The organism is Sagittula sp. P11 (assembly GCF_002814095.1).
Lineage (GTDB): Bacteria > Pseudomonadota > Alphaproteobacteria > Rhodobacterales > Rhodobacteraceae > Sagittula.
Genome location: NZ_CP021913.1, coordinates 4,509,896 through 4,566,062 on the forward strand (window position 1 = coordinate 4,509,896; position 56,167 = coordinate 4,566,062).

The window sequence follows — 56,167 nt, forward strand, 5'->3', positions numbered from 1 at the left end:
CCGCTTTTGCGCCCTTGATGCCCACATTTGTATCGCCTACACGACGATCCATTGTCGATCTGGTGGAAGGGACGGTCATGTCAAACGGGTTGATGGCGGGCAAACGCGGCCTCATCATGGGGCTGGCGAACGACAAGTCTATCGCCTGGGGCATTGCCAAGGCGCTGAGCGAAGCGGGCGCGGAGCTGGCATTCTCCTACCAGGGCGAGGCGCTGAAGAAGCGTGTCGATCCTCTTGCCTCCCAACTGGGCAGCCAGATCGTCCTGCCCTGCGACGTGGGCGACGAAGGCTCTATCGACTTGTTGTTCAATGCCTTGGAAGAAGAATGGGGCGGACTCGACTTCGTCGTCCATGCCATCGGCTTCTCGGACAAGAACGAACTGCGCGGGCGCTACGTCGACACCACGCGCGGCAATTTCACCATGACGATGGACATTTCCGTCTACAGTTTCACCGCCGTGATGCAGCGCGCCGAGAAGCTGATGAAGAGCGGCGGGGCCGCCTTGACGCTCACCTACTACGGCGCCGAACGCATCATGCCACACTATAATGTGATGGGCGTGGCCAAGGCGGCGCTGGAAGCTTCGGTCCGTTACCTTGCCGAGGATCTGGGCAAGGACGGCATCCGGGTCAACGCGATCTCGGCCGGTCCGATCAAGACGCTGGCCGCTTCGGGCATCGGCGATTTCCGCTACATCATGAAGTGGAACGAGTACAATTCGCCCCTCCGCCGGAACGTGACCATCGACGATGTGGGCGGGTCCGCGCTTTACCTGCTGTCCGACCTGTCGAACGGCGTCACCGGCGAGACGCACCATGTCGACAGCGGCTATCACGTCGTCGGCATGAAGGCGGTGGACGCGCCGGACATCCAGAAGGGCTGAGGCCCGCAGGGTTCCGAATGCTGACCGGGCGTCCGAACGGGCGCCCGTTCGCGTTTTCGGGGCCGGTCGGTTCCGGGCCCGTGACAGCAGGCTTGCCCTCCGGCCCTGCCCTGCCCTATGACGCGCCCCAGACCGCATGAGGAGTCCGCCATGAACGACCGTCTGCCCCACGAGAAAGGCTTTCACGTCAGCTGGGATCAACTGCACCGCGACGCGCGCGCGCTGGCGTGGCGCCTGCAGGGGCAAGGCCCGGACGAAGGCGCCTGGCGCGCGGTCGTGGCGATCACCCGCGGCGGCATGGCCCCGGCGATGATCGTGGCGCGCGAACTCGACATCCGCATGGTCGATACGATCAGCGTGAAAAGCTACAACCACCAGACCCAGGCAGAGCCGCGCGTGATCAAGTCGCCCGACATGGACGTGATCGGCGACGGCACCGGCGTGCTGGTGGTCGACGACCTGGTGGACACCGGCCGCACGCTCGAAGTGGTGCGCACCCACATGCCCAAGGCGCATGTCGCCACGGTCTACGCCAAGCCGATGGGCCGCGCGCAGGTCGACACCTTCGTCACCGAAGTAAGCCAGGACACCTGGATCTTCTTCCCGTGGGACATGGCGCTGCAGTACGTCAAACCCTACCGCGGCGACGACTGACGCCGGCTGCGGGCGCTGCAATGGCGGGCGCCCGCGTCTTCCGCGCCCGTTTGGCCGGGCGGGACCGACGCTCTGGCTTGCGCGTCCGGTCCGGGCTGATAGCTTCGCCGCGAACAACCGCAGGCGCACCATGACCACCCGTACCGAAGCCACCTTCTTTCCGCCGATCCCGGAAGCGCAGCGCTGGCTGCAGGGCGTGGAGTTTCCCGCCGACCGGCCGCTCCTGAACCTCGCACAGGCCGCGCCCGCCGACCCGCCGCCGCCCGCGATGCGGCGCGCCATGGCGGAACTGATCGAGGTGCCGTCTAGCCATCTTTACGGCCCCGTCCTCGGACACGGCGACCTGCGCGCCGCGCTGGCAGAGGACTGGGCGCGCCATTACGGCGGCACGGTGGAGGCAGCGCAGGTGGGCATCACCGCGGGCTGCAATCAGGCCTTTGCCGCGACGCTGTCGGCGCTGACCACGGAAGGGGATGAAGTCATCGTCCCAACCCCATGGTACTTCAACCACAAAATGTGGATGGACATGTCGGGTGTGGTGGCCGTTCCGCTGCCCACGGACGACACTCTGATCCCCGATCCGGAGGCTGCCCGCGCGCTCATCACGCCGCGGACGAAGGCGATCTCCATCGTGACGCCGAACAATCCCGCGGGCGTCGAATACCCGGCAGAGACGCTCTCGGCGCTTTTCGATCTGTGCCGCGAGACCGGGATCAGGCTGATCGTGGACGAGACCTACCGCGACTTCGCCACCCACACCGGCGCGCCGCATGACCTGCTGGCCCGCCCCGACTGGGCCGACACGCTGATCCAGCTTTACAGCTTTTCAAAGGCCTACCGGCTGACCGGCCATCGTGTGGGCGCGGTGATCGGCGATGCCGAGCTTCTGCACCAGATCGAGAAGTTCCAGGACACGGTGGCGATCTGCGCGCCCTCGCTGGGCCAGAAGGCGGCGCTGCACGGGTTGCAGACGCTGGCGCAGTGGAAGGCCGAACAGCGCGACGAGATCCTCGCCCGCCGCGCCGCCCTGGCCGAAGCGTTCGCCCCGCTCGAGGTGAAAGGCTGGCGGCTGAAGGGGCTGGGCGCTTACTTTGCCTATGTCGAGCATCCCTTCGCCATGGGGGCCGCGGACCTGGCGCCGCTGCTGGTGCGCGAGGCGGGTGTGCTGATCCTGCCCGCGACGATGTTCACCCCGCCTGAGGACCCCTCCGGCGACCGGCATTTCCGCATCGCCTTTGCCAATGCCGGGGCCGAGAGCCTGCGCGCGCTCTGCACGCGGCTGGCCGCACTGGACCTGCCCCCCTTGCAGCCCCTGTGACCCCGGTTTAGACACTCCCGAACCAGCGCGGAGGGGTTAGGCCATGAGCAAGAAAAAAGGCGGCGTCGGCAAGACAGGCGGGTACATCCTGCTGGGTCTGCTGCTCCTCGGTCTGGGCGGTTTCGGGGCCACCAATTTCGGCGGCAGCGTGTCGAGCATTGGCAAGGTCGGCGAGGCGGAGATTCCCGCCTCCGACTACTTCCGCGCCATCCAGCAGGAAATGCGCGCCGTGCAGGCACAGACGGGTCAGGCGCTGACCTTCCAGCAGGCGCGCGCCATGGGCATTCCGGACATGGTGCTGAGCCGCGTTGTGACCTCTGCGGCGCTCGAGAACGAGGCCGCGCAGCTTGGCATCTCCGTCGGCGACGAACGTCTGGCGCAGGACCTGCGCGAGATCCCGGCCTTCCAGGGGGTCGACGGCTCCTTCGACCGGGAATCCTACCGCCTTGCCCTGCAGGGCGCCGGCTTCTCCGAACGCGAGTTCGAGGAACAGCTGCGGGCCGAAAGCGCCTCCACCCTGCTGCAGAACGCGATCCAGGCAGGCGTTGTCCTGCCGCCGGTCTATGCGCAGACGCTGGTGTCCTACACCGGCGAGCGCCGCGCCTTCACCTGGGCGGAGCTTGGAGCGGAGCAGCTGACCACCGGCCTGCCGGTGCCCACCGACGAAGATCTGCAGACCTTCTACGACGAGAACATCGACCGCTACACCCGCCCCACGACGCGCAAGATCACCTACGCGTGGCTGACGCCCGCGATGATCGTCGACACCGTCGAGGTGCCCGAGGACAGGCTGCGCGCCACCTACGAGGAGCGTTCAGCCGAGTTCAACATGCCGGAGCGCCGTCTTGTGGAACGGCTGGTCTATTCGTCCGAAGAGGCCGCACAGGAAGCCGCCGAACGCGTCGCCAGCGGCGACGTGCCCTTCGAGACGCTGGTCATCGAACGCGGGCTCGACCTTGCCGACACCGACATGGGCGACGTGACCGAAGCCGCGCTGGGTGAGGCGGGCGACGCGGTCTTTGCCGCGGACGTGGGTGAGGTCGTGCAGGCCCCCTCCGACCTCGGGCCCGCGCTTTACCGGGTGAACGCGGTTCTGGCCGCGCAGAGCACCAGCTTCGAAGAGGCCGTGCCGCAGATGCGCGACACGCTGGCGCTGGATCAGGCCCGCCGCGTGATCGAGGGGCTCGCCAACCAGCTTGACGACGAACTGGCCGCGGGCGCCACGCTCGAAGACCTTGCCGGCGACACGGAGATGGAGCTGGGCCAGATCGACTGGACCTCTTCCAGCAGCGAGGGCATCGCCGGCTACGCGGCCTTCAACGAGGCGGCTGCCGAGGCGGAGACCGGCGATTACCCGGCCATGGCCGAACTGGGCGACGGCGGGCTTTTCGCCCTGCGCCTCGACGAAATCCAGGAAGCCGCGCCCTACCCGTTCGAAGAAGTCCGCGACCGCGTGGCCCAGGACTGGGAGGCCAATGCACGCGCCACGGCGCTGGCGGATCAGGCAGAGGCGCTGGCCGGTCAGCTTTCCGGCGACACCGGGTTCGACGATCTGAACCTGCGCGCCCGGACGGTGGACGAGGGCCTGACCCGCAATGCCAATACCGACGATGTGCCGCAGGCGGTGCTGACGCAGGTCTTCACCATGTCCGAGGGCGAGGCCGCCGCCGTCAAGGGTGCCGGCACCGCCTACGTCGTGCGCCTCGACGAGATCATCGAGGTCGACCCGGAGGACGAGAATGTCCGCCAGTTCCGCCAGCTCTTTGCGCAGCAGGCCGATCAGGACGTGAGCCAGGACCTGTTCCGGGCGCTTGCGCAGGACATCCAGTCCCGTGCCGGTGTCGAGATCGACCAGGCCGCGGTCAACGCCGTCCTCGCGAACTTCCAGTAAGGCGCCCGAGCCCATGCCCACGCTGACCCCCGCCTTCGACGCCTTCGCGACCCGCTACCAGGCGGGCGAGAACCAGATCGTCTACACCCGGCTGGCCGCCGACCTCGACACGCCGGTGTCGCTGATGCTGAAGCTGACGGGCGCGGCCAAGGACACCTTCGTCCTCGAATCCGTCACCGGCGGCGAGGTGCGCGGGCGCTACTCGATGATCGGCATGAAACCGGACCTCGTCTGGCAGTGTCATGGCGACAAGGCGCGGATCAACCGTCACGCGCGGTTCGACCCCGACGCGTTCGAGCCGATGGACGCCGACCCGTTGACCGCCCTGCGCGCCGTCCTGGCGGAATCGAAGATCGATCTGCCGGAGGACCTGCCGCAGGCCGCCGCCGGGCTGTTCGGCTACCTGGGCTACGACATGATCCGGCTGGTGGAGCGCCTGCCGAACGTGAACCCCGACCCGCTGGGCCTGCCCGACGCGGTGCTGATGCGCCCCTCCGTCGTGGCGGTTCTGGACGGCGTGAAGGGCGAAGTCACCGTCGTCTCGCCCGCCTGGGTGCAGGACGGCGTGCCCGCGCGCGCTGCCTATGCGCAGGCGGCGGAACGGGTGATGGACGCGGTGCGCGACCTCGAACGCGCGATGCCGCAGGCCAGCCGCGACCTCGGCGAGGCCGCCGACCTGGGCGAGCCCGTTTCGAACTTCACGCACGAGGAATACAAGGGCGCGGTCAACAAGGCCAAGGAGTACATCAAGGCGGGCGACATCTTCCAGGTGGTGCCCTCGCAGCGCTGGACGCAGGACTTCCCGCTGCCGCCCTTCACGCTTTACCGTTCGCTGCGGCGCACCAACCCGTCGCCCTTCATGTTCTACTTCAACTTCGGCGGCTTCCAGGTGATCGGCGCCTCGCCGGAGATCCTCGTCCGGGTCTTCGGCAACGAGGTGACGATCCGCCCCATCGCGGGCACCCGTCCGCGCGGCGCCACCCCCGAAGAGGACAACGCCCTCGAAGCGGATCTGCTGGCGGACCAGAAGGAACTGGCCGAACACCTCATGCTGCTCGACCTCGGGCGCAACGACACCGGCCGCGTGTCGAAGATCGGCACCGTCCGCCCGACCGAGAAGTTCATCATCGAGCGCTACAGCCATGTGATGCATATCGTCTCGAACGTGGTCGGCGAGCTGTCGGAGGAGCACGACGCCCTCTCTGCCCTTCTGGCGGGTCTGCCCGCGGGCACGGTCAGCGGCGCGCCGAAGGTCCGCGCGATGGAGATCATCGACGAGCTCGAGCCGGAAAAGCGCGGCGTCTACGGCGGCGGCGTTGGCTATTTCAGCGCCGGTGGCGACATGGACATGTGCATCGCGCTGCGCACCGCGATCGTGAAGGACCAGAAGCTGTATATCCAGGCCGGTGGCGGCGTGGTCTACGACAGCGACCCCGAGGCCGAGTATATGGAGACCGTACACAAGTCGAACGCCATCCGGCGCGCGGCAGCGGACGCCGCGCGCTTTACCGGCAACGGCAACGGCTGAACCCTGCGTTGAACGCACTGCCAGTACGGGCCGCGCGTCTTTAGGTTTTGCCCTGAGATGTTTTGATATTCGGCAAGCCCGGAACACCGTCTACGCCTGCAGTCACGGTTTACAGACCTAGAAAGCCGCCACATACGCTCTAAGCAATCTGAGGTGGGAAGCAGGTCTACGTTTCGTCACGTCGCAGACTCGCGGATACGCTTTATCATGGCGGCCAGACCATCGGAACGTGCTCTAGTTAAGTGACTTTCCAAGCCCAATCGTCCCAGTTCCATTCGGGCATCCACTTCTGCAACCTGACTAATTGGCAATCCATCATATAAGAGAGAGAGCAATGAGATAAGCCCGCGTTGAATAATCCCGTCTGAGTCGCCGAGGAAATGGAATATCCCGTTTTCGGTTTTGGGATAGAGCCAAACCTGCGCTTGGCAGCCATGTACTTTGGTCGCCGGTGTCTTGAGCGCATCGGGCATCGGCTCCATCGCTTTTCCCATCTCGATCACCATGCGGTAGCGGTCTTCCCAGTCCTCGAGGAACTCGAAATCCTCAACCACCTCTTCGAACGCTTTCTGGGCCATGACACCACTCCTTTTCCCCCGCAGGTAAGCGCCCGCGCCGCAAAGGTCCAGCACCTCGCAGGCTTTTCAAGCGTCTCCGGATGGGTTAACCGGGGAACACTCAGGCAAGAGGCACAAGATGCACAAACAGATCTCCGTTCTGGTCCTTGCAGGCCTCGTTCTGTCCGGTTGCGGCGGCGTGCGGGAGTCCCGCCTCAATCCGTTCAACTGGTTCGGCGGCAGCACCTCGGTGCGCACCGAGGTCCGTGCGGACGATCCGGCCTACAACCCGCTGATCCCCGTGCGCGAGGAATCGGTTTTCCGCCGGAAGAAAGACGAGAGCTACGGCGGCATCGCCGTGGACGAGGTCACCGGCCTTTTCGTGGAGCGCCGTCCCGGCGGTGCGCTTGTCCGCGCCACCGGCGTCACCCGCTACCAGGGCGCCTACGACGTCAAGCTGGTCGAGGTGGAGAACGAGACGACCGACGACACGCTGGTCTATGCGCTGCGGGCGGAACAGTACGTCGGGCCCACCGGCCCCGTCTCGGCCCGCACCGTGACCGCCGCCACCTGGCTGACCGACAACGAGCTTGCGCTGGTGCGCAGCATCGTGGTCAAGGCGCGCAACAACACCCGCACCACCGGCCGCTGACAGCCGCGGGTCGCACGGGCCTTTCGGCCCGTCCCCGTTGTCTCTTCCGCTGTGAACCGGGCCTGCGGCCCGACCGTCAGAGTTCGATGACGTCGACGTTCTTGCCCCGTGCTGCCAGCGCGATCTGGCCGGAGCACAGACGCAGCGCATCCTCGCCGAAGACTTCGCGCCGCCAGCCGGACAGCGCCGGCACGTCGCGCATCCCCGCCGCGATGGCGTCGAGGTCGGTCGCCGGGGCGATCAGCTTGGAGGCCACACCGAAACGCTCCGTCTTGGCCTTCAGCAGCACGCGCAGAAGATCCGCCAGCGCCGGGTTCACCTGCAGCTTGTCGCGCACGGTGTCGGCTTCGGGCAGGTCGTCCTTGGGGCATTCCACCCCGGCCTTGACCGCTTCGAGGATGCCGTCGGCGATGGGGCCCTTGCGGGCCTCGCGCAGCAGCAGGCGCGAACGCGACAGGTCATTGGCCGACATCGGCTTGGTCGAGGCCAGCTCGACCAGCGCGTCGTCCTTGAACACGCGGTTGCGCGGGATGTTGCGCTCCTGCGCGTAGGTTTCGCGGAAGGCCGCCAGTTCACGCACGATGGCAAGGAAGCGCGGCGCGTTGGACCGTGTCTTCACCCGCTGCCAAGCGTCGCGCGGGCGGGTGATGTAGGTTTCCGGATCGGTCAGGACGCCCAGTTCCTCGGCGACCCAGCGCGCCCGTCCGCTTTCCTCCAGCTTGCCCGCGAGGAATTCGTAGATCTGGCGCAGGTGCGTCACATCGGCCAGCGCGTAGGACTTCTGCGCGTCCGTCAGCGGGCGGCGCGACCAGTCGGTGAAGCGCGAGGACTTGTCGAGCTGTTGCTTGGCGATGCGCTTGACCAGCGTCTCGTAGCCGACCTGCTCGCCGAAACCGCAGACCATGGCGGCCACCTGCGTGTCGAACAGCGGCTGCGGGATGACCCCGTGATCGATGTAGAAGATCTCCAGATCCTGCCGGGCGGCGTGGAACACCTTCACGATGCTCTCGTCGCGGAAGAGGTCCAGCAGAGGGTCCAGCGACAGCCCGTCCACCATCGGATCGACCAGCACGGCGTCCTCGTCACCCTTGCCGGGCAGCGCAAGCTGGATCAGGCACAGCTTGGAATAATAGGTCCGTTCACGGAGGAACTCCGTATCGACGGTGATGTACGGCTGGCCCTTGGCACGGGCACAGAAATCGGAAAGCTCTTCGGTCGTCGTCAATGTCTGCATGCGCAGTCTTTTCTGTTATGTGGTGTCGACCCTGCGGCGCGTTTCACCGTCATAACCCATTTTCCTGAAATGGGAAACGCCACGCATCAGGTCAGGATCAGGGGTGTGCGACGGCCTTCGAGGAAGCGGCGCAGGACCGCGGGATAAAGCTTGTGTTCCATGGTCAGAACCCGCGCCGCCAGCGTGTCGGGCGTGTCGCCGGGTTCAACCGGGACATGCGCCTGGCCAAGGATCGGGCCCTCGTCCAGTTCCGCCGTGACCTCGTGCACGGTGCAGCCTGCCTCCGTGTCGCCGGCTTCCAGCGCGCGGGCATGGGTGTGCAGCCCGCGGTACTTCGGCAAAAGCGACGGGTGGATGTTCAGCATCCGGCCCTCGTAGGCGGCGATGAAGGACGGCGTCAGGATGCGCATGAAACCCGCAAGGCACAGCACGTCCGGTTCGGCCGCGTCGATGTGGCGGCGCAGTTCGGCCTCGAAGGCGGCGCGGTCGCCCCGGAACGGCTTGTGATCCACCGCCGCCACCGGCACGCCCCGCTCTGCCGCGCGGGTCAGACCCGCCGCATGGGGATCGTTCGACGCCACCAGCACCGGGCGGCCCGGATGGTCGCCGGTCATGCTGTCGACCAGCTTCACCATGTTGGAGCCGCCGCCGGAAACGAGGATGGCGATGCGCTTCACAGGTTGCCCCGGTAGGTGACGCCCTCGCCCGCCGTCACCGTGCCGATCCGGTGCACCTCGTGCCCGGCCTCGGTCAGGTGGGCGCGGGCGGCGTCAGCCTTGTCGGGTGCGACGACGGCGATCATGCCGATGCCGCAGTTGAAGGTCTTCAGCATCTCGCGCTCTTCGATGTTGCCCTGATCGGACAGCCACCTGAAGATGCCCGGTAGTTCCCATGCGCCAAGGTCGATCTCGGCGCCCAGGCCCTCCGGCAGGACGCGCGGCAGGTTCTCCGTCAGGCCGCCGCCGGTGATGTGGGCCAGCGCGTGGATGCAGTCGTCCTTGACCGCCGCGATGGCGCCCTTGACGTACAGCGTGGTCGGCGCCAGCAGCGCCTCGCCCAGCGTACCCTCGCCCCAGGGGCACGGCGCGTCCCAACCGAGGCCCGAGACCTCGACCAGCTTCCGCACGAGGCTGTAGCCGTTGGAGTGCACGCCGTTCGACGCCACACCCAGCAGCACGTCGTCCTCGGCCACGCCTGCGGGCAGTTCGCGTCCGCGTTCCATCGCGCCCACGGCAAAACCCGCGAGGTCGAAGTCGCCCGCCGGGTACATGCCGGGCATCTCTGCCGTCTCGCCGCCGATCAGCGCGCAGCCGGACCGCACGCAGCCCTCCGCGATGCCTTCGATGACCCGCGCGGCGGTGTCGGTGTCGAGCTTGCCGGTGGCAAAGTAGTCGAGGAAGAACAGCGGCTCCGCGCCCTGGCACACGAGGTCGTTGACGCACATGGCGACGAGGTCGATGCCCACGCCGTCCACCAGCCCGGTGTCGATGGCGATGCGCAACTTGGTGCCGACGCCGTCGGTCGCCCCCACGAGGATCGGATCCTCGTAGCCCGCGCCCTTCAGGTCGAACAGCGCGCCGAAGCCGCCCAGCCCGGACATCACCCCGGGGCGGTTGGTCCGTTTCGCCGCCGGCTTGATCCGTTCGACCAGCGCGTTGCCCGCGTCGATGTCCACGCCCGCCGCCGCGTAGGTCAGCCCGTTCTTGCCGTCGCTCATGTCGCTCTCCGAGAGGTTGGCCGCTTGATTGCAGAGGCGCTTACCCCAAAGGCTCCGCGCCTGCAACGCGCTGCCCGCGCAGTAGGGAAATCATCACTGTGAAGAAACCGCCTTCTCGGCTATCCTCGTGGCATATTTCATTTGTGGCGTTCCCGACCCATGCTTTCGATATCCAATGCACAGATGGATGCATTCGATGCCATGGAGTTTCGTGCTTTCGAAACCGGACTGGCAGAGCATCTCGAAACCCATTTTCCGTGGGGAAAGGCCTTCTGGCCCGACGGCAGCGCGATGGCGCTGGCCACTTTCGCCCACACGCGCGCCCGGCACTACGGCTTTGTCACCGAACGCAGCATCTACATGTTCGCGACCTTCATGCCGGTTCTGGGCAGCCGCTACGACGAGAACCCGCTGCTGCCCTGGGCCTCGGACAAGCTGGCCGATCCGATCATCCGCGAACCGATCCACCGCATCAACCAGCTGAACGACCGGATTCTCCTGCACCTGCGCAAGACCAATGGCCGCGACGGGCGGGCGGCGGTGCGCGGCTTTCGGCAGGTGCACCACGTGCTCGGGACCGGCGATGCGCCGACGGACCCCGTGGGCGCGCTTTGCGCCGCCTTTCCGCAGCGCGCCGCGGCCTCCACCATGACCGGGCAGGTGCTGGGCGACGCGGTTGCCCAGTCGGACGCCTTCGGGCTGGAACAACCGCTTGGCGGTTACATCTGCGCGGCGCTGGCACTGATGTACGGCCCCTACTACTATGCCGAACCGCAGCTGCCGCTGATCCATGCCACGCTCTACGACAAGGGCCTCGCCCCCGCAGCAAAGACACAGGCGCTCCGCCAGGCCGCGCTGACGATGATCACCGCCCTCGGCGAAAGCGTCGGGGAGGAGGCCTGAGATGTGCCAGTGCGGAAAGGCCAACGACGACGCCTGCAAGAAGACAGAGAACAAGCCCGGCGCGACCAAGGGCTGCGAGGCCGGCAAGGGCGGCGGTGTCGTCTGGGAAAAGCAGGAAGGCGCCACCGACGAGGATCTCGCAAAGGCCAAGCAGCAGTGGGAGGACGCCAAGAAGCGCCGCCTGCCGGACGGATCGAAGCCGAAGACGGTCGAAGCGATGGAGGCGCTGGAGAACAGCGACAAGACCACGACCATCAAGGTCGGCCCCGAAGGCAACAGCGCCAGCCCGGACAGCCGGTCGGATTCGCAGGACGGCACCGGCTCCGAAGGGACGATCAAGTACAACCCGAACAAGACGGGCACCTACGGCGACGGCGTCGACCGCGACCCGGAATCTTCGCTGGCACACGAGGCCTATCACACCTACGAATACACGCAGGGCTCTTCCGGCGACACGCGGGAGAAGCGCGAGGTTTCCGCCGCGGCCGCGGAAAATGAACACCGCGAAGCCAAGGGCCTGCCGCAGCGACAGAAATACGGCGCCTGGGACATTCCGCAGTACACGCCCTGAGCGACCCATCCGGCCGCCCACCGGGGCCAGCCGCGCAACGCCTGACACGCAACGCCTGACAAGGACCGAACACCGATGACCCGCAGTTTCGTTTCGACCCACACCGACTGGAACGGGCACCAGACCATTCCCTTCGTCATCCCCGCCGAAGACGGGCTCGACGTTTTCCGCGATCCGATGTGGGGCGTGATGATCGAGAAGGTGACCGCCGACCACCACCCGATCGAGCCGCTGGTGGATGCGACCGACCTCGACGATGTGGATTTCGGTGCGCTGTCGCTGAACGGCGCGGCGATGGTCGGCCAGATCCTGTGGAACAACCTGACGACCGCCGCGCGGATCGATCCGTCGGGCGATTTCGTGCTCCACACCTGGCGGGTGGCGTCGAGCGCGAAACGCGTCGAGATCGTCTATCGCCCGCGCTACGCCAACGGCGCGCTCGGCGATGTGTGCACGCTGGTCTCGCTGCTGAAATAACGGGCTGTCGCGCGCTGGTGGGCGCTCAGGCCTTCCGCAGTTCCGACCCCTTCTTCAGGACCTCGTCGCCGTCCTCCTGTTCGATCCGGTAGGCGGGGTTGTCTTCGTCGGCGTCGCGCGTCACCTCGCTGCCCTTGATCTTCAGCGTGATCTTCCGGGTGTATTTATTCACCACCGTACCGCTGGCCGTGCCGTTGCCCCAGTCCCACGCGACCTTGTCGCCTTCGTCGTAGTCCTTCATCGCATCCTCCGCATGTGCCTGCGGCTCAATGCAGAGCCCCGCGCCCGCGTTCCCCCGCTTGACGCCCCCGCGCCCCGCGCTTACTCAGTCTGCCACGGTGGGCCTGTAGCTCAATTGGTTAGAGCAGGGCGCTCATAACGCCTTGGTTGCGGGTTCAAGTCCTGCCGGGCCTACCAGACATCCCCCTGTCAAAGCCCCCCACCAAGGTCGAATTCCGCACGTCCCGTGCCGCGCCTAACGTGCCGCCCATGGGAGGACGTTTCATCATCGCCGCCGCGCTCTGGCTTGCCAGTGCGGTCATCGCTCTGGCCGAGGTTCTCTCGCCCGAGGAACTCGCCACGCACATCCGTGCGCCCATGTCGATGGGCGCGCAGATCTCCGACAACGGCGTCTTTGAGCTGCTGAACTCCGGCGGGGCGCAGGCGGGCTATGTCTTCCAGACCGAACCGATGGCCCCCCTGCCCGGCTTCTCCGGCGCGCCGATCAATGCGCTTGTGGTGCTGGATCTCGAAGGCCGTTTCCTCGACGTGCAGCTCCTGACCCACAACGAACCGATCTTCGTCTCCGGCCTGGGCGAGGCACCGTTCCACGCCTTCATGGAGCAGTACCGCGGCCATTCCATTTCCGACAGCCTGGTCGTCGGCACGCCTTACGGCGGCGCGTCCGACGGCAGCGGTCTGGTCTACCTCGACGGGGTGACGAAGGCGACCGCATCGGTCCGCATCGCGCACGAATCGATCCTTGCCGCCGCGCTGCAGGTCGCACGCGAGAAGATGGGCGGCATCAGTTCCGGGCCGCCCGCCTATCCCAACCCCGAGATAGACGAGGACCTGACCTGGGACTCGCTGAACGAAAACGGGCTTCTGACGCACAAAACCCTGAACAACGGGGAAATCGAGGCATTGTTCGAGGGCACGCTCTGGGCCAACGACGATCCCGAAGCCAGCGCCGATCCCGACGCGCCCTACCTCGATCTCTGGATCGCCGATCTGGGGCCACGCTCCATCGCCCGCGCGCTGTTGTCCGAGGGCACGCTGCGCGAGCTCGACCGCTTCCGCGAGATATCCACCTTCGACGAGCCGATCCTCGTGGTCGAGACCGCGCGCCACGGCCTAGTCTCGCCCGACTTCGTCCGCAACACTGCGCCCGACTGGCTGGGCGCGGAACAGAACGGCTTCCCCGTGGCCTTGCGCGACGCCGACCTCTTCGTCCAGCTGTCCGATCAGGTGCCCGAGGCGCTGCACGACGGCACCGCGATGATCCTGCGCACCGACCGGCGGCTCGGCTTCGACCCGGCCGCGCCGTGGACCTTCACGGTGCAGGCCATCCGCGAGCATGGCGTTTTCCAGCCGCAGGTCGGCTCCGTTACGATCGAGGCGCAGGTCGCAACCGACGAGCGGTTCTTCGTCCGTCCCGGCGAGACGCGGCGCCTGTCCCCCTTCGAAGAGGCGATCCGCAACCGCGCCGACGACCTGATGGTTCTGGCGGCTTTCCTGGCGCTCCTCCTGCCCGTCCTGTTCTTCGCGCAAAGCCGCCTCGCCGGGCTGCGTGTCTTCACACCCGTCCGGCTGACCATCCTCGCCTTCGTCACGGGGTTCATCGGCTGGTGGGGACAGGGGCAGCTCTCCATCGTGACGCCGCTTGCCACGTTGCAGGCGGCGCTCTCCACCCGGCATTTCGCCTTCCTGCTCTACGACCCCTTCTCACTGATGATCTGGGGGGCGGTGATCCTCGGATTTCTCCTATGGGGCCGCGGCCTCTTTTGCGGCTGGCTCTGCCCCTTCGGCGCATTGCAGGAGTTCGCGCATCATATCGGGCGTTTCCTGCATCTTCCGCGCCTGGAACCGTCGCGCACATGGGACCAGCGGCTGAAGAAACTGAAATACGTGGCGCTTGCCGGGCTTGTCGCCGTGACCGTGATCGCCCCCGGCCACATGGACAAGGCAGCCGAGATCGAGCCCTTCAAGACCGCCATCACCACCTTCTTCTTGCGCGAATGGTATTACGTTGCCTACGCCGCTTTCTGGCTGTTCCTCGCACTCTTCACCTTCAAGGGGTTCTGCCGTTATCTATGCCCGCTTGGCGCGCTCATGGCGATTGGGGGCACCCTGCGCCTGCGCCGCTGGATCCCCCGCCGGGTCGAATGCGGCTCTCCCTGCCAGCTCTGCGCGGTGAAGTGCAATTACGGCGCCATCCTCAAGACCGGCGCCGTCCAGTACGACGAGTGTTTCCAGTGCCTCGACTGCGTGACGATCCACGACGATGCGCGACAATGCGTGCCGCTGATCCTGAGGGCCCGTTCCACCAAGCGCCCGCCACGCGTCACCGGACATCCCAACGAGGTGCCCGCCGAATGACCCTGCCCCGTCTCAGCCGCCGCCGCGTCCTCACCCTAGCCGCTGCCTTCGCCTGCGCGCCACGCCACGCCTTCGCCTCCACCTGGCAAGGCCGCGCACTCGGCGCCGAGGTTTCCGTCACCCTGACCGGCCCGCGCACGGAGACACAGGCGGCCCTGGCCGACCTCCCCGCACAGCTCGACGAGATCGAAAGCCTCTTCAGCCTTTACCGCCCGAGTTCGGCCCTCTCCCGCCTGAACAAAGCCGGGTTTCTTGCACCCAGCGTCCGTTTCGATGCCCTGATGGACGCCTGCGACAGGGCGCATACGCTGACGGACGGCATCTTCGATCCGACAGTGCAACCGCTCTGGCAGGCCCTGGCAAATGGCCGCGACCCCGCGCCGGCCCGCGCCCACCTCGGCTGGCACCGGGTACGCCGCACGGCACAGGGCACCTGTCTGGACCCGGGTCAGCAGCTCACCCTCAACGGCATCGCCCAAGGCTTCGGCACCGACCTGATCCGCGCGTCCCTTGCCAAACGCGGCTTCACTCATGCTCTGATCGACATCGGCGAACAGGCGGCCATCGGCGGCCCCTTCCGGCTCTCTCTCGAAGATCCCGATCACGGATCTCTGGGTCACCTGACGCTAGAAAACGCCGCCCGCGCCACCTCCAGCCCCGGCGCCCTGCACTTCGGTGCCAACGCACACATCCTCGGGCCACAGGGGCAAGACCCCCTCTGGTCCACCGTCAGCATCGAGGCCCGCGATGCCACGACCGCCGATGCGCTCTCCACCGCGGCGGTCTTCATGGACATCCCGCGCCTTGAAAAGCTCAGGACCGACGCCGACCTCCTCCGAATCACGCTGGTGGACAGGGACGGCAACCTCCGCACCCTCTGACCTGCATAGCAAAAGAAAACTCCCGGCCGCAGGACCGGGAGCTTCCAGAACTCGAACCCGAAAGGATCAGCCGTTGGCCTTGGCCACCGCCCGCTTCGTCAGGGTCTTCACCAGGCTCGCACGATAAGCACCGCTGCCGTGCAGGTCAGAGATCATCCCGTCGCCCGACGGCGCCGACAGCTCCTCGACCGCGCTGGCGGAAAAGTCACCCGAAAGCGCCTCTTCCGCCTCGCTCCAGCGGAACACGCCTTCCTCTGAGGCCCCGGTCACGGCGACCCGGACCCCATCCGCGCCCTCGGACACGAAGACGCCGACCAGCGCGAACCGCGACGCGGGCTGCTGGAACTTGATGTAGGCCGCCTTCTCCGGGATCGGGAACTTCACCGCGGTGACGAGCTCGCCTTCATCGAGGGCCGTGGTGAACATGCCCTGGAAATAGTCGTCCGCCGCGATTTCGCGGGTGTTGGTGACGATCGTCGCCCCCGATCCCAGCGCCGCCGCCGGATAGCAGGCCGAGGGATCGTTGTTGGCGAGCGACCCGCCGATGGTGCCGCGGTTGCGCACCGCCGGATCACCGATCTGGCCGGCCAGCGCCGCCAGCGCCGGATAGGCCCCGGCCTCTGCCGCCACCGTCGCATGGGTGGTGCCGCCGCCGACGGTCAGCACGCCGCCGTCCGACGACACGCCCTTCAGCTCGTCGATGGCCGACAGGCTCACCAGCACGGACGGCATCGCCAGCCGCTGCTTCAGGGTCGGGATCAGCGTCTGGCCGCCGGACAGCGGCTGTGCGTCCTCCTGCCCCAGCGCCGACACGGCATCGGCCACGGACGTCGGCCGAACGATATCGAATGAATACATCTTGTTTCCTCCTCTGCCGCTCATGAAGGCCATCCACCTTCATCTTGGCAAAAATACCTTCGGGGGGTCCGGGGGGCAGACAGCCCCCCGGCGCTCTCCATTCAGCCGTTGATCGCGGCCCAGACGCGGCCCGGCGACACCGGCATGTCGATGTGCTCCACCTTGTGGCCACCCGACTGCAGCGCGTCGATCACCGCGTTCACCACCGTCGGCGGAGAGCCGATGGCCCCGGCCTCGCCGCAGCCCTTCACGCCCAGCGGGTTGTGGGTGCAGGGCGTCTGGCAGGAGTGGTCCACGAGGTAACTGTCGAGCATCGGCAGGTTGTCGGCGCGCGGCATCGCGTAGTCCATGTAGGACGCGCTCAGCAGCTGGCCGTTCTCGTCGTAGGCGCAGTTCTCGAGCAGCGCCTGCCCGATGCCCTGCGCAATCCCGCCGTGCACCTGTCCCTCGACGATCATCGGGTTGATGACGTTGCCGAAGTCGTCCGCGGACACGAACTTCTCGATGGTGACCAGGCCGGTCTCCGGATCGACCTCCACCTCGCAGGCATAGGCGCCCGCGGGATAGGTGAAGTTCGACGGATCGTAGAAGGCCGTCTCCTCGAGACCCGGCTCGATATCCTCGAGCGGGTAGTTGTGCGGCACGTAGGCGGCGAGCGTCACATCCCCCCAGGCGACCGACTTGTCGGTGCCCGCGACCGAGAACTGACCGTCCTTCAGCTCGATGTCCGCCTCGGCGGCCTCCAGCAGGTGGGCGGCGATCTTCTTGGCCTTGTTGATGATCTTCTCGGTGGCGCGGACCATGGCGGATCCGCAGACCGCGATGGAGCGCGAGCCGTAGGTGCCCATGCCGAACGGGATCTTGGCGGAGTCGCCGTGCACGATGTCGATCATGCTCTCGTCGATGCCCAGCATCTCGGCCACGACCTGCGGGAAGGCGGTCTCGTGTCCCTGCCCGTGGCTGTGCGCGCCCACCAGCACCGAGATGGTGCCCGTGGCGTTCACCCGCACGGTGGCGGCGTCGTACAGACCGGCACGCGCGCCGAGCTGCCCCACGAGGTTCGACGGCGCGATGCCGCAGGCCTCGATGAAGCAGTTGACGCCCAGGCCGCGCAGCTTGCCCTTCGCTTCGCTTTCCTTGCGGCGCGCCTCGAAGTTGCCGAGGTCCATCAGCTCTTCCATCTTGTCCATCGTCGCGACGTAGTCGCCGGTGTCATAGACCACGGCCACCGGCGTCTGGTACGGGAACTCGGTGATGAAGTTCTGACGGCGGAGCGCGATGGGATCGACGCCCAGCTCGCGCGCGGCCTTGTCGATGATCCGCTCGAGCTGGTAGGTCGCCTCCGGGCGGCCCGCGCCGCGGTAGGCGTCGACCGGCACGGTGTTCGTGAAGACCGCCTTCACGTTCACCAGCACGTGCGGCGTCTTGTAGTTGCCCGCCATCAGCGTGCCGTGCAGCCAGGTCGGGACCGACGACGAGAAGGTCGACAGATACGCGCCCATGTTGGCCATCGTGTTGGTGCGCACGGCGGTGAAGTTGTTGTCCGCATCCAGCGCCAGTTCGATGGTCGTGACGTGGTCGCGGCCATGGGCGTCGGACATGAACGCCTCGGAGCGCGAGGAGGTCCACTTCACCGCGCGGTTCAGCTGCCGCGAGGCGAAGGTGACAAAGGCCTCTTCGGCGTAGTGGAAGATCTTCGTGCCGAAGCCGCCGCCCACGTCGGGCGCCACGACGCGCAGCTTGTGCTCCGGGATGCCGAGGACGAAGGCGCCCATAAGCAGGCGGATCACGTGCGGGTTCTGCGAGGTGGTGTAGAGCGTGGATTCGTCGTTGGCGCGGTTGTACTCGCCCACGGCCACGCGCGGCTCCATCGGGTTGGCGACGAGGCGGTTGTTGGTCAGCTCCAGCGTCGTCACATGCGCGGCGCTGTCGAAGGCCGCCTGCGTCTCTGCCGGGTCGGACCCGAACTGCCAGTCGTAGCAGAGGTTGTCCGACAGCTCGTCGTGCACCTTGGCGGAACCGGACTCGAGCGCGGCCGCCATGTTCACCACGGCAGGCAGTTCCTCGATGTCGAGCTCGATGGCCTCGGCGGCCGTGCGCGCCTCCTCCAGCGTGTCGGCCACGACCGCGGCGATCGGGTCACCGACGTGACGGACCTTGCCCTGTGCCAGCACCGGGTGCGGCGGCTCCTTCATCACTTCGCCGTGCTTGTCGGTCACCTGCCAGCCGCAGGGCAGACCGCCCACGCCCTCGAAGTCGGCCCCGGTAAAGATGCGGACGACGCCGGGCATGCCCGCTGCGGCCTCGGTGTTGATCGAGTTGATCTTTCCGTGGGCCACGTCGGAACGCAGGAAATAGACATACGCCTGGTTGTAGACGTTGATATCGTCGGTGTACTGACCGGCTCCGGTCAGGAAGCGCACGTCCTCGCGCCGCTTCTGGCTTGCGCCGATGCCATGATCCTTCGGCATTTCTTCCTCCCTGAAGGGGGGGCGGAGAATCTCCGCCCTACAAACTGTCGGACTTTGTGAAGGGCGGAAGGTCTCCGCCCCGGCTCAAATGGCTTATTCCGCAGCGACCGCGGGCACGTCCTGCCCGGAAGCCGCCAGGATGGCGCGGACGATGTTGTGGTAGCCGGTGCAGCGGCAGATGTTGCCCTCGAGGTGGTGACGCACCTCGGCCTCGGTCGGCTTCGGGTTGTCCTTCAGCAGCGCCGCCGCTGCCATCACCATGCCCGGCGTGCAGAAACCGCACTGCAGCCCGTGGTAGTCCTGGAACGCCTGCTGGATCGTGTTCAGCGTGCCGTCCGGGGCCGCCTGCCCCTCGATCGTGCCGACCTCGGCGCCGTCGGCTTCGGCGGCGAACATGGTGCAGGCCTTCACCTGCAGCCCGTTGACGTGGATCGTGCAGGCGCCGCATTGCGAGGTGTCGCAGCCCACGTGGGTCCCGGTCAGGCGCAGCTCCTCACGCAGGAACTCCGTCATGAGCGTGTTGCCCTTGACCGACTTGGTGACGGACTTGCCGTTCACCTTCATCGTCACTTCAACCATCGTTTCCCTCCCTGGAAAATCGTTTGTCACAGAATGCACCCACCCCGGAGTGCGGATTTGATCGGCGGATCAGTTGGACACCATCCGCTTGAACCAGCCCTTCTTCTTGCCGTCGTCGGCCTCCGTCTCGGGCGCGGCGTCGGGATCGGAGGGGCCTTCGACCGCCTCCTGGAAGTTGGAGAAGAACTGGTCGGCCATCTTCTTGGCGAAACCGTCGATGATCCGGCTGCCCAGCTGCGCGAGCTTGCCGCCGACGCTGGCGTCCACGTCGTAGGTCAGAAGCGTGCCGTCCTCGGCCTCTTCCAGCCTCACCACGGCGCTGCCCTTGGCAAAACCCGCTGCACCGCCCTTGCCTTCGCCCACCAGCTTGACGGTGTTCGGCGCATCCATGTCCTCGAGGTTCACCTGTCCCTTGAAGGTCGCCTTCACGGGCCCGACCTTCTGGACGACGGTCGCCTCGAACCCCTCCTCGGCAGAGCCGGACATCTCGGTGCAGCCGGGCACGCAGGCCTTCAGCACCTCGGGGTTCAGGATCGCTTCCCAGACCACCTCGCGGGGGGCCTTGATCGTACGGGAATCGCTCATTTGCATGGGTTTGTCCTCTCTCTCCGGCGCCAGCCTAGGCGCGCAGCGCCCGTCGGGCATATTAGACCAATTGATAACATCACCATTCCGGTGGATTGTGCGTCAGTCCGTATCTTTCGAAGATCCCCGCGATCCGGCCGTCGGCCATCGCCGCAGAGATCGCATCCTCGACTTCGTATCCCAGCGGCCGCCACGCGAAATGCACCGCCGTTCCGATCGGCCAGTGCGACTTCGCCAGCCCCGCCAGCGGCGGCTCGTGGATCGCCACGCCCTCGCCCCGGAAAAACTCGAGCTGGGCCAGCGGCCCCATCGCCGCCATAGTCTCCCCCGCGTTCAGCGCCGCCATCGCCGCCTCCATCGTGGGATACCGTCGCACGCCTGCCGCCGTCTGGCCACCCGCGAAACTCGTCAGGTAGAAGTCCGAGATCGAATCGTTCTCCACCGCGACCGTGTCGAAGCGGAAGTAGGCCGGGACCGGCCCGCCGTCGGGATACTCCGCCGCGCGGTAGGCAATGGCGATGTGTTCCTCCTGGTACTGGCCGGGAAAGACCACCTGCTCCACCCGGCAGCGGAAGGCCGAGTCGTAGGGCACGCGCATCATCACGTTCGACACCGCCCCGCCGACGATGCCGCCCTGCCAGACGTTGTGCCGCAGATCGGCGTCGAGGTTCTCTCCGGCGGCGACAAAGCGGATCACCGGCGTCACGCCGATGAACTCCGCCACCAGCTTTGCAACGTCGACGTCGATGCCCTTCGCCTCGCCCTTCTCTTCCCAGGAATAGGGCGCATGATCCTCGTAGACCGCGAAGGTCATCGAGCCCCGCTCGCGGATCGTGTCGAGGTCCTGGCCGACGATGTCGCGGCCTGCGTTCTGCGGCTTGGGCTGCGGCACGTAGTCGGCGCAGGGATCGGCGGCGCGGGCCACGGTGGTGCCGGCGGCCAGCAGCGCGCCGGCCACCATACCCGGCACCAGGGCGGGCAGAAGGGCGCGCAGCCCCCTGCCGACGGTGTTCAGAACACCCGCATGTCGAACCATGCCACTCCTCCCCGAAGGCCGTTCGCGCTCAGTGTGCAGCCGACAGCCCGATGGTCAAGGCCTCTGCCGCGTGGCGGTAGCCTTCCTCGGTCCCGTCGATGAAGGCCGCCGCCCGGCTGGCGGCACTGTCGGCCACCGGCGCGCCGGACATGGTTTCGATCCCGGCGGCGATCTCGGTCAGCTCCGCCTTGATCGCCTCGCCGTCCGCATCGCCAGATCCGGTCGACAGCGCGTCGAGCTGGTCGCGCAGGCCCTTCAGCTCGTCGGCCACCCCGGCCATGGAATCGTCGTCGGGGCGGGTCTCCACGTAGGTGCGGATCGCCCATGCCGCCTCCTGCCCCAGGAGCTCGCCGAAGGCCGGCATCTTGGTGGTGCCGTTCTGGGTATAACCGTGGCGGAAGCGCTCGATGAACCACTCATCGCCGTATTCCTCCGCCTCCAGGAACCGCAGGTCCGGCGCCAGCCCGCCCGAGATCACCTCGAGCCCGTGGCAGCGCGCGCAGTTCTGGTTGTAGCCGGAGGCGCCGATCTTCACCGCCTTGTCCCAGACTTCCTCGCCCGCGGCCTCCGCACGGTAGGGGTTCTCGGTCAGCCACTCCTCGCCGACCTCCGGCAGGCCGGTGGTGTCCACCGCCTGCGGCGCCACGTCGCCATGGGCCAGGGCCAGAACCGGCAGCACACTCACAAGGGCCGTCATCGCAAAGGTCTTCATCGTTTCCTCCTCCCGTCCGGGGTGATCTCATCGCGTCTGCCGATGGTGATAAGCCAGCGCCGCGCCGCCGCACCATTGGACTTTCGTGGCGCGACGGGCCGCCCCGCAAGACCTTGGTCGTATTGAGGGCGCGGCCCGCAACCCCGATCCTTTCCCGGTGAGCGGCTGAGGGAGGACAGGATGCGCACGATCCTAGCGGCGGCGGCAGCCGTGCTGCTGTCGGCAAGCCCGATCTGGGCGGCAGAGATCCGCGTGGCATGGCTCCGGCAGGAGGTCGAGCTGCCCCCGACCCTGTCGAACCTCGACCCCGTGCCCGACGACCTCGGCATCGCAGGCGCGCGGCTGGGGATCGCCGACAACGCCACCACCGGCACCTTCATGGGCCAGACCTGGACGCTGACCGAACATTCGGTGGCGCCGGACGGCGACTTCGCCGGCGCGGTGGAGGCGGCTCTGGCCGAGACCGACCTCCTCGTGATCGACGCCCCCGCCGACACGCTCCTGCAGGCCGCCGACATGCCCGACACCGCGGGCGCGCTCCTCTTCAACACCGCCGCGCCCGAAACCGCGCTGCGCGGGGCCGACTGCCGCGCCAACGTGCTGCACGCCCTGCCCTCGCGCGCCATGCTGACCGACGCACTCATGCAGTTCTTCGTGATGCGCCGCTGGACCGCGCTGGTGATGATCGAGGGCCCGAAACCCGGCGACAAGGCGCTGGCCGAAAGCTATCGCGCCTCGGCAGAGAAGTTCGGCCTCTCGATCCGCCGCACCGCCGAATGGACCTTCGACGCCGACCTGCGCCGCAGCGCCGCCGCCGAGGTGCCGCTGCTGACCCAGCAACTGGGCAAGTACGACGTCCTGATCGCCGCGGACGAGACCAACGATTTCGCCCGCTACATCCCCTACAACACCTGGATGCCGCGCCCGGTCGCGGGCAGCGAGGGGCTGATGCCCGCCGCCTGGTCGCCTGCGGTCGAGCAATGGGGCGCGGCCCAGCTCCAGTCGCGTTTCACCAAGGCCGCGGGGCGCGAGATGCTGCCCCGCGACTACGCCGCCTGGGCCGCGGTACGCGCCATCGGCGAGGCGGTCACCCGCTCCGGCGCCACCGCCGCGCCGGACCTCAGGGCCTACATGCTGGGCGGCGCCTTCGAACTCGGCGGCTTCAAGGGCCGACCGCTGACCTTCCGGCCGTGGAACGGCCAGCTGCGCCAGTCCATCCCGCTCACCCACCGCGGCGCACTGGTCGCCGACGCCCCGCTCGAAGGGTTCCTGCACCCGGTCTCGGAACTCGACACGCTGGGCCTCGACGCCCCCGAAAGCGGCTGCACCGCCTTCGCCGGCTGACCCGCCGCGACACACTCGCCATCCCGGCCCGGACCCTGACCTTCATCTTGGCCCAAATACCTGAAATGCCACGCCCCCGCCGGGGCGCACGCCACCGGCAAGGGCACCCGGCCCCCGCAGACACCGCAAGGACACGACCATGAAATACACACCGCTCCTCGCAGCCCTCCTGCTGTCCCACGCCGCCACGGCGGACGAGATCTGGGTGACGAACGAGAAGGACAACACCGTGTCGGTGATCGATATCGGGACGATGGAAGTCACCCGCACAATCCCGACCGGAGAGCGCCCGCGCGGCATCACCTTCAGCCACGACTATTCCGTGGTCTACATCTGCGCCTCCGACAGCGACGCGGTGCAGGTCATGGACCCGGTCTCGGGCGAGATCCTGCACGACCTGCCCTCGGGCGAGGACCCGGAACAGTTCGTCCTGCACACCGACAACCGCCACCTCTACATCGCCAACGAGGACGACGCGATCACCACGGTCGTCGATACCGAAACCCGCACCGTCGTGGCGCAGATCAACGTCGGCATCGAGCCCGAGGGCATGGCCGTCTCGCCCGACGGCAAGATCGCCATCACCACCTCCGAGACGACGAACATGGCGCACTGGATCGACACGGAGACGCAGGAACTCTTTGCCAACACACTGGTCGATTCCCGGCCGCGGCACGCGGAATTCGTCAAGGACGGGACCGAGCTCTGGGTCAGCGCCGAGATCGGCGGCACCGTGTCGGTCTTCGACGTGGCGACGCAGACCGAGAAGGCCAAGTTCGGCTTCGAGATCAAGGGTGTGCACCCCGACAAGGTCCAGCCCGTGGGCTTCGAGCTGACCGCCGACGACAGCCACGCCTTCGTGGCGCTGGGACCGTCGAACCACCTCGCCGTGGTGAACGCCGAGACCTACGAGGTCGAGGACTATATCCTCGTCGGCCGCCGGGTTTGGCACATGGCGTTCAACGCGGACAAGTCGCTGCTGTTCACCACCAACGGCGTCTCGGGCGACGTGACAGTGGTCGACGTGGCAGAGCGCAAGGCATTGAAGACCATCAAGGTGGGCCGCTTCCCCTGGGGCGCGGCCTTCCGGCCCACGGAATGAACCCTGCGGCGGAGGGTTGCGCCGGGCGTCCGCCCGCCGCCCCGGCGCGGGCGCTGCCCGCGCCCGCGATTGCTGCCAGACTGGCCGGTGCGGCAGACGGACGGGGCGGAGGGGGCGCTGCCCCCGCGCCTTCGGCGCTCCCCCGAGGTATTTTTGCCAAGATGAAGGCGGGGGGGCGTCGGGGTGATACGAGGGTCGCGCTTGCAACCCGGTGCATGACGCTATCATTCTGCCCATCATGTTGACCGTTTCCGATCTTTCCTTCTCCTACGGTGCGAAACAGGCGCTCGACGCCGTGAGCTTTTCGGCCGAACCGGGGCGGTTCACCGCCCTCCTCGGCCCGAACGGCGCGGGCAAGTCGACGCTCTTCGCGCTGATGACCCGGCTCTTCACCTCCTCGACCGGGCGGATCTCCGTCGCGGGGCACGACATGGCGGCGGCCCCGCGCGCGGCACTGGCCAAGATGGGCGTGGTGTTCCAGCAGCCGACGCTCGACCTCGACCTGACGGTGCGGCAGAACCTTGCGTATTTCGCGGCGCTGCACGGGCTTTCGGGCAAGGACGCAGACGGGCGGATCTCGGCGGCGCTCGACCGGCTTTCGATGCTGGAGCGCGCGGGCGAGCGGGTGCGCGCGCTGAACGGCGGCCACCGGCGGCGGACGGAGATCGCCCGCGCGCTTGTGCACGATCCGGCCGTGCTGCTCTGCGACGAGCCCACCGTCGGGCTGGATGCGCAGGCGCGGTCGGCCATCACCGATCACGTGCATGAGCTGGCGGCGGACGGGCTGACCGTGCTCTGGGCCACCCATCTGACCGACGAGGTGCGGCCTTCCGACGACGTGATCCTACTGCACCGCGGCCAGATCCGCGCGCGCGGCCGGGCCGACGAGCTGACTGCTGGCGCGTCGCTGAAGGACTGGTTCCTGAACGCCACCGGGGTCGAGGCATGAGCGCTCCGTCCCGCATCCCGCTCTGGCCCGCCTTCCGCGCCATCGCCGCGCGCGAGCTTCTGCGGTTCGTGCACCAGAGGGAGCGGTTCCTGGCCGCCCTCGTGCGTCCGCTCGTCTGGCTTCTGGTGTTTGCCGCGGGCTTCCGCGCGGCGCTGGGGCTGTCGATCATCCCGCCCTACCAGACCTATATCACCTACGAGACCTACATCGTGCCCGGCCTTTGCGGGATGATCCTGCTGTTCAACGGGATGCAGTCGTCGCTGAGCCTTGTCTACGACCGCGAGATGGGGTCCATGCGGCTTTTGCTGACCGCACCCCTGCCGCGATGGTATCTCCTGTTTTCAAAGCTTTGCGGGGCGACCTTCATCGGCATCCTGCAGTGTTACGCCTTCCTGGCCATCGCCGCGCTCTTCGGGATCGACCATCCGCCACTGGGCTATGTCACCATCCTTCCGGCGCTCGTGCTGGCCGGGCTGATGCTGGGATCGCTCGGGCTGGCGCTCTCGTCCTTCATCAAGCAGCTCGAGAACTTCGCGGGCGTGATGAACTTCGTCATCTTCCCGATGTTCTTCCTGAGCTCCGCGCTCTATCCCCTTTGGAAGATGCAGGAATCCTCGGAAATCCTCTACTGGATCTGCCGCCTGAACCCCTTCACCCACGCTGTCGAACTGATCCGCTTCGCGCTGCATGTCGATTTTTCGCCATGGGCGCTCCTGTGGACGCTGGTCGCCACCGCCGTCTTCACCGTGCTCGCGCTCTGGGGGTACGACCCGGCGCGCGGGTTGATCCGACGCAAGTCCTGACCCCTTCGAGGAGACCCAGACATGATCCGCGCCACCGCCCTTGCCCTCCTGCTTGCCACGCCCGCGCTGGCAGACGAATACGGCACGCTGAACCCCGACGAGATGACATGGGGCAGCATGCTGGAGCGTGCCGAGCGCGGCGAGACGGGCATGGTGCTCTGTGCCTCGGGCTACATGCTGACGAAGTCCGGCAAACACGCGGCGGCGCGCGCGCTGTTCGAGAACTGCGCCAACCAGGGCTGGACCGGGGCGATGACCTGGATGAGCCAGCTCGACAACAACGGGCTCGGCGGCGAATACAACCCGGATGCGGCCGCCGAATGGGACCGGCGCGCGGCCGAGGCCGGCGACCCGGTGGGCCAGTTCAACCACGGGCTCGACCTGCTCCGCGGGCATGGCGTCGCGCGGGACGAGGCGCGCGGCCGGGCAATGGTCGACATGGCCGCGGCGCAGGGACTGGACGTGGCACAGCGGCTGGCGGCGGCGGATTACGACCCGGCCGAGGTCACGCCGGACGCCGACGACTGGAAATACGCGCCCGCCTTCTGATCGCGGCCCCGGCGCGCAAAAGGTCGTACGACCAAAGCACGAGACGCCGCACCCCTTCCGGTTGACGTGCATCAAATCCAGCCCTCAGGCGCGGGCCTACCCTGTCTCCGAACCGTGCAAAGGAGACCGACATGGCCCGCATTCTACCCGCCCTCGCCCTGCTGCTCGCAGCCGCCCCCGCCTGCGCCGACACCTTCGAGGAGGTGAAGGTCACGGCGGGCAAGACGCTCTTCGACGCGGAATGCCGCCGCTGCCACGCCCCCAACGCCACCGACCCGTCCTACGGCCCGCCGCTCGAGAACGTGCTGCACCGCGCCGCCGGAAGTGTCGAGGATTACGACTATTCCATTGCGCTCGAGGCCTCCGGCATCGTCTGGACGCCCGCCGCGCTGCGCGCCTGGATGGAGGACAACGACGGCTTCATGCCCGGCACCAAGATGCGCCACGTGGGCATCGAGGACCGCACCGTGCAGGACTTCATCCTCGCCTATCTCGCTTCGATCAGCCCGCAGGACAACACCGCCATCGACGGCGAGTGACCGCGCCCGGCCACAGCACCGGGACAAGGGCCGCGGCGATTCCGGAGACCGCCGCGGCCCGCCTGTCAAGACGCCGATGGTCGTACGACTTTGGCCGTCTATCGGCCCGGACTCCGATTTCTATACTTCGATCCAGACGGCGCAGAGGCCACCCGCCAGGCGCCGGGGGAACGACCATCTAAACCGTTCATGGGAGGAGACTGATGAACAAGTTCGTCGCCGCCGTCACCCTGTCCCTGCTCGCCATCGGTGCGCAGGCCGAGGTGACCGAAGACATGCTGGCCAACGACCAGACGATGACCAACCAGGTTGTCACCAATGGCATGGGCCGGGACCTGCAGCGCTATTCGCCGCTGGACACCCTCAACAAGGATAACGTCAAGAACCTCGTACCCGCATGGGCGTTCAGCCTCGGCGGTGAAAAGCAGCGCGGGCAGGAAACCCAGCCGCTGGTCTATGACGGCGTGATGTACATCACCGGCTCCTACTCCCGGATGTATGCCATCGACCTCGAAACCGGCAAGGAGCTCTGGCAGTACGACGCACGTCTGCCCGAAGGCATCCTGCCCTGCTGCGACGTCATCAACCGCGGTGCGGCGATGCACGGCGACAAGGTGATCTTCGGGACGCTCGACGCCCGTCTCGTGGCGCTCGACGCCAAGACCGGCGACGTGGTCTGGAACAAGAAGATCGCCGACTACAAGGCCGGCTACTCCTACACCGCCGCCCCGCTGATCGTGGGCGACCTCGTGGTGACCGGCAACTCCGGCGGCGAATTCGGCATCGTCGGCGAAGTGCAGGCGCGCAACGTCGACACCGGCGAGCTCGTCTGGACCCGCCCGGTTATCGAAGGCCACATGGGCACGCTCAACGGCCAGGAATCCACCATGACCGGCACGCTGAACGCGACTTGGCCGGGCGACATGTGGAAGACCGGCGGCGGCGCGACCTGGCTTGGCGGGTCGTACGACGCACGCACCGACACGCTGATCTTCGGCGCGGGCAACCCGGCGCCCTGGAACTCCTGGCTGCGCGACGCGGGCGAGAAGAACGACGGTTCGGGCGACAACCTCTATGCCGCCTCGCGGATCGGCATCGACCCGGCGACCGGCGACATCAAGTGGCACTTCCAGACCACGCCGCGCGAAGGCTGGGACTATGACGGCGTGAACGAGGTGGTCGCCTACAACGACCGCGAGGGCAACCAGCGTCTCGCCACCGCCGACCGCAACGGCTTCTTCTACGTGCTGAACGCCGAAGACGGCGGTTTCGTCTCGGCCAATCCCTTCGTCAAGGACATCACCTGGGCCGAGGGCATCGACGAGAACGGCCGCCCGATCTTCAACGAGGCCAACCGTCCGGGCAACCCGGCCGCGGCCGCGGATGGCGCAAAGGGCGAAGTCGTCTTCTCCTCGCCGTCCTTCCTCGGCGGCAAGAACTGGATGCCCATGGCCTTCAGCCAGAAGACCGGCAACTTCTACGTGCCCTCGAACGAATGGGGCATGGACATCTGGAACGAGCCGATCACCTACAAGAAGGGCGCCGCCTACCTCGGCTCCGGCTTCACCATCAAGCCGAACTACGAGGATCACATCGGCAGCCTCAAGGCGATCGACCCGGACACCGGCGAATGGGTCTGGGAATACAAGAACGACGCGCCGCTCTGGGGTGGCGTGATGACCACTGCCGGCGGCCTCGTGTTCTTCGGCACGCCCGAGGGCAGGTTCCTCGCGCTCGACGACGAGACCGGCGAAGAGCTGTGGTCCTTCCAGACCGGCTCCGGCATCGTCGGCCAGCCGATCACCTGGGAACAGGACGGCGAACAGTACGTCTCCGTCGTGTCCGGCTGGGGTGGTGCGGTTCCGCTCTGGGGCGGCGAGGTCGCCAAGAAGGTGAACTACCTCAACCAGGGTGGCATGGTCTGGACGTTCCGCCTGCCGAAGGAACTGGCGTCGGCCGAGTAACCTCCTCCCTGCTCAAGGCTGACAGGCGCCCGGGGTCCCCGCGACCCCGGGCGTTTTCCGTTGCCGGGCCGGCTTGACGGCAGGCCCTCATGGCCTGCACAGGGACGCCGCGGCACCGATCCGCCCAACGCCCGAAACCCAGATTGCAAAACGTCGCAACTTGCTGCAACTTTCCGCAAAACACGGAATCGCAGCCATGACCTTCCTTCCCAACAGCCCGGAGGCGCGGCAGGACGCCCTGCGCCTGCGCCTCAACCGCGGTCTGCCTCTGAACCTCGCCGCACTGGCCGAGGAATTCGGCGTCTCCACCGACAGCATCCGCCGCGACCTGAAGGCGCTGGAGGCGCAGGGCCACGCCCGCTGCATCCGCGGCGGCGCCCTGCCCGTCACCCGGCCCGCCGCCCACACGCTCGATCGGCTGGGCCACAGCGGCGCAGAGCAGGCGGCGCTGGCCGCCACCGCCCTGCCGCTGATCGAGAACGGTATGGTGCTGATGATGGACGGCGGCACATCCGTCCTGACGCTGGCGCAGGGGCTCCCGCACCTGCCCGACTGCCTCGTGGTGACCCCGGCGCCCGCCGTGGCGCTGGCGACGCTGGCCGCGGGCATCCCCACGCACCTCGTGGGCGGACGTCTTTCGGGCTTCGGCGCCGTCGCCGTGGGCCATGAAACGGCGATCGCGCTCGACGGCATTGCCGCCGACCTTGCCTTCATCGGGGTCTGCGGGCTCGACGCGGGCTTCGGCCTCTCCGCCGACGATCCCGACGAGGCGCACGTCAAGCGGGCGATGATTGCCTCCGCACACCGCGCCGTGGTGCTGACCGGCGCCGCAAAGCTGGGTTTGCGGGCGCGCCACCGCGTCGCCCCTTGCACCGCCCTCGACCTTCTGATCACCGATGCCACAACCGACCTGACCGCCCCGCTTGCCGCATCCGGGCTGGAGATCCGCCATGTCTAAAACCTTCCCCTCGCCCCGCCTCGCCGTCAGCGCGGCCTTCGCCCTGAACGGCATCCTGCTGGGCGCATGGGCCTCGCGCGTGCCCGCCGTGGTCGACCGCTTCGACCTGTCCGAAGGCACGCTGGGCCTCCTTCTGCTGGTCATGGGAATCGGCGCGCTCGTGTCCTTCCCGCTGGCCGGACGGCTGGCCGACCGGCTCGGCGCCTTCCCGGTGACCAAGGTACTGGCGGGCGTCTACCTCGTCTCCATCGTCGCCATCGGGCTTGCCCCCGACACCACCGTGCTGGCCATGGCGCTTTTCCTCTTCGGGGTGGGCCACGGCGCCATGGACGTGACGATGAACAGCTGGGCCGCCGAGGTGGAGCGCCACTCCGGCCGGTCCATCATGTCCTCCTTTCACGCGATGTGGAGCCTTGGCGCTGGCCTCGGCGCCGCGGGCGGCTGGCTGGCCTCCCGCCAGGCGCTGCCCATCGACGCACATTTCGCCGTGACGGCCCTTGTCGCGCTGGTGATCTTCGGCCCGCTGATGCACACCCGCTGGACCTCGGCCCGGACCGCACCGCAGGCCAAGGGCCCGGTCTTTGCCCTGCCCCGCGGTGCACTGGTGCTGGTCGGGCTGATCGCCATGGGCGCGGGCCTGGGCGAAGGCGCCGCCGCGGACTGGAGCGCGGTCTTCCTCGCCGACGTGATCCAGGCCACGCCCTCGCAGGCGGCGCTGGGATACGCGGTCTTTTCCGTCACCATGGTGGCGATGCGGCTGAACGTCGACCGGCTGATCACCCGCTTCGGCGCGGTCACCGTGGCCCGCTTCAGCGGGCTGACCGCCGCCGCGGGCTACCTGCTGGCCACCGCCTTCGCCACGCTGCCAACGGCGCTCGCCGGCTTCGTGCTGATGGGCCTGGGCTACGCCGCGGTGATCCCGCTGGCCTTCAGCCGCGCCGCCGCCGACCCGGAGGTGCCGCCCGGACAGGCCATCGCCTCCGTCGCGACGCTGGGCTACGGCGCGATGCTCATGGGGCCGCCGACCATCGGCTTCGTGGCCGAGGCCACGTCGCTCCGGGCGTCCTTCCTCATGGTCGGCTGCGTCGCCCTGATGATCGCAGCCCTGGCGCCGGTGCTGGGCCGCGCCACCCGCCGCGCCACGGCCTGAGGGGGGCCAAGATTTTTCGACGAAAAATCTTCCCCGCCCCACCCGTTCACGACACGCCGGACCTGTCCACCCGACGGGCACGGACGATTTTTCGACGAAAAATCGTCGCCCCCTCAGCGCGCCTTGAACAACCCGCCCAGCACACCCCGCACGATCCGCCGCCCCGTGGTGCCGGTCAGCTCCTTCATGACCATCTTGCCCATGGCCTCGCCGAAACTCGGGCTCTCCCGGTCGCGCCGGGTGGACGCGCCGGAGGTCGAGCGGGTCACGCGCGTCCCGGTGTACCGCCGGGCGGAGCGATACTCCCGCTCCTGCGCCGCCATCTCCTCTTCCTCCCGCTCCGCGGCCTCCGCCGCCGTCGCGGCGGCCTCCGCCCGCTCCCGCAGCATCTCGTGGGCCGAGCGGCGGTCGACCCGCGTCTCGTACTTGCCCCGAAGGTCGGAGGCACCGATCACCCCGCCGCGCTCGGCGGGCGTGATCGGGCCAAGCTGCGAGGACGGCGGCCGGATCAGCGTCCGCTCCGCCATCCCGGGCACGCCCTTCTTCTGCAGGAAGGAGGTCACCGCCTCGCCCACGCCGACCTCGCGGATCGCCGTCTCGATGTCGAAGGCTGGGTTCTCGCGATAGGTCTCCGCCGCCAGCCGCAGCGCCTTCTGGTCGCGCGCGGTGAAGGCCCTCAGCGCGTGCTGCACGCGGTTGCCCAACTGGCCCAGGATGTCTTCCGGAATGTCGTCCGGCGACTGGGTGACGAAATAGACCCCCACGCCCTTCGACCGGATCAGCCGCGCCACCTGCTCCACCTTGTCGACCAGCGCCTTGGGGGCGTCGTCGAACAGCAGGTGCGCCTCGTCGAAGAAGAAGACGAACTTCGGCTTCTCCGGGTCGCCCACCTCCGGCAGTTCCTCGAAGAGCTCCGACAGGAGCCACAGCAGGAAGGTCGCATATAGCCGCGGCGCACCCATCAGCGCATCCGCCGCCAGCACGTTCACCTGCCCGCGCCCGGCGCCGTCCACCCGCATCATGTCCCTCAGGTCCAGCGCCGGTTCGCCGAAGAAGGCCGTCCCGCCCTGGTTCTCCAGCACGAGAAGCCGCCGCTGTATCGCGCCGATCGACGCGACCGAGATGTTGCCGTAGCGCAGCGACAGCTTGGCGCGGTTCTCGCCCAGCCAGACCAGCATCGAACGCAGGTCCTCGAGATCGAGAAGCGGCATCCCCTCCTCGTCCGCCAGCCGGAACGCGATGTTGAGGATGCCTTCCTGCGCCTCCGACAGTTCCAGCAGCCGCGCCAGCAGCAACGGCCCCATCTCGGCCACAGTGGTGCGCACCGGATGCCCCTGACCGCCGAAGAGATCCCAGAAGCACACCGGGAAATCCTGGTAGATGTAGTCCTCGAACCCGATCTTCGCCGCCCGCTCGGTGAACGCACCATGCAGCTTCGAGGCCTCGCTTCCGGCCTTCGCCATGCCCGACAGGTCGCCCTTCACGTCGGCCATGAAGACCGGCACGCCGGCGTTGGAGAACCCCTCCGCGAGGATCTGCAGGGTGACCGTCTTGCCCGTTCCCGTGGCGCCCGCGATCAGCCCGTGACGGTTGGCATAGCCAAGTGCCAGATGCTGCTTCTCGCCGTAATCCGGGCCGCCGCCGCCAACAAACAGATCAGTCGCCATGTGTTCTTCCCTTTTCCGCGCGGCTGACCATACATCCTTAACTAATCAATGCCATAGTCATTCTCGGTCCGGGGCGTCATGTCCTCTCCTGCCCTGGGCAGACTTCCTCCCTGTCAGACTGGCCGCGCCTTCGGGCGCGGCTTTTTTCGGCGCCGAAGGCCGGGTTTTCCACCGTTCGCCGCGGCCCGCTTGTGCGCGAACGGTATCCCTTCACCGCCCCGCGCAGGGAGAACGAAAATACACTTAAAACCCTGTTGACCGCGGCGTTTCCTTTTCGTAGCGTCCTGACCAATGACAAAGTCGGCCGGTCCGACAGGGAGTGAAATGGAAAGGGGCCGTCTGGCCCCTTTCCTTTGTCCACGGCCCGGATCACCCCGCGACGGCAGCCTGCAGCAAATCGCTCATCTGCCATCACAAGGCTGGAATTCCTCCCTGACACTGTCTCCGGCTCGTGTTAAGCGAACCCCAGCTATGTTCGATTTCCAGAGGAATTCCATGAAAAACCCGGCTCTTCTCCTGTCCCTGATCGCGGCGCTCGCGGCTGCTCCTGCCTATGCGCAGACCACCGACACCGCCGGTCCCGACGAAGCGCCTGCCGCCGAAGCACCGGCCGCGGAAACGGATCAGGAACAACCCTCCGCCCCCGCCGTCGGCGGCGATCTCGACCTCGGCACCGGTGACGCCGCCACCGCCGGGCAGCAACAGCAACAACCGCAGCCCTACATCAAGGAAACCTTCTCCGACTGGGCGATGCAGTGCATCAAGGTCCCGCAGCGCGAGAACGAGATCTGCCAGATGTACCAGCTTCTGACCGACGGCCAAGGCGCCAGCGTGGCAGAGGTCAGCATCTTCCGGCTCGAGAACGGCGGCCAGGCCGTGGCCGGGGGCACCTTCATCGTGCCGCTCGAAACCCTGCTGACCCAGAAGCTGACCGTGACCGTCGACGGCGGCTCCGCACGGCAGTACGACTTCTCCTTCTGCGCCCAGATCGGCTGCTACGCGCGCGTCGGCTTCACCGCCGAGGACATCGCCCGTTTCAAGGCCGGTGCCAAGGCGCAGGTGACCATCGTTCCGGCGCTGGCGCCCGACCAGAAGGTGACCGTCGACATGTCGCTGGCCGGTTTCACCGCCGCCTTCGACGCGGCACAGGAATACGCGCAGTAAGCGGCGCACACCCGTTTCGATGCATAAGGCGCGCCCCGGGGCGCGCCTTTTTGCTTTGAACGACCGAAACGATGCCTGAAAGTCCGGTTGCTGCGCTCAGTGCGCCTCCGCCTTGCCGCCAAAGAGGCTGCCATAGATGGGCGCGACGATCTTCGTGCCGATGGGGATCAGAACCAGTCCGACCAGGAACCCCAGCACCAGATCGACCCCCGCGGTCACCGCCCATTCGAGCGCCGCGTTGCCCTTGCCCACGGCCACCGCCCAGTGGTGGATCGTCTCTTCCGGCAGGTGCCAGCCCATCTCGGCCAGCGAATGCACGATGATCGACCCGCCGACCCACAGCATCGCGGCGGTGCCGACGATGGTCAGCGCCTTCAGGAGCCACGGCATGAAGCGCACGATCCCGCGCCCCAGCGCCCGCGTCATGCCGAGGTTGGCGTTCTGCGACAGCCAGAGGCCCACGTCGTCCATCTTCACGATCACCGCCACAGCGCCATAGACCGCCGCCGTGATGACCACGGCCGCCATCGCCAGCGCGCCGGCCTGCATCCAGAAATTCGGCAGGTCGAGGTTGGAGAGCAGGATCACCATGATCTCCGCCGACAGGATGAAGTCGGTCTTGATCGCGCCCTTCACCTTCGCCTCTTCGAGGTGCGTGGGGTCCTGCACGTCATGACTGCCGTCCGGCCCGCCGGAATGCTCGTCATGTGGCATCAACACGTGGACGATCTTCTCGGCCCCCTCGAAACTGAGGTAACAGCCGCCGAGGATCAGCAGCGGCCAGACCAGCCATGGCGCGAAGACCGACATCAGCAGCGCCGCGGGCATCAGGAACACCAGCTTGTTGATCACCGATCCGCGTGCAATCCGCCAGATGATCGGAAGTTCGCGCGCCGGTTCGAACCCGTGCACGTATTTCGGCGTCACCGCGGCATCGTCGATCACCACGCCGGCCGTCTTCGACCCGGCGCGCATGGCCGCCGCACCGATGTCGTCGATCGACGCTGCCGCCACCTTGGCGATGGCCGCCACGTCGTCGAGGAGTGCAAGAAGTCCGCTCATTCATCCGTCCCATATCTGCGCCGCTCAGAAGCTAACCCGGTTGTGCGATTTCGCAAGGACCAGCGGCCCGGCCCGTGCACGGCGAGGATCAGGCAGCCGCCCGCAATCGCCCAGTTCTTCACGAAGATCGTCATCTGCCAGGGGTCGTCCGGGATCAGGTGAAAGAACGAGGTCAGCCCGCAATACCCCGCCAGCGACAGCGCCGCCAGCCGCGCGCCCACCCCGGCGATCAGCGCCAGCGCCGCAAGCGCGTTGTAGACCAGCGCCACCCAGACCAGCCCGGCGGGCAGCCCCCAGCCGCGCAGCATCTCGGTCACCTGCGTCGGGTCCATGGCCTTCTGCACCGCGCCGCCGAGGAACAGCGCCGCGATCAGGAGCCGCCCCACAAGGGTCGCCAAGGCCTCTGTTCGTTCCATTCCCGCCTCCGTTCACAGCGCTTTCAGATCGTTAACGCAAACAAGCGGCAAGCGTTAGCGCCACCGGGCAACTTTATCGCTAACATACTGACAGAAAAGGTATTTCAACCTTTCCCGAGTCGGCATCCCTTCGTATACGAGCCACAACACTGGCTTTTTCAGGAGTAGTCCATGACCGTCACCGTCGGCATCAACGGCTTCGGCCGCATCGGTCGCTGCACGCTTGCGCACATCGCCGAATCCGCGCGCAACGATGTCCAGGTGGTCAAGATCAACGCCCCCGGCCCGATCGAAACCCACGCGCACCTTCTGCGGTACGACAGCGTGCACGGCCGTTTCGCCGGCGAGGTGAAGGTCCGGGAAAACGCCATCGACCTCGGGCGCGGCCCGATCGACGTGATGTCCTCCTACGACCTCGAGGAGCTCGACTGGGGCGGCTGCGACGTGGTGCTGGAATGCACCGGCCAGTTCAACGACGGCGACAAGGCCAACGCCCACCTCGCCCGCGGCGCGAAGTCGGTGCTGATCTCGGCGCCCGCCAAGAACGTGCAGCGCACCGTGGTCTACGGCGTTAATCACCGCGACCTGGTGAAGGGCGACGTGATGATCTCCAACGGGTCCTGCACCACCAACTGCCTCGCGCCGCTGGTGAAGGTGCTGGACGAGGGGATCGGCATCGAAAGCGGCATCATGACGACGATCCACAGCTACACCGGCGACCAGCCGACGCTCGATCGTCGCCACAAGGACCTGTATCGTGCACGGGCCGCCGCCATGGCGATGATCCCGACCTCGACCGGCGCCGCGAAGGCCCTGGGCGAGGTGCTGCCCAACATGAAGGGCAAGCTCGATGGCTCGGCGGTGCGCGTGCCCACGCCGAACGTCTCGGCTGTGGACCTGACCTTCTACGCCTCGCGCGACGTAACGCTGGCCGACGTGAACGAGGTCGTGGCCGAAGCCGCCGCGGGCCGCATGGGCGCGGTGCTGGCCTACGATCCGGAGCCCAAGGTCTCCATCGACTTCAACCACACCACGCATTCCTCCATCTTCGCGCCCGACCAGACCAAGGTCGTGGGCAAGCGGATGGTGCGGGTCATGGCATGGTACGACAACGAATGGGGCTTCTCCGCCCGGATGGCCGACGTGGCCGGTGCCATGGGGCGCCTGCTGCACTGAAACGGTCGTTCAGGGCACGAACCGGGGAAAGCGCCGTCATCTGACGGCGCTTTTTCGGTTTTCAGGCGTCCTTCTGAACGGCCAACCCGACGATGCCCAGCATCAGTTGCGCCGCCTTGCCCATGTCCTGCACGGACACCCACTCCAAGGGCCCGTGGATCTGCCGCATGCCGGTGAACAGGTTCGGTGTCGGCACGCCCATCTCCGTCAGGCGCGATCCGTCCGTGCCGCCGCGGATCGGCTGGCTGAACGGTTCGATCCCGATGCCGCGGCAGGCCTCGCGCGCAAGCTCGACCGGGGTCATGTCGTCCTCAAGCCAGTAGCGCATGTTGCGGTAGGTCGGCGTGATCTCCACCTCGATCTTCGCCCGCGGTTCCCCGGCCTGAACGGCGGCGCAGACCTGCCGCAGCAGATCGCCCTTGGCCGCCAGCCCCTCGCGCTCGAAGTCGCGCAGGATCAGCCGGATGTGCATCTCCGAGGACCCGCCCTCCATGTTCGTCACATGCAGGAACCCCTCCCGGCCCGAGGTCGTTTCGGGCGTCATGGTGGACAGCGGCAGCGCCTGCACGATCTTCGCGGCAAGGTAGGCGGCGTTCACCATCTGCCCGGTGGCATAGCCCGGGTGAATCGACACGCCCTTCACCACCACGTCCGCCTGGTCGGCCGAAAAGCTTTCGTAGACGATCTCGCCCTCGACACCGCCGTCGAACGTATAGGCGAAGTCCACCGCCAGGTCGGTCGGCAGTTCGCCATGCACGCCCCGCCCGATTTCCTCGTCCGGGGTAAAGGCCAGCCGCAGCGTCGGGCGCGGCACCTCCGGGTGTTCCAGCAGGTATTGCGCGGCCGACATGACGATGGCGACGCCCGCCTTGTCGTCCGCCCCCAGAAGCGTCAGGCCCGAGGCGCAGACGATGTCCTCGCCCACCTTCTTGCCGAGGTAGCTGTCCACCTCCGGCGAGAGCACCAGCGCGGGATCGTCGGGATAGGTGATCTCTCCGCCGTTGTAGCCCCGGATGACCCGCGGCTTGACGCCCGTCGCGTTGAACTGCGGCGCGGTGTCGACGTGGCCGAGGAAGCCGATGGTCGGCCCCGGCGCGTTGCCCGGCACCGTCGCCAGCACCGCGCCGTATTCGGTCAGCACCACGTCCTCCGCGCCCATCGCCTCCAGTTCGGCCACCAGCATCCGCGACAGGTCGAGCTGGCAGGCGGTGCTGGGTGTCGTCGGACTGTCCAGGTCGCTCTGCGTGTCGACGGCGCAGTAGCGGACCAGCCGGTCCTCCAGATCGGGTTCGAGAGCAATGGTCATGAAGCCTCCGTTCGTTGCCTTGCGCCCGACCCTAACGCCGCAATCGGCGGACGCCAGCCCCGTGATGCCTCAGGCCAGCGCGCTCCACGCCAGCCGCGCCGCAACGACTGCCAAAAGGGCAAGGATCGCCTTGTCGAAGACCTCTTTCGGCAGCCGCCGCGCCAGCGCCGAGCCCACCGGCATAGCCGCCAGCAGCGGCACCAGCGCCATCCCGCTGCCCACCGCGCGTTCGGGCGTGAGCAACCCGTACCAGATCATCGCCGGGATCTGCACCAGCGTCATCGACAGGAAGAACAATGAAATCGTCGCGACAAAGACCGACCGCTCCGGCTTCATCGCGTTGAGGAAGGTGATCGACACCGGCGCGCTGACGCCCGTGGCGCCTTGCAACACGCCCGCCACCGTCGACACCGGCAACACCACGCGGCGCGCCGCCGCCATGGGCAGCGCCCAGTCCGGGCGCATCAGGCGGAACGCGATATAGAGGAAGACCACGCAGGCCACCATCGCCAGAAGCAGCTTCGGCGCCGCATGGGCCAGCATGATCGTGCCCAGCCACGCGCCGAGGAACCCGCCCCCGGCAAAGAGCCATGGGAACCCGCCCTCCGGCAGCGAAGCGCGGTATTTCCACGACTGGATCAGGTTGGTGGTGAAGTTCGGCAGCACCATGACCGACACCGCCGTCGGCACGTCGAAGTAGAGCGCGATCACCGGCACCGCGACAATCGGCGCGCCCGCGCCCGTCGCCCCCTTGAGGATGCCGCCAAGCGCCAGCGCCGCCGCCGCCCAGAGCAAACCCACCAGATGCGCCTCTGCGAACTCCATACCGAACGCCCCCTTTTACCGCGCGCGGAGACTGCGCCCGCGATCCGGCAAAGGCAACACCCGCTCATCGACTTTTTGGGAAGATTTTCCAGACAGGCCAGTGACTTCGGCCCGGACCTTCAGGGTCTGTCGTGCATCCCGAGGCCGTTGAGGATGCGCTCTCGGTACTTCTCGATCCGCGCCTCCCGGGTCTCGGCCTTCCTGGCACCGGCAAAGTGCAGCACGTAGCCGCGCTGCCGCCCGGGCGTCAGGCCGTACCACGCCGTGTTGAACGCCGAATCCGCGTCCAGCGCCGCGATCAGCTCGTCGGGATAGACGAGGTCGTCCTTGGCGAAATCGACCGTCCGCCCCTCCGCCTCGTTCTGCATCGCCTGCGCGATCAGCCGTTTCAGGCCGTCCTTGGCCGCCACGATCTCTTCGACCGAAGTGGCCTTGAACCAGCGGCCCGAGCGGGAGTTCTCGCCGGGCGCAACCAGCAGCCCGTCCGGGTCATCCAGCAGAACGCCCTTGAAGAACGACAGCCCGCAGCTTTCCTTCATTGCGGCGATGATCGCCACGTTGCCGCCGGCGTGCACGTAGCAGGGCTGCGACCATTTCCAGGTCTCTTCCAGCCCCGCCTCCAGAAGCATGTCGCGGTAGGCGGCCTTTTCGACCGCCCATGGCGCGTGGCCCTCGAAATAGTCGGCGATGCCGCTCAAAGGTAATCGGCCCTCGCCAGCCCGTACTTGGCCATCTTCTCGTTCAGGGTCCGGCGCGGCAGGCAGAGCTCGTCCATCACCGAGGCGATCGACCCCTTGTGCCGCCGCATGGTGTTGTCGATCAGCATCCGTTCGAACGCCTCGACGTATTCCTTCAGCGGCTTGCCCTCGGTGGTCATCACCGGCTGCATCTGGTCGTGGTCGCTCATCAGGAGCGAGGCAATCGTGCCCTGCCCGCGCCGCGACTGCAGCACCGCGCGTTCCGCGAGGTTGATGAGCTGCCGCACGTTGCCCGGCCAGGGCGCCTGCAACAGTTGCGCGGCCTCCTGCGCGGACACCTTCGGCGCGTCACAGCCATATTCGTCGGCGAACTGTTCCGACAGGCGGGTAAACAGCGTCAGGATATCCTCGCCGCGCGCGCGCAGCGGCGGCACAGTGATCTTCAGCGCCGCAAGACGGTAATAGAGGTCGGGCCGCAGCGCCTGCTCGCAGGTGCGCCCCTCTTCCTGCAGGTTGGAGATCGCGACGATCCGCGTTTCCGGCGGGGTGCCCTGGTCGTTGATGACCGACAGGAGCCGCGCCTGCGCCGCGTCCGACAACACCTCGATGTCTTCCAGCACCAGCGTCCCGCCGCGCGCCTCTTCCATCGCGGGCAGGCGCACGTCGTCGGGCTGCATCGGGCCGAAGAGCCGCTTCATCAGCGCGTCCTCGTCATGCGCGCCGCAGGAAATCAGGGTGAACTTCTTGCCGGCCTTGGCGCCCACCGCGTGCAGCGCATGCGCCACCAGCGTCTTGCCGGTGCCGGTCTCGCCCTCGATCAGCACGTGGCCGTCGGCCTGGCCGAGGTCGAGGATATCCTCGCGCAGCCGCTCCATCGCCGGGCTCGCGCCGATCAGCTTCTTCATGATCTGGCCGCCCTCGGCCAGTTCGCGGCGCAGCTGCCGCGTGTCCAGCGTCAGCCGACGCGCGTTCGTCGCCTTCTTCGCCAGTTCCGACATGCGGTCCGGGTTGAACGGCTTCTCGAGGAAGTCGAAGGCCCCGATGCGCATCGCCTCCACCGCCATCGGCACGTCGCCGTGGCCGGTGATCATGATGACCGGCAGGGAGGAATCCGTGCCCATCAGCTTCTTCAGCAGCTGGATGCCGTCCATCCCCGGCATCTTGATGTCGGAGATCACGATGCCCGGGTAATCGGCCCCGACCGACCCCAGCGCCTCTTCGGCAGAGGCGAACGTCTCCGTGTCATAGCCCGACAGCGCCAGCCACTGGCTGATCGACTGCCGCATATCCTGTTCGTCGTCCACGATGGCGATCTTCATCGCGTTGGCCATGTACACCTCACTTCAAATGCCGATGACGGGTGGCCCGTCATTCGGCTGCTTCCGATGCCGCGTTCAGAACGGGCAATTGCATTTCAAACACCGCGCCGCCGTCCTCGCCGTTGCGCGCGGTCAGGCGTCCGCCCAGCTCCGACACGATTCCCGACGAGATCGCCAGACCCAGCCCGACCCCGTCGCCCGGGGCCTTGGTCGTATAGAACGGCTCGAACAGGGCATCGAGATCCTCGATCCCGTCGCCGTTGTCCCGCACGCTCAATGTCGCGGTCTCTCCTGCTGCCAAGATAATCTCGACCTGCGGATCGTCCACTGACTTGGTGGCATCCAGCGCGTTGCGCAAGAGGTTCACGAGGACCTGCTCGATCCGCATCCGGTCGCCCATGACCTTCACGGGCGAGTCCGGCAGCAGCCGCGTGATCTTCACGCGGCGCGATTTCAGCTGCGGTTCCATCATCGACAGCGAAGAGGCCAGCGCCTCCCCCATGTCGACCGGGCTGAAGGTCTCCTGCCCCTTGCGGGCGAAGCCCTTGAGCTGCCGGGTGATCGCGCCCATCCGCTCGATCAGGTCGTCGATCCGGTGGAAGGCGGTCAGCGCCTCGTCCGGCCGGTTGCGCCGCAGGAGCAGCCGCGCGCCCGCAAGGTAGGTCTTCATCGCGGCGAGCGGCTGGTTCAATTCGTGGCTGACGGCCGCCGACATTTCGCCAAGCGCGGCGAGCTTCGAGGACTGCGCCAGCGACTGCTCCGCCACGGCAAGGTTCTTCTGCACCTTCTCGCGTTCCGCGATCTCGCGCTGGAGCCGGGCGTTCAGCGCCCGCAGCTCGTTTGCGTCCCGCTGGAACAGCGCCATCCGCAGCGCCGTCTTGCGCGAGAGCGCGTAGAACACCAGCGCCGCGAGGATCGCGAAGCCCATGATTTCCAACGCCAAAACCGCGTTCACCCGTTCGCGCACGCTGGAATAGGTGGTGAAGGTCGACAGCGTCCAGCCACGGAACGGGATGCGCCCGTCGATCCTGAGCACCGCGTCGCCGCGCAGGTAGGCGTCGGCCGTGCTGGCGGTCCAGTCGGCGGCGGCGGCGATGGCCCGTTCGATGGCGCCGTCGTCGCTCTGCTGTTCCAGCGCCTCTTCAGGGGTCATGCCGCGCCAGCGCGGTTCCGTCGCCAGCACGATCACCCCGCTGGAGTTGGTCACCATGACAGCGTCCGAGATCCCGGCCCAGGCGCGTTCGAACTTCGCCAGGTCGACCTCCACCACGATCACGCCCACCGTGTCGCCGCCCGATTCCATCCGCCGGGAATAGGTGAAGCGGAAGCCCCCGGCCTCGCGCTCGATCTCGGTAAAGACGGTCGCGTTGGTGCGCACCGCATCGAGGAAATAGGGCGCCGTCCGGTGGCTTTCGCCCAGCCGGTTGCGGTCTGTCGCGGCCACGCTGCGCCCCTCGCGGTCCAGAAGCATGAGCGAAGCGGCGCCGATTTCGTCCACGAAAGAGATCAGCCGCTGCGAGGACTGGGCATAATCCTGCGCATTGAGCGCGTCGATCAGCGCCTTGTCGCGGGCCAGAAGCTCCGGCACGATGGCGTTGCGCCGCAGTTCCGAGATCAGGTTGCCGGAATAGAGCGCCAGCCGCAGCTCCGCCCGGTTGCGCGTCGTCTCGGTGAAGCGCTCGGTCAGCAGCCAGTTGGTCACCCAGACAGTGCCGACCGCCCCCATGAGCAGCAGCACTAGGGCGATCCGCGCGCGGCCCGAAAACGGGCCCGCACGGCGCAACGTTGGCGAAGTGTCCTTGGCGACCATGCCGCGCAGGATAGGCTGACGCGGTTGTGCGCTCAAGTCAGGCTGCGGTCAGGGCACCGGTCAGATGGGCGAAAAGGCGCGCACCGTCCTCGTTGCCGTGGGCGGCTTCCGCCGCCCGCTCCGGGTGCGGCATCATGCCCAGCACGCGGCGGTTCTCCGACAGGACCCCCGCGATGTCGCGGGCCGACCCGTTCGGGTTGTCGGTGTAGCGGAAAGCCACGCGGCCCTCGCCCTCCAGCATGTCGAGCGTCTTGTCGTCGGCGAAATAGTTGCCGTCGTGATGCGCGATCGGCAGCGCCAGCGTGCTGTCCGCGCCATAGCCGTCGGTGTAGACGCTCTCGCCCTCGACCTTCAGCCCGATGGTGCGGCAGATGTACTTCAGCCCGGCGTTGCGCAGCAGCGCGCCGGGCAGCAGGCCGGTCTCCGTCAGCACCTGGAAGCCGTTGCAGACGCCAAGCACGTAGCCGCCCCGCTCGCCATGCGCGCGCACCGCGCCGATGATCGGGGCATTGGCCGCGATGGCGCCGCAGCGCAGGTAGTCGCCGAAGGAGAAGCCCCCCGGCACGCCGACGATGTCGACGCCCTGCGGCAGGGCCGTGTCCTTGTGCCAGACCATCTCGACCGAGAGGCCGGCGTTCTCGAAGGCGCAGGCCATGTCGCGGTCGCAGTTCGATCCCGGGAAGACGATCACGGCGGCTTTCATCGGCAGTCCTTTCCACGCGGGGTCGGGTCCGGCGCAGGGACCCGTCTGAGAGACAGGGCACGGCACCGACTCGGCGGTCCGGCCACTCTGGTTCGCGCGCTTCCTAGCACAATTGCCGGACAATGGAATGCCCGGGACGCAGGCTGTGCGCGTCCCGGACGTGCGGCATCGTCAGGCTGCCTCGGGATGCGTCAGAATTCCTCTTCCCAGCCCTGGCTCGTGGCGACGCCGCCCCTTGGTGCCGGTGCGTGTTTGGGCGCGGGCCGTTCGTTCACCGCCACCTTGCGGACCTCGGGCGCGGGTCGTTCCGGGGCCTGCGGCGCCGCGTCCTCCCACGATCCGGAAGTCCCGGCCTCGACCACCGCCGGTTTCGCCGCCTTCGGCTTCGACACCGGCAAGCTGGCCGCCCCGCCGGACTGCCCGCCCAGCCGCGGACCGCCGTGGTGGAACAGCCCCATGCTTTCCGACAGTTGCTCCGCCTCGATGTTCAGGCTCTGCCCCGCGGCGTTCAGCTCCTCGACGATGGCGGCGTTCTCCTGCGTGGCACCTTCCAGCCGCTGCACGCCCTCGTTGATGTCAGCCAGCCCGTCCGCCTGCACGCGCACCGCCCCGGCGATATTGGAAATCAGCTGGCCAAGGCTTTCCACCTGCTCCTGCACCTCGCTCAGCGATGTGCCCGTCTTCTGCACCAGCCGGCTGCCCTCGCTCACCTCCGCGCCCGAGGCGAGGATCAACGCCTTGATCTCCTGCGCGGAATTGGCCGCCGTCTGGGCCAACCCCCGCACCTCGGAGGCGACCACGGCAAAGCCCTTGCCCGCCTCCCCGGCCCGCGCCGCCTCCACACCCGCGTTCAGCGCCAGAAGGTTGGTCTGGAAGGCGATGTCGTCGATGGCGGTGATGATCTGGTTGATCTTGTCCGACGCCTCCTCGATCCGGTTGATCGCGGCGATGGCGTCGCGCACCACCTGCCCGCTCTCGTCCGACAGCTCGCGCGACCGGGCGGCCAGGCCGTTCGCCTGTTCCACGTTGTCGGCGATCTCGCGGCTGGTGGAGGTCAGGCTGTTCAGCGCCTCCGCCGACTGCATCAGCGTCGCCGCCTGCAGTTCGACCCGGCGGGCCAGTTCGTCGGAGGTGGTGCCGATCTCCGACGCGGCGGAGCGCACGTTCGCCGCCACGCCATCGGCCTGCTGGAGCGCGTCGGCCAAGCTCTTCATGCCGTTGTCGAAATCGCGACGGAGGGCGGCGTATTCCGCGGGCACCGAATCCATCTCGATCCGCGCGGTCAGGTCGCGCTTCGACAGCGTCTCCAGCCCTTTGCGCATGGCGGCCACGACGCGGTCCTGGATGACGCGCGCCTCCGCGCTGCGGGCCTCGGCGGCGCGGGCGTCCTTCAGCTGCTGGCGGAAATCCTCGACCACCTGCGCCGTGGTGCCCAGTTCGTCCGGGCGGTCGGTGTGCGGCACCGGCTCCTCCAGCTCTCCGTCGGCCATCGATTCGAGCCGCGCGGTGATCTGCGACATCGGGCGCAGGGCCCAGCCCAGCATCATCAGCATCGCAATGATGCCGCCGACGACGGCCAGAGCAGAGGCCCCGAGGCCGATCAGCATCCGCTCCGTCACCTTCTTTTCGACCGCGCCGCGGTCGACGCCCACGTAGAGGATGCCGATCACGTTGTCATCGGCGTCGAGAACGGGCTGGTAGACCGTGAAATAGGGCTTGCCGAGGATCACCGCCTCCCCCCGGAAGGTCTGCCGCTCCAGCATTCGGGCGTGCACCGGGTTGTCCTTGCCCAGCCAGGTGCCCACGGCGCGCGATCCGTCCGGCTTCACGATGTTGGTGGTGCGGCGGATGAAATCGCCCTCTTCCGGCACCCATTCGAAAAGCGTCGCCGTCTCGCCCGAAATCCGGCCCACCGTGTCGATCAGGTCGTGCGTCTCGGGCACCGTGAGCCCGTCCCAGCGCACCGCCGCGATGCTGCCGTCCTCGGCCAGGTCCACGTCGATCCCCGGGAAATGGTCCATGAACTCGAAGACCAGCACCCGCAGGGAGGCATTCTGCCGGGTCTGCGCCGCCTCCACCGTGCTGTTGCGGCTCTGGATCTCGAAGGCGAAGAAAAGCCCCCCGCAGACCAGCATAAGCAGCGCGGTGAAACCCGCGGCCAGGGTGATTCTCAGGGATTTGCTAAGCCTGCGCATGTCTGTCTCCAGCCTGGTGGATGCCATGGCTGGATTGCACGCAAACCTTTAAGCGCAGGTTGCCGGCCCCTCTCCGGCGCCGACAAAATTCGAAAAAATCGAGTCAGATCGACCCAATGGACCGCGCCCGAAACGGCGCGCCCGGGTCAGAGCATCTCGATCCGGTAGCTCTCGATCACCGTGTTGGCGAGCAGCTTCTCGCACATCTCGGTCACGGTCGCCTCGGACGTGCCGTCGGCCAGCTCCAGCTCGATGACCTTGCCCTGGCGCACGCCCTGCACGCCGTCGAAGCCGAGGGCGCCAAGCGCGTGGCGCACCGCCTCGCCCTGCGGATCCAGAACCCCGGTCTTGAGCATCACGAACACGCGCACCTTCATCTCGGTCATCCCCTCATGTGGTCATGGCCCGGACCCCGTCCGGCCTTGCGGGGGGTGGAACGACATCGCGGGCGGAAATGCAAGCAGGAAAGGCGCTCATTCGCGGTTGCCCTGCCGCAGGACGGTCCCTGCGTCGGGTTCGATGACGAAACCGCCGCCCGCGTTGCCCGCCAGATCGTTGGCCTCATAGGTGCCGCCGCCGCCCTCCCGGATGCGGATCGCGGCGTGGACATTGCCCCGGAAGGTGTTGCCGCGCACGATCAGCCGGCCCCTGCCCTTGACCGAGAGCCCGTGAAAGGCGTTGCCGTCCAGATGGTTGTCCTGAAGGACGCCGCCGCCGCCGGAATGCACGTAGATGCCCGATTGCGCGCCGTCGCGGATGTCGTTGCCGAAGACCTCGGGTGCGGCGCCCTCGCGGATCTCCACCCCGGCCATGGCGGTGCCGGAGATGCGGTTGCCCTCGATCCGGGCGGTGGCGCCATCGGTGACCATGATGCCGCTCTGCCCGCCGCCGCGGATGACGTTGCCGCGCACATCGGGCCGGGCGCTGGCCACCAGTTCGATGCCCGCAAGCCCGTTGCCCTCGATCCGGTTGTCCTCGTAAACACCGCCGCCGCCCGCGGTCACGAGGATGCCGGACCCGCGCCCGTCGAGGAAGGCGTTGCCGCGCACCTCCGGCCGGGCATCGCGGCCCGCCTCGAACCCCGCAAGATGTGCGCCCCGGACCTCGTTATCCTCGACGACAGGCGCGCCGCCCTCCACGAGAATGCCCCGCGCCGCGCCCGCGAGAACCGTGTTGCGGCGCAGGACCGAGCCCCGGTCGTCGCGCAGGCGCACCGCTGCCAGACCGTCGCTGTCGATGGTCGTGCGCTCCAGCGTCAGGGCGCCGCGCGTCACCTCCACCGCCGCCGAGGCGCTGTCCCGGTGGCGGATCGTGATGCCGTCCATGCCGCCGCCCGTGGCCGTCCAGACCACCGCCGGGCTGCCTTCGGCGAGGAGCACCACCTCGCCCGGCGCGCCCCGCCCGACGATGGAAAGCGGGCGGGAGACCTCGATCCCGCCGCGATAGGTGCCGGGGTAAAGCTCGATCACCGCGCCCTCGGAGGCGGCGCGAAGGGCCTGGGCCAGATCGGTGTAGCCACCGCCGCCCGCCGCATCGACCACCAGCGCACCGGGGGCTTGAGGCGTCCGCGCTGGCCCGGCCTGCGTGCACTCCCGCGCCGCCTGCCGCCGCGCCATCCCGGCGAAGACATGGCCGCCGCAGGCATCCAGATAGGCCTCGTAACCCGCGCAACCCACCCTGCGCGCCTCTTGCCAGAGAGTGCTGCACTGCGCCCCGTCCGGCGTGGCGGGCGGCTGCGGCGTGCCTGTGCCGTCCGCGGCGCGCAGCACCGTGCTGGCGGCGAGGATCGCGCGCATCGGGATCGCCATGTTATAACCGCTGCGGCTGTCGCCCGCGTGGTGCAGCCCGACGACCCGCTTGTCGGTCAGCCGCATGACCGGCGAGCCGGAGTTGCCGCCGAGCGTGTCGCAGGAGTGCATGAGCTTGCCTTCGCGCGACACCGCTGGCGTCGCCGCCGCGCACCCCTCGCGCGAGATGTGCTGCGCCTGCCCCTGCGGGTGGCCGATGATCCAGAGGAACTCGCCGCTTTCGGGATCGGCATCGGCCAGCTCCATGATGCCGTAACGGTCTTCGGGCGCGCCGCGCACCGTCAGGACGGAGTAATCGAGCGCGCGGCTGGTCTCCACGATCTCGGCGGCGACCTCGAACAACTCGACCTGCTCGACATTGCCGGGGTCGACGTAGCCCAGCACAAGTTGCGCCGCCTCGAGCCCGCTGTCCGCCCCGGCCGGATCGCCGTCCATCCCCTGCACGCAGTGGTGGTTGGTCAGGATGTGCCCGCCGCCGACAAGGAAGGCGGTGCAGAAGCCGGTCCTGCCATCGCGGAACTTCATGTCGAGCCGCCCCACGGGCCGCCCGAGCCGCACCACCGGGCTGGCGGCGCCGTAGCCGATCACCGGCTCGTTCTGGTAGTTGCCGAAGGCCTGTTCCAGCACCGGGCCGCCCGCGCTCTGCCGCGGCTGGATCACGATGCGCCCGAAGTCCGCCGGATCGAAGGCGGCGGGCCCCTCCTGCGCCGGGACGGCCGTGGCCGCGAGGAGGAGCCAGAGGGCGGCGGCGCGGCGGGCGATCTGCGGCATGGGAACGGGCCTGTGAATGCGGTTGCGGGAAAATGGCTGCGGGAAGGCTAACCCGAGGTACGTGGCGCGGCCAAGGGATGAATACCGGGTGTTGCGTGGCGGGTGTGGCGCGTGCGGTTTCGCTGCCTGCGGCAGCGATCCGCCGGGGGCGCTGCCCCCGGACCCCCGGAGTATTTCCGAAGCAAAGAAGCGGGGGTGTCTCCGGCTGGCGGGCATGGAAAAGGCGGCCCTTTTGCGGGCCGCCTTCTGTCCTTGGTCCCTTGGCCGGGCCGTCCGCTGTTGGCGCGGCGGCGCGGCGGGGGCGCGGGCGCCTGCGCGCCCTTGCCTCAGTTGATCAGCTTGGGCTTTGCCATGTGCGTGCTTTGCTTCGGCATGACACCCAGACGGCGCGCCACCTCGGTATAGGCGTCGGCAAGGTTGCCCAGGTCCTGGCGGAACACGTCCTTGTCGAGCTTCTGGCCGGTTTCGAGATCCCACAGACGGCACGAATCGGGCGAGATCTCGTCCGCCACGATCAGCCGCTGGTAATCGCCGTCGTAGACCCGCCCGATCTCGATCTTGAAGTCGACGAGCTTGATGCCCACGCCGTACATCAGGCCGGAAAGGTAGTCGTTCACCCGCAGAGCAAGGGCGAGGATGTCGTCCATGTCCTGCTGGCTGGCCCAGCCGAAGGCGGCGATGTGCTCTTCGGTGACCAGCGGGTCGCCCAGCTTGTCGTCCTTGTAGCAGTATTCCACGATCGGACGGGGAAGGGCCGTGCCCTCCTCGATGCCGAGGCGTTTCGAGAGCGAGCCCGCGGCGTAGTTGCGCACGATGATCTCGAGCGGGATGATCTCGACGGCGCGGACGAGCTGTTCGCGCATGTTGAGCCGCTTGATGAAGTGCGTGGGCACACCGACGTTGTTGAGGCCGGTCATGAAGAACTCGCTCAGGCGGTTGTTCAGCACGCCCTTGCCCTCGATCACGTCCTTCTTCTGCGCGTTGAAGGCGGTGGCGTCGTCCTTGAAATACTGGACGATCGTGCCCGGTTCCGGGCCTTCGTACAGGATCTTCGCCTTGCCTTCGTAAATCTTCTTGCGGCGTGCCATGGGGCCCCTTTCACAAACGGGAAAACCGCGCTCGGGGCGCGGTGCTTGCCCGTCGTCATACGACGCCCGCGCCAGCGCCGCAAGTGCCGCCACGTCGCGAACGGGGCGTTCCCCGCGCCCCCGCCCCGCGCGGGGCACAGGGCCGGAGGCCGGTGCCGGGACAGGATGTGCGCCGCGGGGCGCGCCGTTGGATCGCTTGTGTCAGGCCGGGGTTTTCCGCGCAGGATCGCCGTCGGTAGCGCAAAACCGGCGCCTGCGGGACCAACTGCCGCTTGCGCCGGGGCACGCGGGACGGCATACCCGTTCCCGACCCACTTTCCCCAAGGGAGCGAGAGCCATGACCACCTTCGATGACCGCGAGAACGCGTTCGAGAACAAGTACGCCCACGACCAGCAGATGCAGTTCAAGGCCGAGGCGCGCACCAACAAGCTTCTGGGCCTCTGGGCCGCGGAACTCCTGGGCAAGACCGGCGACGACGCCAATGCCTATGCCATCGAGGTCGTGAAGGCGGATTTCGAGGAAGCGGGCCATGACGACGTGATCCGCAAGGTCGTGGCCGATCTGGGCGACAAGGCGACCGAGGACGAGATCCGCGCCAAGCGCTCCGCCCTCGTGGCCGTCGCCAAGGACCAGATCATGAAAGAGGCCGACTGACGGCCGGTCCCCGGTTTTCCGGCGGATTTCAGGGGCGCGCACGGTTCCGGCCGGCGCGCCCTTTTCTTTTGTCGCTGGGGTAAAGTGGACCCGGCCCAAGCCCGCCCTGACCGGGGCGCGTTCACGACGCGCGCGATAATTCACCCGAATGGCGATATTCCGAAGCCTGCGTTAAGGTTTTGCGCCTAGCACCGTTGCCAGCGTGACACCGGGGGCGAGTGGAGCAGGCACAGTGAACAGCATCTTTCTGCGCGCACCGGATGCGGTGCGCCGGGTACTTCCCCTTGTCCTGGGCCTCGTGCTGGCCGGGGTGCTCTGGCAGAAGGCGCAGTCGCTGGACTGGGCCGCCGTCAGCGAGGCCTTCACCTCCATCGCGCCCTGGCGCTGGGTGGGGGCCGCGCTGGCCGCCGCCGTCAGTTTCTGGGCCGTGGCGCAGTACGACGTGACCGCGCACCGGCATTTCCGCACCGGGCGCCCGGACCGGGCGGCGCGGCGCGCCGGGGCCACCGCCATCGCCGTGGGCCAGACCACCGGCTTCGGGCCTGCGGTGGGCGCGGCGCTGCGCTGGCGGCTGATGCCCGGCCTCGGGCGCGGCACCGTGCTGCGCATCACCGGCTTCGTCACGCTGGGCTTCTTCGCGGCCTGGGGGGTGATCGCGCTGACGCTGGCCGTGCCCGTGCTGGCCGGGCGGGCCTGGCTGGGCCTTCTCCTCCTGCCGCTGGCGCTGGCCGCCGTCTCTGCCCTGCTCTTCACCCTTCCGCGCCCGACCCTGTTCGGCAGGCAGGTTGAGCTGCCCAGCATCCCCGCCTTCCTGCACATGGTCGCGCTCGCGGGCTGCGACGTGTTCTTTGCCGGGCTGGCGCTGGACCTGATGCTGCCGCCTGAGATCGCGCCGCCGCTGCCGGTGTTGATCGCCACCTTCACCCTCGCCCTCGGTGCCGGGATGATCGGCGGCACGCCCGGCGGCGTCGGCCCGTTCGAACTGGCGCTGGTGACGCTCCTGCCCGGCACCGCCACGCCGGAACTGGCCGCCGCGCTGATCGCCTTCCGCATGGTCTATTACGCCGTGCCCTGCATCCTCGGCGCCGCCTATGCGCTGCTGTCCCCGCCGCAGCGCCAGCGCGCCGCCGTGCCGCTCAGGCCCCGGTTGTCGCTTGGACCGCGGGCCGAGCTGCCCATCGCCGCGCAGGCCGATCACCGCGCCATCGCCACCCTGCAGTCCGAGGGCACGGCCCTGCGCACGCCGCAGACGCTGACGCTGTTCCTCGGCGCGGTGGAGGGGCCGCTGGCGCCGCTCCTGCCCGCGCTGCGCCGCGCCGCCCGGGACGAGAACCGCCTGCCCTGCCTCTACAAGCTGACCGCGCGCGACGCGGTGACCGCCCGCCGCGCCGGCTGGCAGATGGCCGCCTTCGCCGTGGAGGCGGTGATCGACACCGCCCGCCACGACCTCTCCGGCCCCGATCACCGCCAGCTTCGACGCTTCCTGCGCAAGGCCGAGGGGGCCGGGCTGACCTTCGGCCCGATTGCCGCCCCCGACTGGGCGCGCCTGACCGAGATCCACTGCGCCTGGGAAGACAGCCACGGCGCCGAACGCGGGCTGACCATGGGCCGCTTCTGCCCGCTCTACCTGTCGGACAAGCCGCTCTTCGGGGCCTGGCACAAGGGCCGCCTCATCGCCTTCACAAGCTGGCTGCAGACCGGCGGCGCGCTCAGCCTCGACCTCGTCCGGCACGAGGCCGAGACCCCGCAGGGCACCATGCACGGGCTGGTGCAGGCGGTCATCGCCCACGCCCGCGCCCAGGGGATCGCAGAGGTGAGCCTCGCCGCCCTGCCCCATCCCGCGCTGCCGGGACGGCTGAAGGACTGCGCCGGGCTCACCCGCTTCAAGGCCAGCTTCGCGCCGCGCTGGCGGCCGCTCTACATCAGCGCGCCGGACGCGGTGCAGCTGGCGCTCGCCGCCGCCGACATCCGCCGCGCCATCGTGTACCCCGCGCCGCTCCGCCGCAGCACGCACGACCTCTGGTCGCTCGACGCGCTGGTCGACGCACGGCCCGACGCGGCGCTCCCCGCCTGCCGCCGCGCCAGCTAAGCCGGGGCGCCGGGCCCGCGGGCGGACCGCCCTCCACATCCCATAACCTCCCCCGGGGCATGGACAATCCCGCCGCACTCTGCACAGATGCGCGCAAGGTCCCGGGAGGCTTCCATGAACGATACACTGCGCGGCTGCCTCTGGATGACAGGGGCAATCGCTTCCTTCACGACCATGGCCGTCGCCGGGCGCGCCGTCAGCCTCGACCTCGACACCTTCGAGATCATGCTCTTCCGGTCGGTGATCGGCATCGTCATCGTGCTGTCGGTCGCAAGCCTCGCCCGCACCCGCCACCAGATCACCACCCGGTCGATGCACCTGCACGCCGTGCGCAACGTCTGCCACTTCGCCGGGCAGAACCTGTGGTTCTACTCGATCACCGTGATCCCGCTGGCGCAGGTCTTCGCGCTGGAATTCACCCTGCCGTTCTGGGTCATGCTCATGAGCCCGCTGATCCTGGGCGAGCGGCTGACGAAGAACCGCATCCTCGCCGCCGCGGCGGGCTTCATCGGCATCCTGATCGTCACCCGCCCGGCGCCCGACACGCTCCAGTTCGGCCAGCTCACCGCGGCACTCGCGGCCATAGGCTTTGCCGGGTCGGCGGTCTTCACCCGCCTGCTGACCCGCACCGAAAGCATCACCTGCATCCTCTTCTGGCTGACCGTGATGCAGGCGGTGTTCGGCCTCGTCTGCGCGGGCTTCGACGGCGACATCTCCTTCCCGCAGGCCGAAAGCTGGCCCTGGGTCGTGGTCATCGCCTGCGCCGGGCTCGTGGCGCACTTCTGCCTGACCACCGCGCTCTCGCTGGCACCGGCGACCGTCGTCATGCCCATCGACTTCGCCCGCCTGCCGGTGATCGCGCTGGTCGGCGCGCTGCTCTATGCCGAGCCGCTCGATCCCTTCGTGCTGATCGGCGCGGCGATCATCTTCAGCGCCAACTACCTCAACATCCGCTACGAAACGCGCGCCAACCGTGCCGAGGCCGTGAGCCGCGCCCCCGGTTAAGCCTTTGCGCCATCGCCGTTAACGATTTTCAACCCACGGACCTGTTACATATTCGTGACGCTGCGTGCGCCACGGATTATGTGACGTTCCGTCACTGATTGATTGAAGGCTCCCCCCCTGACTACCGTCTTCACAGGGGACTTCCCGCACTCTGGGAGGAGGAGACACATGAAAACACTCGCAACCGGGGCAGCCTTGCTGGCCCTCGGCACCACATCCGCATACGCAGCCGGACTCGACCGCTCGAACCAGGGCATCTCGTCGATCTTCGACGCGGACGGGACCACGACGCTCAGCTTCGGCGTCGTCGTACCGCACCTGTCCGGTGAGGACATCTCCGGAGGCGGCAGCTACGACGCCGGCGTGACCTACTCGCAGGGCAGCGTCACCTTCACCAAGGACGCGGGCGAGAAGTTCAACTTCTCGGTGATCTTCGATCATCCGTATGGCGTCGACATCGACTACGACAGCGACCCGCTGACCACGATGCTGGGCGGCACCACCGCCGACCTGAACTCCGTCGCGGCCACCTTCGTCGGGCGCTACAAGATCAGCGACCGCATCAGCGTCTTCGCGGGCATGGGCGTGCAGCGCATCGACGCCTCCGTCGACCTGAACGGCCAGGCCTATGCGCAGGCGATCTCTGCCGCAGGAACCGCGCGCGTCTTCAACGGGGCGATCGCCGGAACCGGCCTGCAGCCCGTCACCGCACAGGAGGTCGGCGGCGCCGCCGCGGCCGCCAACGCCGGGAACTTCGCGCCGATTGCCGCGCTGAACGCGCGTTACGCGGCCACCGGCAACCCGACCGCCGGCAACACGCTGGTGTCGAGCTTCGCCTCGGCCGTGGGCGGCTTCAACGCCACCGGCGGCTACAGCTTCGACATGGACGCCACGACGGAGCCGAACTACCTGATCGGCGCCGCCTACGAGATCCCGGAAATCGGCCTGCGCGTCTCCGGCACCTACCGCTTCGAGACCGAGCACGAGGCCGACACGGTGGAGAGCGTCTACGGCATCACCACCAACGGAACGGTCGAATTCGTGACGCCGCGCAGCTTCAACCTCGAAGCGCAGACCGGCATCGCCGAGGGCACGCTGCTGACCGCCTCCTACCGCTGGGTGGAGTATTCCGCGGTCGATCTCGTGCCGACCTTCCTGCAGTCCGACCTCGTGAACCTCGACGACCAAGAGCGTTACACCCTCGGCGTCGCGCGCCGCTTCTCTGACAAGCTGGCGGGCTCCGCCACGCTGATCTACGAACCCGAGACCGGAGACCTCGTTTCCCCCCTCGGGCCGACCAACGGGCTGAAGGGCATCTCGCTCGGCGGCCGCTGGACCGACGGCGCGCTGCAGGTTTCGGGCGGGGTCAACTACTCCTGGCTGGGCGACGCCACCGCAGAGGTCGCAGGCCGTCCCGTGGCGAACTTCTCCGACAACCACGCAGTCGGCATCGGCATCTCGGCCAAGCTGACCTTCTGATCGGGATGTCACGCACATGAAAAAGGCCCGGAGCGTCCCGCGCTCCGGGCCTTCGTTTTGCGCCACGCCTCTGCCGGGGACGTTCGCTCATTCCGCCCCCGGATCAGGTTCGCGGCAGACGCGTGTCCACGCCCGTATCTGCCCGGTCCCGAGGCCGCACACCCGGCAGCTCACTCCTGATCCGCCCCGCACGCCCGCAACACGAACGCCACCCGTTCCGGCACCGGCACGCGCGGCACCTCAAGCACCCTGTACCCAAGATCGCCGAGGGCACCGATTATACGCTCATGTTCCGCCACCGCCGCATCGAATCCGTGCCGGCGCTCGGCATCTCCGGCAAAGATCTCCGGCCAGGGCGGCACGACAAGCACCTGCTCCGCATAGGCCTGCGCGTCGCCCAGCGTCTCCCGCACGGACGGACCGCCGGCATGCGCCAGCGCAACCGCCGCGTCGACCAGCCCCCGGTCGAAGAAGACCGTCCCGTCGAGGTGGCGCGCGGCCTCCAGGTCGGCCCGCGCCATCGCCACCGCCCGCCCGGCAAAGGCCTTCATGTCGACCCAGGGCAAGGCCCTCCCGTCGCCCGCCATCTCCTCCGCCACGATGCGCCGCCCCGGCTCGGGCACGGTCGCAAAACCCGCCTCGCCAAGGGCGTCCAACAGCGTCGACTTCCCGCCGCCCGAACAGCCCGTCAGCAGGATGAACCTCTCACTCACAGGTCTCTCCTTTCCTTTTCCGTTTTAACCGATGCCGCACCCAAAAGAGGACAGCCACAAAGAACCAAGGCCCCGAGGCAAACGTACCCCTTCAACCGTCACCGCACCCCTCCGCACACAACGCCTGCCTCTGGCCCAAGAAACCGCACCATCCAAACGCCAGGCGCCCCAGATCCCCGCGACCGCATGCCCCGGTCTTACCCGTTTTGAGCAAGCTTCGGATCGCGGCCACGCCCGCCCGCCGCTAGGCAGGAGGCATGACCCAGACCTCGCTCTCCACCCGCGCGTGGGCCGAACTCCTTCTCCTCGCGCTGATCTGGGGCGGCTCCTTCCTCGCCATCCGCACCGCGCTGGACGAGATCGGACCGCTCACCTCCGTCCTCCTGCGCACCGGCCTTGCAGCCGCCGTGCTCTGGCCCGTGGTGCTCTGGCGCCGCCTGCCGCTGCCGCGCAACGCCCGCACCTGGGGCGCGCTCCTGGTCATGGGCTGCCTCAACAACGCCATCCCCTTTTCGCTGATGGCCTGGGGGCAGCTGCACATCCCCACCGGGCTGACCTCGATCCTGAACGCCACCACAGCGATCTTCGGCGTCCTCGTCGCGGCACTGGTCTTTGCCGACGAACGGCTGACCGCGCGCAAGGCCACGGGCGTGGCCCTGGGTTTCGCCGGCGTCGTCACCGCCATCGGCCCGCAGGACCTGCTGAAGATCGACCCGGGCTCGCTGGCGCAACTGGCCGTGGTGGCGGGCACGCT

52 protein-coding genes and 1 tRNA gene (1 of these 53 only partly in view) are annotated in these 56,167 nt (G+C 67.9%); 28 read left to right on the plus strand and 25 right to left on the minus strand.

Annotated features, from left to right (window positions below; all coding sequences use genetic code 11):
- The first annotated feature begins 77 nt into the window (after positions 1–77).
- The 5 genes from fabI to trpE all read left to right on the plus strand — a co-directional run bounded on the left by fabI (position 78) and on the right by trpE (position 6,275).
- Positions 78–884, plus strand: coding sequence for an enoyl-ACP reductase FabI (gene fabI, locus CDO87_RS21520; protein ID WP_100930678.1), 807 nt, complete (start codon positions 78–80; stop codon positions 882–884).
- Between the two features lie 150 nt (positions 885–1,034).
- Positions 1,035–1,538 (plus strand): xanthine phosphoribosyltransferase, encoded by a 504-nt coding sequence (gpt, locus tag CDO87_RS21525; protein WP_100930679.1) that lies wholly within the window; start codon positions 1,035–1,037, stop codon positions 1,536–1,538.
- 130 nt (positions 1,539–1,668) lie between these two features.
- A complete protein-coding gene (locus CDO87_RS21530) occupies positions 1,669–2,856 on the plus strand; it encodes an aminotransferase (protein WP_100930680.1) in 1,188 nt (395 codons plus the stop codon).
- A 43-nt stretch (positions 2,857–2,899) separates the two neighbouring features.
- Entirely contained in the window at positions 2,900–4,747 is a 1,848-nt protein-coding gene (locus CDO87_RS21535; RefSeq protein WP_100930681.1) for a peptidylprolyl isomerase, read from the plus strand.
- A gap of 13 nt (positions 4,748–4,760) precedes the next feature.
- Positions 4,761–6,275 carry an anthranilate synthase component I gene (trpE, locus tag CDO87_RS21540; RefSeq protein ID WP_100930682.1) on the plus strand — a complete coding sequence of 505 codons (1,515 nt, stop codon included), beginning with the start codon at positions 4,761–4,763 and terminating at the stop codon, positions 6,273–6,275.
- 176 nt (positions 6,276–6,451) lie between these two features.
- On the opposite strand, the gene CDO87_RS21545 is transcribed toward trpE, so the two are convergent.
- Positions 6,452–6,853, minus strand: coding sequence for a SufE family protein (locus tag CDO87_RS21545; protein WP_100930683.1), 402 nt, complete (start codon positions 6,851–6,853; stop codon positions 6,452–6,454).
- A 118-nt stretch (positions 6,854–6,971) separates the two neighbouring features.
- Here CDO87_RS21545 and CDO87_RS21550 point away from each other — a divergent pair, with 118 nt between their 5' ends.
- Positions 6,972–7,484, plus strand: coding sequence for a hypothetical protein (locus CDO87_RS21550; protein ID WP_100930684.1), 513 nt, complete (start codon positions 6,972–6,974; stop codon positions 7,482–7,484).
- 76 nt (positions 7,485–7,560) lie between these two features.
- Here the strand turns inward: CDO87_RS21550 and rnd are convergent, their stop codons facing one another.
- The 3 genes from rnd to purM all read right to left on the minus strand — a co-directional run bounded on the left by rnd (position 7,561) and on the right by purM (position 10,435).
- The gene (gene rnd, locus CDO87_RS21555; protein WP_100930685.1) at positions 7,561–8,718 is read right to left on the minus strand and encodes a ribonuclease D; all 1,158 of its coding nucleotides are present in this window, start codon (positions 8,716–8,718) and stop codon (positions 7,561–7,563) included.
- Between the two features lie 86 nt (positions 8,719–8,804).
- A complete protein-coding gene (gene purN, locus CDO87_RS21560; RefSeq protein ID WP_100930686.1) occupies positions 8,805–9,395 on the minus strand; it encodes a phosphoribosylglycinamide formyltransferase in 591 nt (196 codons plus the stop codon).
- A complete protein-coding gene (gene purM, locus CDO87_RS21565) occupies positions 9,392–10,435 on the minus strand; it encodes a phosphoribosylformylglycinamidine cyclo-ligase (RefSeq protein ID WP_100930687.1) in 1,044 nt (347 codons plus the stop codon). The genes purN and purM overlap by 4 nt, the downstream gene beginning before the upstream one ends.
- A 183-nt stretch (positions 10,436–10,618) precedes the next feature.
- Between purM and CDO87_RS21570 the strand changes: the two genes are divergently transcribed.
- The 3 genes from CDO87_RS21570 (at position 10,619) to CDO87_RS21580 (ending at position 12,386) form a co-directional block, all read left to right on the plus strand.
- Positions 10,619–11,338 carry a hypothetical protein gene (locus CDO87_RS21570; protein ID WP_100930688.1) on the plus strand — a complete coding sequence of 240 codons (720 nt, stop codon included), beginning with the start codon at positions 10,619–10,621 and terminating at the stop codon, positions 11,336–11,338.
- A 1-nt stretch (position 11,339) separates the two neighbouring features.
- A complete protein-coding gene (locus tag CDO87_RS21575) occupies positions 11,340–11,909 on the plus strand; it encodes a M91 family zinc metallopeptidase (RefSeq protein WP_100930689.1) in 570 nt (189 codons plus the stop codon).
- Positions 11,910–11,984: 75 nt separating this feature from the next.
- Positions 11,985–12,386, plus strand: coding sequence for a hypothetical protein (locus CDO87_RS21580; protein WP_100930690.1), 402 nt, complete (start codon positions 11,985–11,987; stop codon positions 12,384–12,386).
- A 25-nt stretch (positions 12,387–12,411) separates the two neighbouring features.
- On the opposite strand, the gene CDO87_RS21585 is transcribed toward CDO87_RS21580, so the two are convergent.
- Entirely contained in the window at positions 12,412–12,627 is a 216-nt protein-coding gene (locus CDO87_RS21585) for a DUF2945 domain-containing protein (protein WP_100930691.1), read from the minus strand.
- Between the two features lie 99 nt (positions 12,628–12,726).
- Here CDO87_RS21585 and CDO87_RS21590 point away from each other — a divergent pair.
- From CDO87_RS21590 to CDO87_RS21600, 3 genes are all read left to right on the plus strand, one after another.
- A tRNA-Ile gene (locus CDO87_RS21590) sits at positions 12,727–12,803 on the plus strand.
- Between the two features lie 72 nt (positions 12,804–12,875).
- Positions 12,876–14,984: a 4Fe-4S binding protein gene (locus CDO87_RS21595; RefSeq protein WP_100930692.1), complete on the plus strand. Its 2,109-nt coding sequence runs from the start codon at positions 12,876–12,878 to the stop codon at positions 14,982–14,984.
- Positions 14,981–15,865 carry an FAD:protein FMN transferase gene (locus CDO87_RS21600; protein ID WP_100930693.1) on the plus strand — a complete coding sequence of 295 codons (885 nt, stop codon included), beginning with the start codon at positions 14,981–14,983 and terminating at the stop codon, positions 15,863–15,865. Before CDO87_RS21595 ends, CDO87_RS21600 begins: the two co-directional genes overlap by 4 nt.
- A gap of 66 nt (positions 15,866–15,931) precedes the next feature.
- On the opposite strand, the gene CDO87_RS21605 is transcribed toward CDO87_RS21600, so the two are convergent.
- The 6 genes from CDO87_RS21605 to pedF form a co-directional block, all read right to left on the minus strand.
- Positions 15,932–16,723 carry a xanthine dehydrogenase family protein subunit M gene (locus tag CDO87_RS21605; RefSeq protein WP_100930694.1) on the minus strand — a complete coding sequence of 264 codons (792 nt, stop codon included), beginning with the start codon at positions 16,721–16,723 and terminating at the stop codon, positions 15,932–15,934.
- 101 nt (positions 16,724–16,824) lie between these two features.
- The gene (locus tag CDO87_RS21610) at positions 16,825–19,194 is read right to left on the minus strand and encodes a xanthine dehydrogenase family protein molybdopterin-binding subunit (RefSeq protein ID WP_100930695.1); all 2,370 of its coding nucleotides are present in this window, start codon (positions 19,192–19,194) and stop codon (positions 16,825–16,827) included.
- A gap of 93 nt (positions 19,195–19,287) precedes the next feature.
- A complete protein-coding gene (locus tag CDO87_RS21615) occupies positions 19,288–19,773 on the minus strand; it encodes a (2Fe-2S)-binding protein (RefSeq protein WP_100930696.1) in 486 nt (161 codons plus the stop codon).
- Between the two features lie 69 nt (positions 19,774–19,842).
- Complete coding sequence (locus CDO87_RS21620; protein ID WP_100930697.1) at positions 19,843–20,364, minus strand: CoxG family protein; 522 nt, start codon at positions 20,362–20,364, stop codon at positions 19,843–19,845.
- Positions 20,365–20,437: 73 nt separating this feature from the next.
- Positions 20,438–21,394: a substrate-binding periplasmic protein gene (locus CDO87_RS21625; RefSeq protein ID WP_404944739.1), complete on the minus strand. Its 957-nt coding sequence runs from the start codon at positions 21,392–21,394 to the stop codon at positions 20,438–20,440.
- Positions 21,395–21,422: 28 nt separating this feature from the next.
- Entirely contained in the window at positions 21,423–22,106 is a 684-nt protein-coding gene (pedF, locus tag CDO87_RS21630; protein ID WP_100930698.1) for a cytochrome c-550 PedF, read from the minus strand.
- Between the two features lie 180 nt (positions 22,107–22,286).
- On the opposite strand from pedF, the gene CDO87_RS21635 reads away from it, so the two are divergent.
- From CDO87_RS21635 to CDO87_RS21675, 9 genes are all read left to right on the plus strand, one after another.
- Positions 22,287–23,450 (plus strand): ABC transporter substrate-binding protein, encoded by a 1,164-nt coding sequence (locus CDO87_RS21635; RefSeq protein WP_100930699.1) that lies wholly within the window; start codon positions 22,287–22,289, stop codon positions 23,448–23,450.
- Positions 23,451–23,589: 139 nt separating this feature from the next.
- Complete coding sequence (locus CDO87_RS21640; RefSeq protein WP_100930700.1) at positions 23,590–24,552, plus strand: YVTN family beta-propeller repeat protein; 963 nt, start codon at positions 23,590–23,592, stop codon at positions 24,550–24,552.
- Between the two features lie 238 nt (positions 24,553–24,790).
- The gene (locus tag CDO87_RS21645) at positions 24,791–25,501 is read left to right on the plus strand and encodes an ABC transporter ATP-binding protein (protein ID WP_100930701.1); all 711 of its coding nucleotides are present in this window, start codon (positions 24,791–24,793) and stop codon (positions 25,499–25,501) included.
- The gene (locus CDO87_RS21650; RefSeq protein ID WP_100930702.1) at positions 25,498–26,304 is read left to right on the plus strand and encodes an ABC transporter permease; all 807 of its coding nucleotides are present in this window, start codon (positions 25,498–25,500) and stop codon (positions 26,302–26,304) included. Before CDO87_RS21645 ends, CDO87_RS21650 begins: the two co-directional genes overlap by 4 nt.
- Before the next feature lie 21 nt (positions 26,305–26,325).
- Entirely contained in the window at positions 26,326–26,853 is a 528-nt protein-coding gene (locus tag CDO87_RS21655; protein WP_100930703.1) for a tetratricopeptide repeat protein, read from the plus strand.
- A 131-nt stretch (positions 26,854–26,984) separates the two neighbouring features.
- A complete protein-coding gene (locus CDO87_RS21660) occupies positions 26,985–27,392 on the plus strand; it encodes a cytochrome c family protein (protein ID WP_100930704.1) in 408 nt (135 codons plus the stop codon).
- 203 nt (positions 27,393–27,595) lie between these two features.
- Positions 27,596–29,356, plus strand: a complete 1,761-nt coding sequence (locus tag CDO87_RS21665) for a PQQ-dependent methanol/ethanol family dehydrogenase (protein ID WP_100930705.1) — start codon at positions 27,596–27,598, stop codon at positions 29,354–29,356.
- A gap of 196 nt (positions 29,357–29,552) precedes the next feature.
- Positions 29,553–30,314, plus strand: a complete 762-nt coding sequence (locus CDO87_RS21670; protein WP_100930706.1) for a DeoR/GlpR family DNA-binding transcription regulator — start codon at positions 29,553–29,555, stop codon at positions 30,312–30,314.
- Complete coding sequence (locus CDO87_RS21675) at positions 30,307–31,464, plus strand: MFS transporter (protein ID WP_100930707.1); 1,158 nt, start codon at positions 30,307–30,309, stop codon at positions 31,462–31,464. The genes CDO87_RS21670 and CDO87_RS21675 overlap by 8 nt, the downstream gene beginning before the upstream one ends.
- Positions 31,465–31,577: 113 nt before the next feature.
- Here the strand turns inward: CDO87_RS21675 and CDO87_RS21680 are convergent, their stop codons facing one another.
- Positions 31,578–33,131: a helicase HerA-like domain-containing protein gene (locus CDO87_RS21680; RefSeq protein WP_100930708.1), complete on the minus strand. Its 1,554-nt coding sequence runs from the start codon at positions 33,129–33,131 to the stop codon at positions 31,578–31,580.
- A gap of 495 nt (positions 33,132–33,626) precedes the next feature.
- Here CDO87_RS21680 and CDO87_RS21685 point away from each other — a divergent pair, with 495 nt between their 5' ends.
- A complete protein-coding gene (locus tag CDO87_RS21685; protein WP_254698243.1) occupies positions 33,627–34,295 on the plus strand; it encodes an invasion associated locus B family protein in 669 nt (222 codons plus the stop codon).
- A gap of 96 nt (positions 34,296–34,391) precedes the next feature.
- On the opposite strand, the gene CDO87_RS21690 is transcribed toward CDO87_RS21685, so the two are convergent.
- Together CDO87_RS21690 and CDO87_RS21695 are read right to left on the minus strand one after the other, a co-directional pair.
- Positions 34,392–35,357, minus strand: a complete 966-nt coding sequence (locus tag CDO87_RS21690) for a DUF808 domain-containing protein (protein ID WP_100930710.1) — start codon at positions 35,355–35,357, stop codon at positions 34,392–34,394.
- Positions 35,354–35,773, minus strand: a complete 420-nt coding sequence (locus tag CDO87_RS21695) for a DoxX family protein (protein ID WP_100930711.1) — start codon at positions 35,771–35,773, stop codon at positions 35,354–35,356. Before CDO87_RS21695 ends, CDO87_RS21690 begins: the two co-directional genes overlap by 4 nt.
- A gap of 171 nt (positions 35,774–35,944) precedes the next feature.
- Between CDO87_RS21695 and gap the strand changes: the two genes are divergently transcribed.
- A complete protein-coding gene (gap, locus tag CDO87_RS21700; RefSeq protein WP_100930712.1) occupies positions 35,945–36,949 on the plus strand; it encodes a type I glyceraldehyde-3-phosphate dehydrogenase in 1,005 nt (334 codons plus the stop codon).
- Between the two features lie 61 nt (positions 36,950–37,010).
- Here gap and pepT read toward each other — a convergent pair whose 3' ends face one another.
- From pepT to purC, 10 genes are all read right to left on the minus strand, one after another.
- Entirely contained in the window at positions 37,011–38,255 is a 1,245-nt protein-coding gene (gene pepT, locus CDO87_RS21705; RefSeq protein WP_100930713.1) for a peptidase T, read from the minus strand.
- Positions 38,256–38,324: 69 nt separating this feature from the next.
- The gene (locus CDO87_RS21710) at positions 38,325–39,080 is read right to left on the minus strand and encodes a sulfite exporter TauE/SafE family protein (protein ID WP_100930714.1); all 756 of its coding nucleotides are present in this window, start codon (positions 39,078–39,080) and stop codon (positions 38,325–38,327) included.
- Positions 39,081–39,199: 119 nt separating this feature from the next.
- On the minus strand, positions 39,200–39,778 hold the full coding sequence (locus CDO87_RS21715; RefSeq protein WP_198521783.1) for a YdeI family protein: 579 nt from the start codon (positions 39,776–39,778) through the stop codon (positions 39,200–39,202).
- Positions 39,775–41,109: a sigma-54 dependent transcriptional regulator gene (locus CDO87_RS21720; protein ID WP_100930715.1), complete on the minus strand. Its 1,335-nt coding sequence runs from the start codon at positions 41,107–41,109 to the stop codon at positions 39,775–39,777. Before CDO87_RS21720 ends, CDO87_RS21715 begins: the two co-directional genes overlap by 4 nt.
- Before the next feature lie 37 nt (positions 41,110–41,146).
- On the minus strand, positions 41,147–42,907 hold the full coding sequence (locus tag CDO87_RS21725; protein ID WP_100930716.1) for an ATP-binding protein: 1,761 nt from the start codon (positions 42,905–42,907) through the stop codon (positions 41,147–41,149).
- A gap of 37 nt (positions 42,908–42,944) precedes the next feature.
- Entirely contained in the window at positions 42,945–43,610 is a 666-nt protein-coding gene (gene purQ / locus CDO87_RS21730) for a phosphoribosylformylglycinamidine synthase subunit PurQ (RefSeq protein WP_100930717.1), read from the minus strand.
- A 191-nt stretch (positions 43,611–43,801) separates the two neighbouring features.
- Entirely contained in the window at positions 43,802–45,805 is a 2,004-nt protein-coding gene (locus CDO87_RS21735; protein ID WP_254698244.1) for a methyl-accepting chemotaxis protein, read from the minus strand.
- A gap of 146 nt (positions 45,806–45,951) precedes the next feature.
- On the minus strand, positions 45,952–46,182 hold the full coding sequence (gene purS / locus CDO87_RS21740) for a phosphoribosylformylglycinamidine synthase subunit PurS (protein ID WP_100931079.1): 231 nt from the start codon (positions 46,180–46,182) through the stop codon (positions 45,952–45,954).
- Between the two features lie 96 nt (positions 46,183–46,278).
- Complete coding sequence (locus tag CDO87_RS21745; RefSeq protein WP_198521784.1) at positions 46,279–48,384, minus strand: right-handed parallel beta-helix repeat-containing protein; 2,106 nt, start codon at positions 48,382–48,384, stop codon at positions 46,279–46,281.
- A 326-nt stretch (positions 48,385–48,710) separates the two neighbouring features.
- Positions 48,711–49,472, minus strand: a complete 762-nt coding sequence (gene purC, locus CDO87_RS21750) for a phosphoribosylaminoimidazolesuccinocarboxamide synthase (protein ID WP_100930719.1) — start codon at positions 49,470–49,472, stop codon at positions 48,711–48,713.
- Between the two features lie 337 nt (positions 49,473–49,809).
- On the opposite strand from purC, the gene CDO87_RS21755 reads away from it, so the two are divergent.
- The 4 genes from CDO87_RS21755 (at position 49,810) to CDO87_RS21770 (ending at position 54,700) form a co-directional block, all read left to right on the plus strand.
- The gene (locus tag CDO87_RS21755; protein WP_100930720.1) at positions 49,810–50,127 is read left to right on the plus strand and encodes a DUF1476 domain-containing protein; all 318 of its coding nucleotides are present in this window, start codon (positions 49,810–49,812) and stop codon (positions 50,125–50,127) included.
- Between the two features lie 232 nt (positions 50,128–50,359).
- A complete protein-coding gene (locus tag CDO87_RS21760) occupies positions 50,360–52,216 on the plus strand; it encodes a phosphatidylglycerol lysyltransferase domain-containing protein (protein ID WP_100930721.1) in 1,857 nt (618 codons plus the stop codon).
- A 114-nt stretch (positions 52,217–52,330) separates the two neighbouring features.
- Positions 52,331–53,221, plus strand: coding sequence for a DMT family transporter (locus tag CDO87_RS21765; RefSeq protein ID WP_100930722.1), 891 nt, complete (start codon positions 52,331–52,333; stop codon positions 53,219–53,221).
- Between the two features lie 168 nt (positions 53,222–53,389).
- On the plus strand, positions 53,390–54,700 hold the full coding sequence (locus tag CDO87_RS21770; RefSeq protein WP_100930723.1) for an outer membrane protein transport protein: 1,311 nt from the start codon (positions 53,390–53,392) through the stop codon (positions 54,698–54,700).
- 170 nt (positions 54,701–54,870) lie between these two features.
- Here CDO87_RS21770 and CDO87_RS21775 read toward each other — a convergent pair whose 3' ends face one another.
- Positions 54,871–55,413 (minus strand): AAA family ATPase, encoded by a 543-nt coding sequence (locus tag CDO87_RS21775; RefSeq protein WP_100930724.1) that lies wholly within the window; start codon positions 55,411–55,413, stop codon positions 54,871–54,873.
- Positions 55,414–55,670: 257 nt separating this feature from the next.
- Between CDO87_RS21775 and CDO87_RS21780 the strand changes: the two genes are divergently transcribed.
- Positions 55,671–56,167, plus strand: the 5' portion of a protein-coding gene (locus CDO87_RS21780; RefSeq protein WP_100930725.1) for a DMT family transporter. Its footprint extends 418 nt past the window's final position; the window shows 497 of its 915 coding nt (coding positions 1–497); its start codon is at positions 55,671–55,673; the stop codon falls past the right edge of the window.

What these genes read in the sequence shown, in the direction of transcription:
- fabI (WP_100930678.1), top strand. Translation starts at nt 78, where the DNA reads ATGTCAAACGGGTTGATGGCGGGCAAACGCGGCCTCATCATGGGGCTG.
- gpt (WP_100930679.1), top strand. Translation starts at nt 1,035, where the DNA reads ATGAACGACCGTCTGCCCCACGAGAAAGGCTTTCACGTCAGCTGGGAT.
- CDO87_RS21530 (WP_100930680.1), top strand. Translation starts at nt 1,669, where the DNA reads ATGACCACCCGTACCGAAGCCACCTTCTTTCCGCCGATCCCGGAAGCG.
- CDO87_RS21535 (WP_100930681.1), top strand. Translation starts at nt 2,900, where the DNA reads ATGAGCAAGAAAAAAGGCGGCGTCGGCAAGACAGGCGGGTACATCCTG.
- trpE (WP_100930682.1), top strand. Translation starts at nt 4,761, where the DNA reads ATGCCCACGCTGACCCCCGCCTTCGACGCCTTCGCGACCCGCTACCAG.
- CDO87_RS21545 (WP_100930683.1), bottom strand. Translation starts at nt 6,853, where the DNA reads ATGGCCCAGAAAGCGTTCGAAGAGGTGGTTGAGGATTTCGAGTTCCTC.
- CDO87_RS21550 (WP_100930684.1), top strand. Translation starts at nt 6,972, where the DNA reads ATGCACAAACAGATCTCCGTTCTGGTCCTTGCAGGCCTCGTTCTGTCC.
- rnd (WP_100930685.1), bottom strand. Translation starts at nt 8,718, where the DNA reads ATGCAGACATTGACGACGACCGAAGAGCTTTCCGATTTCTGTGCCCGT.
- purM (WP_100930687.1), bottom strand. Translation starts at nt 10,435, where the DNA reads ATGAGCGACGGCAAGAACGGGCTGACCTACGCGGCGGCGGGCGTGGAC.
- CDO87_RS21570 (WP_100930688.1), top strand. Translation starts at nt 10,619, where the DNA reads ATGGATGCATTCGATGCCATGGAGTTTCGTGCTTTCGAAACCGGACTG.
- CDO87_RS21575 (WP_100930689.1), top strand. Translation starts at nt 11,340, where the DNA reads ATGTGCCAGTGCGGAAAGGCCAACGACGACGCCTGCAAGAAGACAGAG.
- CDO87_RS21580 (WP_100930690.1), top strand. Translation starts at nt 11,985, where the DNA reads ATGACCCGCAGTTTCGTTTCGACCCACACCGACTGGAACGGGCACCAG.
- CDO87_RS21585 (WP_100930691.1), bottom strand. Translation starts at nt 12,627, where the DNA reads ATGAAGGACTACGACGAAGGCGACAAGGTCGCGTGGGACTGGGGCAAC.
- CDO87_RS21595 (WP_100930692.1), top strand. Translation starts at nt 12,876, where the DNA reads ATGGGAGGACGTTTCATCATCGCCGCCGCGCTCTGGCTTGCCAGTGCG.
- CDO87_RS21600 (WP_100930693.1), top strand. Translation starts at nt 14,981, where the DNA reads ATGACCCTGCCCCGTCTCAGCCGCCGCCGCGTCCTCACCCTAGCCGCT.
- CDO87_RS21605 (WP_100930694.1), bottom strand. Translation starts at nt 16,723, where the DNA reads ATGTATTCATTCGATATCGTTCGGCCGACGTCCGTGGCCGATGCCGTG.
- CDO87_RS21610 (WP_100930695.1), bottom strand. Translation starts at nt 19,194, where the DNA reads ATGCCGAAGGATCATGGCATCGGCGCAAGCCAGAAGCGGCGCGAGGAC.
- CDO87_RS21615 (WP_100930696.1), bottom strand. Translation starts at nt 19,773, where the DNA reads ATGGTTGAAGTGACGATGAAGGTGAACGGCAAGTCCGTCACCAAGTCG.
- CDO87_RS21620 (WP_100930697.1), bottom strand. Translation starts at nt 20,364, where the DNA reads ATGCAAATGAGCGATTCCCGTACGATCAAGGCCCCCCGCGAGGTGGTC.
- CDO87_RS21625 (WP_404944739.1), bottom strand. Translation starts at nt 21,394, where the DNA reads ATGGTTCGACATGCGGGTGTTCTGAACACCGTCGGCAGGGGGCTGCGC.
- pedF (WP_100930698.1), bottom strand. Translation starts at nt 22,106, where the DNA reads ATGAAGACCTTTGCGATGACGGCCCTTGTGAGTGTGCTGCCGGTTCTG.
- CDO87_RS21635 (WP_100930699.1), top strand. Translation starts at nt 22,287, where the DNA reads ATGCGCACGATCCTAGCGGCGGCGGCAGCCGTGCTGCTGTCGGCAAGC.
- CDO87_RS21640 (WP_100930700.1), top strand. Translation starts at nt 23,590, where the DNA reads ATGAAATACACACCGCTCCTCGCAGCCCTCCTGCTGTCCCACGCCGCC.
- CDO87_RS21645 (WP_100930701.1), top strand. Translation starts at nt 24,791, where the DNA reads ATGTTGACCGTTTCCGATCTTTCCTTCTCCTACGGTGCGAAACAGGCG.
- CDO87_RS21650 (WP_100930702.1), top strand. Translation starts at nt 25,498, where the DNA reads ATGAGCGCTCCGTCCCGCATCCCGCTCTGGCCCGCCTTCCGCGCCATC.
- CDO87_RS21655 (WP_100930703.1), top strand. Translation starts at nt 26,326, where the DNA reads ATGATCCGCGCCACCGCCCTTGCCCTCCTGCTTGCCACGCCCGCGCTG.
- CDO87_RS21660 (WP_100930704.1), top strand. Translation starts at nt 26,985, where the DNA reads ATGGCCCGCATTCTACCCGCCCTCGCCCTGCTGCTCGCAGCCGCCCCC.
- CDO87_RS21665 (WP_100930705.1), top strand. Translation starts at nt 27,596, where the DNA reads ATGAACAAGTTCGTCGCCGCCGTCACCCTGTCCCTGCTCGCCATCGGT.
- CDO87_RS21670 (WP_100930706.1), top strand. Translation starts at nt 29,553, where the DNA reads ATGACCTTCCTTCCCAACAGCCCGGAGGCGCGGCAGGACGCCCTGCGC.
- CDO87_RS21675 (WP_100930707.1), top strand. Translation starts at nt 30,307, where the DNA reads ATGTCTAAAACCTTCCCCTCGCCCCGCCTCGCCGTCAGCGCGGCCTTC.
- CDO87_RS21680 (WP_100930708.1), bottom strand. Translation starts at nt 33,131, where the DNA reads ATGGCGACTGATCTGTTTGTTGGCGGCGGCGGCCCGGATTACGGCGAG.
- CDO87_RS21685 (WP_254698243.1), top strand. Translation starts at nt 33,627, where the DNA reads ATGAAAAACCCGGCTCTTCTCCTGTCCCTGATCGCGGCGCTCGCGGCT.
- CDO87_RS21690 (WP_100930710.1), bottom strand. Translation starts at nt 35,357, where the DNA reads ATGAGCGGACTTCTTGCACTCCTCGACGACGTGGCGGCCATCGCCAAG.
- CDO87_RS21695 (WP_100930711.1), bottom strand. Translation starts at nt 35,773, where the DNA reads ATGGAACGAACAGAGGCCTTGGCGACCCTTGTGGGGCGGCTCCTGATC.
- gap (WP_100930712.1), top strand. Translation starts at nt 35,945, where the DNA reads ATGACCGTCACCGTCGGCATCAACGGCTTCGGCCGCATCGGTCGCTGC.
- pepT (WP_100930713.1), bottom strand. Translation starts at nt 38,255, where the DNA reads ATGACCATTGCTCTCGAACCCGATCTGGAGGACCGGCTGGTCCGCTAC.
- CDO87_RS21710 (WP_100930714.1), bottom strand. Translation starts at nt 39,080, where the DNA reads ATGGAGTTCGCAGAGGCGCATCTGGTGGGTTTGCTCTGGGCGGCGGCG.
- CDO87_RS21720 (WP_100930715.1), bottom strand. Translation starts at nt 41,109, where the DNA reads ATGGCCAACGCGATGAAGATCGCCATCGTGGACGACGAACAGGATATG.
- CDO87_RS21725 (WP_100930716.1), bottom strand. Translation starts at nt 42,907, where the DNA reads ATGGTCGCCAAGGACACTTCGCCAACGTTGCGCCGTGCGGGCCCGTTT.
- purQ (WP_100930717.1), bottom strand. Translation starts at nt 43,610, where the DNA reads ATGAAAGCCGCCGTGATCGTCTTCCCGGGATCGAACTGCGACCGCGAC.
- CDO87_RS21735 (WP_254698244.1), bottom strand. Translation starts at nt 45,805, where the DNA reads ATGCGCAGGCTTAGCAAATCCCTGAGAATCACCCTGGCCGCGGGTTTC.
- purS (WP_100931079.1), bottom strand. Translation starts at nt 46,182, where the DNA reads ATGAAGGTGCGCGTGTTCGTGATGCTCAAGACCGGGGTTCTGGATCCG.
- CDO87_RS21745 (WP_198521784.1), bottom strand. Translation starts at nt 48,384, where the DNA reads ATGCCGCAGATCGCCCGCCGCGCCGCCGCCCTCTGGCTCCTCCTCGCG.
- purC (WP_100930719.1), bottom strand. Translation starts at nt 49,472, where the DNA reads ATGGCACGCCGCAAGAAGATTTACGAAGGCAAGGCGAAGATCCTGTAC.
- CDO87_RS21755 (WP_100930720.1), top strand. Translation starts at nt 49,810, where the DNA reads ATGACCACCTTCGATGACCGCGAGAACGCGTTCGAGAACAAGTACGCC.
- CDO87_RS21765 (WP_100930722.1), top strand. Translation starts at nt 52,331, where the DNA reads ATGAACGATACACTGCGCGGCTGCCTCTGGATGACAGGGGCAATCGCT.
- CDO87_RS21770 (WP_100930723.1), top strand. Translation starts at nt 53,390, where the DNA reads ATGAAAACACTCGCAACCGGGGCAGCCTTGCTGGCCCTCGGCACCACA.